The organism is Methylorubrum populi (genome assembly GCA_036946625.1).
In the GTDB taxonomy this organism is placed as follows: domain Bacteria; phylum Pseudomonadota; class Alphaproteobacteria; order Rhizobiales; family Beijerinckiaceae; genus Methylobacterium; species Methylobacterium populi_C.
Genome location: JAQIIU010000003.1, coordinates 1,126,783 through 1,182,531 on the forward strand (window position 1 = coordinate 1,126,783; position 55,749 = coordinate 1,182,531).

49 protein-coding genes and 2 pseudogenes (2 of these 51 cut by a window edge) are annotated in these 55,749 nt (G+C 71.4%); 33 read left to right on the forward strand and 18 right to left on the reverse strand.

What is annotated here, in order from left to right; all coding sequences use genetic code 11:
- Positions 1-916: the 3' portion of an A/G-specific adenine glycosylase gene (gene mutY / locus PGN25_16700; protein MEH3119176.1), read on the forward strand. It extends 299 nt beyond the left edge of the window; 916 of the gene's 1,215 nt are visible here — the last part of the coding sequence; its start codon lies off the left edge, out of view; the stop codon is at positions 914-916.
- Positions 917-979: 63 nt separating this feature from the next.
- Here mutY and PGN25_16705 read toward each other — a convergent pair whose 3' ends face one another.
- Positions 980-2,176 (reverse strand): site-specific DNA-methyltransferase, encoded by a 1,197-nt coding sequence (locus tag PGN25_16705; GenBank protein MEH3119177.1) that lies wholly within the window; start codon positions 2,174-2,176, stop codon positions 980-982.
- 429 nt (positions 2,177-2,605) lie between these two features.
- On the opposite strand from PGN25_16705, the gene PGN25_16710 reads away from it, so the two are divergent.
- The 6 genes from PGN25_16710 (at position 2,606) to PGN25_16735 (ending at position 9,791) form a co-directional block, all read left to right on the forward strand.
- Entirely contained in the window at positions 2,606-2,953 is a 348-nt protein-coding gene (locus PGN25_16710; GenBank protein MEH3119178.1) for a septal ring lytic transglycosylase RlpA family protein, read from the forward strand.
- A gap of 132 nt (positions 2,954-3,085) precedes the next feature.
- Complete coding sequence (locus PGN25_16715) at positions 3,086-3,403, forward strand: polyhydroxyalkanoic acid system family protein (protein ID MEH3119179.1); 318 nt, start codon at positions 3,086-3,088, stop codon at positions 3,401-3,403.
- Between the two features lie 126 nt (positions 3,404-3,529).
- On the forward strand, positions 3,530-3,703 hold the full coding sequence (locus tag PGN25_16720) for a hypothetical protein (GenBank protein ID MEH3119180.1): 174 nt from the start codon (positions 3,530-3,532) through the stop codon (positions 3,701-3,703).
- Between the two features lie 61 nt (positions 3,704-3,764).
- A complete protein-coding gene (locus tag PGN25_16725) occupies positions 3,765-5,591 on the forward strand; it encodes an ATP-binding cassette domain-containing protein (protein ID MEH3119181.1) in 1,827 nt (608 codons plus the stop codon).
- 344 nt (positions 5,592-5,935) lie between these two features.
- Positions 5,936-7,591, forward strand: a complete 1,656-nt coding sequence (locus tag PGN25_16730) for a porin (GenBank protein ID MEH3119182.1) — start codon at positions 5,936-5,938, stop codon at positions 7,589-7,591.
- 220 nt (positions 7,592-7,811) lie between these two features.
- A complete protein-coding gene (locus PGN25_16735; GenBank protein MEH3119183.1) occupies positions 7,812-9,791 on the forward strand; it encodes a flagellar motor protein MotB in 1,980 nt (659 codons plus the stop codon).
- Between the two features lie 263 nt (positions 9,792-10,054).
- On the opposite strand, the pseudogene PGN25_16740 reads toward PGN25_16735, so the two are convergent.
- Both PGN25_16740 and PGN25_16745 read right to left on the reverse strand, forming a co-directional pair.
- Positions 10,055-11,287, reverse strand: a pseudogene (locus PGN25_16740) (adenylate/guanylate cyclase domain-containing protein).
- A 182-nt stretch (positions 11,288-11,469) separates the two neighbouring features.
- Positions 11,470-13,779, reverse strand: a complete 2,310-nt coding sequence (locus PGN25_16745; protein ID MEH3119184.1) for a transglycosylase SLT domain-containing protein — start codon at positions 13,777-13,779, stop codon at positions 11,470-11,472.
- A gap of 190 nt (positions 13,780-13,969) precedes the next feature.
- Between PGN25_16745 and dapA the strand changes: the two genes are divergently transcribed.
- Entirely contained in the window at positions 13,970-14,860 is an 891-nt protein-coding gene (gene dapA / locus PGN25_16750) for a 4-hydroxy-tetrahydrodipicolinate synthase (GenBank protein MEH3119185.1), read from the forward strand.
- Between the two features lie 82 nt (positions 14,861-14,942).
- Complete coding sequence (gene smpB, locus PGN25_16755; GenBank protein MEH3119186.1) at positions 14,943-15,416, forward strand: SsrA-binding protein SmpB; 474 nt, start codon at positions 14,943-14,945, stop codon at positions 15,414-15,416.
- 186 nt (positions 15,417-15,602) lie between these two features.
- Here the strand turns inward: smpB and PGN25_16760 are convergent, their stop codons facing one another.
- The 5 genes from PGN25_16760 to rpoZ all read right to left on the reverse strand — a co-directional run bounded on the left by PGN25_16760 (position 15,603) and on the right by rpoZ (position 20,829).
- Complete coding sequence (locus tag PGN25_16760) at positions 15,603-16,259, reverse strand: NYN domain-containing protein (protein MEH3119187.1); 657 nt, start codon at positions 16,257-16,259, stop codon at positions 15,603-15,605.
- Positions 16,260-16,784: 525 nt separating this feature from the next.
- On the reverse strand, positions 16,785-17,375 hold the full coding sequence (gene pyrE, locus PGN25_16765) for an orotate phosphoribosyltransferase (GenBank protein MEH3119188.1): 591 nt from the start codon (positions 17,373-17,375) through the stop codon (positions 16,785-16,787).
- A 107-nt stretch (positions 17,376-17,482) separates the two neighbouring features.
- Entirely contained in the window at positions 17,483-17,833 is a 351-nt protein-coding gene (locus tag PGN25_16770; GenBank protein ID MEH3119189.1) for a hypothetical protein, read from the reverse strand.
- 111 nt (positions 17,834-17,944) lie between these two features.
- A complete protein-coding gene (locus PGN25_16775) occupies positions 17,945-20,176 on the reverse strand; it encodes a bifunctional (p)ppGpp synthetase/guanosine-3',5'-bis(diphosphate) 3'-pyrophosphohydrolase (protein ID MEH3119190.1) in 2,232 nt (743 codons plus the stop codon).
- A gap of 242 nt (positions 20,177-20,418) precedes the next feature.
- Positions 20,419-20,829 carry a DNA-directed RNA polymerase subunit omega gene (rpoZ, locus tag PGN25_16780; GenBank protein MEH3119191.1) on the reverse strand — a complete coding sequence of 137 codons (411 nt, stop codon included), beginning with the start codon at positions 20,827-20,829 and terminating at the stop codon, positions 20,419-20,421.
- Positions 20,830-21,191: 362 nt separating this feature from the next.
- Here rpoZ and PGN25_16785 point away from each other — a divergent pair, with 362 nt between their 5' ends.
- The 4 genes from PGN25_16785 (at position 21,192) to PGN25_16800 (ending at position 24,011) form a co-directional block, all read left to right on the forward strand.
- Positions 21,192-21,758, forward strand: a complete 567-nt coding sequence (locus tag PGN25_16785; GenBank protein ID MEH3119192.1) for a NifU family protein — start codon at positions 21,192-21,194, stop codon at positions 21,756-21,758.
- Between the two features lie 150 nt (positions 21,759-21,908).
- Positions 21,909-22,589, forward strand: coding sequence for a tRNA (adenosine(37)-N6)-threonylcarbamoyltransferase complex dimerization subunit type 1 TsaB (gene tsaB, locus PGN25_16790; GenBank protein MEH3119193.1), 681 nt, complete (start codon positions 21,909-21,911; stop codon positions 22,587-22,589).
- Positions 22,586-23,107: a GNAT family N-acetyltransferase gene (locus tag PGN25_16795; protein ID MEH3119194.1), complete on the forward strand. Its 522-nt coding sequence runs from the start codon at positions 22,586-22,588 to the stop codon at positions 23,105-23,107. Before tsaB ends, PGN25_16795 begins: the two co-directional genes overlap by 4 nt.
- A gap of 25 nt (positions 23,108-23,132) precedes the next feature.
- Entirely contained in the window at positions 23,133-24,011 is an 879-nt protein-coding gene (locus PGN25_16800; GenBank protein ID MEH3119195.1) for a lysophospholipid acyltransferase family protein, read from the forward strand.
- Positions 24,012-24,015: 4 nt separating this feature from the next.
- Here PGN25_16800 and PGN25_16805 read toward each other — a convergent pair whose 3' ends face one another.
- The gene (locus PGN25_16805; GenBank protein MEH3119196.1) at positions 24,016-24,456 is read right to left on the reverse strand and encodes an MEKHLA domain-containing protein; all 441 of its coding nucleotides are present in this window, start codon (positions 24,454-24,456) and stop codon (positions 24,016-24,018) included.
- 116 nt (positions 24,457-24,572) lie between these two features.
- On the opposite strand from PGN25_16805, the gene miaB reads away from it, so the two are divergent.
- From miaB to PGN25_16840, 7 genes are all read left to right on the forward strand, one after another.
- Positions 24,573-25,913, forward strand: coding sequence for a tRNA (N6-isopentenyl adenosine(37)-C2)-methylthiotransferase MiaB (gene miaB / locus PGN25_16810; GenBank protein ID MEH3119197.1), 1,341 nt, complete (start codon positions 24,573-24,575; stop codon positions 25,911-25,913).
- Positions 25,914-25,949: 36 nt separating this feature from the next.
- Positions 25,950-27,056, forward strand: a complete 1,107-nt coding sequence (locus PGN25_16815) for a PhoH family protein (GenBank protein MEH3119198.1) — start codon at positions 25,950-25,952, stop codon at positions 27,054-27,056.
- A gap of 16 nt (positions 27,057-27,072) precedes the next feature.
- A complete protein-coding gene (ybeY, locus tag PGN25_16820; protein MEH3119199.1) occupies positions 27,073-27,558 on the forward strand; it encodes an rRNA maturation RNase YbeY in 486 nt (161 codons plus the stop codon).
- Positions 27,559-27,594: 36 nt separating this feature from the next.
- Entirely contained in the window at positions 27,595-28,734 is a 1,140-nt protein-coding gene (locus tag PGN25_16825; protein MEH3119200.1) for a hemolysin family protein, read from the forward strand.
- Between the two features lie 11 nt (positions 28,735-28,745).
- A complete protein-coding gene (lnt, locus tag PGN25_16830; GenBank protein MEH3119201.1) occupies positions 28,746-30,452 on the forward strand; it encodes an apolipoprotein N-acyltransferase in 1,707 nt (568 codons plus the stop codon).
- The gene (locus PGN25_16835) at positions 30,449-31,669 is read left to right on the forward strand and encodes an MFS transporter (GenBank protein ID MEH3119202.1); all 1,221 of its coding nucleotides are present in this window, start codon (positions 30,449-30,451) and stop codon (positions 31,667-31,669) included. Before lnt ends, PGN25_16835 begins: the two co-directional genes overlap by 4 nt.
- Positions 31,670-31,898: 229 nt before the next feature.
- The gene (locus tag PGN25_16840) at positions 31,899-32,474 is read left to right on the forward strand and encodes a BA14K family protein (protein ID MEH3119203.1); all 576 of its coding nucleotides are present in this window, start codon (positions 31,899-31,901) and stop codon (positions 32,472-32,474) included.
- Between the two features lie 190 nt (positions 32,475-32,664).
- On the opposite strand, the gene PGN25_16845 is transcribed toward PGN25_16840, so the two are convergent.
- A complete protein-coding gene (locus PGN25_16845; protein ID MEH3119204.1) occupies positions 32,665-34,254 on the reverse strand; it encodes a catalase in 1,590 nt (529 codons plus the stop codon).
- Positions 34,255-34,401: 147 nt separating this feature from the next.
- Here PGN25_16845 and PGN25_16850 point away from each other — a divergent pair, with 147 nt between their 5' ends.
- The 3 genes from PGN25_16850 to PGN25_16860 are packed head-to-tail and all read left to right on the forward strand — an operon-like array spanning position 34,402 to position 36,839.
- Positions 34,402-35,367, forward strand: coding sequence for a LysR substrate-binding domain-containing protein (locus PGN25_16850; GenBank protein ID MEH3119205.1), 966 nt, complete (start codon positions 34,402-34,404; stop codon positions 35,365-35,367).
- Between the two features lie 48 nt (positions 35,368-35,415).
- Positions 35,416-36,498 carry an AbrB family transcriptional regulator gene (locus PGN25_16855; protein ID MEH3119206.1) on the forward strand — a complete coding sequence of 361 codons (1,083 nt, stop codon included), beginning with the start codon at positions 35,416-35,418 and terminating at the stop codon, positions 36,496-36,498.
- On the forward strand, positions 36,495-36,839 hold the full coding sequence (locus PGN25_16860) for a diacylglycerol kinase (protein ID MEH3119207.1): 345 nt from the start codon (positions 36,495-36,497) through the stop codon (positions 36,837-36,839). Before PGN25_16855 ends, PGN25_16860 begins: the two co-directional genes overlap by 4 nt.
- Positions 36,840-37,003: 164 nt before the next feature.
- Here the strand turns inward: PGN25_16860 and PGN25_16865 are convergent, their stop codons facing one another.
- Positions 37,004-37,204 carry a hypothetical protein gene (locus PGN25_16865; GenBank protein ID MEH3119208.1) on the reverse strand — a complete coding sequence of 67 codons (201 nt, stop codon included), beginning with the start codon at positions 37,202-37,204 and terminating at the stop codon, positions 37,004-37,006.
- Positions 37,205-37,494: 290 nt separating this feature from the next.
- Here PGN25_16865 and PGN25_16870 point away from each other — a divergent pair.
- Positions 37,495-37,845, forward strand: a pseudogene (locus PGN25_16870) (metallophosphoesterase family protein).
- A 39-nt stretch (positions 37,846-37,884) separates the two neighbouring features.
- On the opposite strand, the gene murI reads toward PGN25_16870, so the two are convergent.
- Entirely contained in the window at positions 37,885-38,760 is an 876-nt protein-coding gene (murI, locus tag PGN25_16875) for a glutamate racemase (protein MEH3119209.1), read from the reverse strand.
- Between the two features lie 221 nt (positions 38,761-38,981).
- On the opposite strand from murI, the gene PGN25_16880 reads away from it, so the two are divergent.
- Positions 38,982-40,340 carry an ergothioneine biosynthesis protein EgtB gene (locus tag PGN25_16880; GenBank protein ID MEH3119210.1) on the forward strand — a complete coding sequence of 453 codons (1,359 nt, stop codon included), beginning with the start codon at positions 38,982-38,984 and terminating at the stop codon, positions 40,338-40,340.
- A 46-nt stretch (positions 40,341-40,386) separates the two neighbouring features.
- A complete protein-coding gene (gene egtD / locus PGN25_16885) occupies positions 40,387-41,364 on the forward strand; it encodes an L-histidine N(alpha)-methyltransferase (GenBank protein MEH3119211.1) in 978 nt (325 codons plus the stop codon).
- Between the two features lie 277 nt (positions 41,365-41,641).
- Here egtD and PGN25_16890 read toward each other — a convergent pair whose 3' ends face one another.
- Positions 41,642-42,082, reverse strand: coding sequence for a DUF779 domain-containing protein (locus PGN25_16890; protein MEH3119212.1), 441 nt, complete (start codon positions 42,080-42,082; stop codon positions 41,642-41,644).
- Between the two features lie 251 nt (positions 42,083-42,333).
- Here PGN25_16890 and PGN25_16895 point away from each other — a divergent pair, with 251 nt between their 5' ends.
- From PGN25_16895 to PGN25_16905, 3 genes are all read left to right on the forward strand, one after another.
- On the forward strand, positions 42,334-45,036 hold the full coding sequence (locus PGN25_16895) for a molybdopterin-dependent oxidoreductase (protein MEH3119213.1): 2,703 nt from the start codon (positions 42,334-42,336) through the stop codon (positions 45,034-45,036).
- Between the two features lie 186 nt (positions 45,037-45,222).
- Entirely contained in the window at positions 45,223-46,680 is a 1,458-nt protein-coding gene (cysG, locus tag PGN25_16900; protein MEH3119214.1) for a siroheme synthase CysG, read from the forward strand.
- A 142-nt stretch (positions 46,681-46,822) separates the two neighbouring features.
- On the forward strand, positions 46,823-47,413 hold the full coding sequence (locus PGN25_16905) for an SCO family protein (protein ID MEH3119215.1): 591 nt from the start codon (positions 46,823-46,825) through the stop codon (positions 47,411-47,413).
- Here the strand turns inward: PGN25_16905 and PGN25_16910 are convergent.
- On the reverse strand, positions 47,358-49,199 hold the full coding sequence (locus PGN25_16910; protein ID MEH3119216.1) for a glycosyltransferase: 1,842 nt from the start codon (positions 49,197-49,199) through the stop codon (positions 47,358-47,360). The two genes, PGN25_16905 and PGN25_16910, sit on opposite strands and share 56 nt — an antisense overlap.
- A 185-nt stretch (positions 49,200-49,384) precedes the next feature.
- On the opposite strand from PGN25_16910, the gene PGN25_16915 reads away from it, so the two are divergent.
- Positions 49,385-50,317: a transporter substrate-binding domain-containing protein gene (locus tag PGN25_16915; GenBank protein MEH3119217.1), complete on the forward strand. Its 933-nt coding sequence runs from the start codon at positions 49,385-49,387 to the stop codon at positions 50,315-50,317.
- Between the two features lie 85 nt (positions 50,318-50,402).
- Positions 50,403-50,612 (forward strand): hypothetical protein, encoded by a 210-nt coding sequence (locus PGN25_16920; GenBank protein MEH3119218.1) that lies wholly within the window; start codon positions 50,403-50,405, stop codon positions 50,610-50,612.
- 66 nt (positions 50,613-50,678) lie between these two features.
- Here the strand turns inward: PGN25_16920 and cobT are convergent, their stop codons facing one another.
- The 4 genes from cobT to PGN25_16940 form a co-directional block, all read right to left on the reverse strand.
- Complete coding sequence (cobT, locus tag PGN25_16925; protein ID MEH3119219.1) at positions 50,679-52,583, reverse strand: cobaltochelatase subunit CobT; 1,905 nt, start codon at positions 52,581-52,583, stop codon at positions 50,679-50,681.
- Positions 52,584-52,587: 4 nt separating this feature from the next.
- On the reverse strand, positions 52,588-53,085 hold the full coding sequence (locus tag PGN25_16930; GenBank protein ID MEH3119220.1) for a DUF29 domain-containing protein: 498 nt from the start codon (positions 53,083-53,085) through the stop codon (positions 52,588-52,590).
- An 11-nt stretch (positions 53,086-53,096) separates the two neighbouring features.
- Positions 53,097-54,080 (reverse strand): cobaltochelatase subunit CobS, encoded by a 984-nt coding sequence (gene cobS, locus PGN25_16935; GenBank protein ID MEH3119221.1) that lies wholly within the window; start codon positions 54,078-54,080, stop codon positions 53,097-53,099.
- Positions 54,081-54,399: 319 nt separating this feature from the next.
- On the reverse strand, positions 54,400-55,092 hold the full coding sequence (locus PGN25_16940; protein MEH3119222.1) for a DnaJ domain-containing protein: 693 nt from the start codon (positions 55,090-55,092) through the stop codon (positions 54,400-54,402).
- Positions 55,093-55,238: 146 nt separating this feature from the next.
- On the opposite strand from PGN25_16940, the gene PGN25_16945 reads away from it, so the two are divergent.
- Positions 55,239-55,517 carry a BolA family transcriptional regulator gene (locus tag PGN25_16945; GenBank protein ID MEH3119223.1) on the forward strand — a complete coding sequence of 93 codons (279 nt, stop codon included), beginning with the start codon at positions 55,239-55,241 and terminating at the stop codon, positions 55,515-55,517.
- Positions 55,518-55,544: 27 nt separating this feature from the next.
- A protein-coding gene (arfB, locus tag PGN25_16950; protein MEH3119224.1) for an alternative ribosome rescue aminoacyl-tRNA hydrolase ArfB crosses the window boundary here: on the forward strand, positions 55,545-55,749 show its 5' portion. Its footprint extends 221 nt past the window's final position; 205 of the gene's 426 nt are visible here — the first part of the coding sequence; the start codon lies at positions 55,545-55,547; its stop codon lies beyond the right edge, outside the window.

Genomic DNA, 55,749 nt, shown 5'->3' on the forward strand with positions numbered 1-55,749 from the left:
CGCGGGCGCCTTCCCCGACACCGAGGAGGGCCTGCGCAAGCTCCCCGGGATCGGCGCCTACACCGCGGGCGCCATCGCCGCCATCGCCTTCGACCGGCCGGCGGCGGCGGTCGACGGCAATGTCGAGCGGGTGATGAGCCGCCTGCACGCCGTCGAGACGCCGCTGCCCGCCGCCCGCCCGCAGATCCGCCTGTTCACGCAGGCGCTGGTGCCGAACCGGCGGCCCGGCGACTTCGCGCAGGCGCTGATGGATCTCGGCGCGACGCTGTGCACGCCCAAGCGCCCGGCCTGCGCGCTGTGCCCCTGGATGCTCCCCTGCCGCGCCCGGACCGAGGGCTTGCAGGAGACCTATCCGCGCAAGGTGAGGAAGGAGAAGGGCATCCTGCGAAAGGGCGCCGCCTTCGTGGCGCTGCGTGCCGGCGACGAGGCGGTCCTCCTGCGCACGCGGCCGGCGGACGGTCTGCTCGGCGCCATGGCCGAGCCGCCGACCAGCGCGTGGCTGCCCGATTACGATCCGGCCAAGGGCCTGCTCGACGCGCCGCTCGACGCCCGCTGGAAGCGCCTGCCCGGCGTGGTGAAGCACGGCTTCACCCATTTTCCGCTCGAACTGACGGTTTTTTTCGCCCGCGTCGCGGCGGAAACAAAGCCGCCGGAGGGGATGCGCTTCACCCCGCGCCACGCGCTCGACGCCGAGCCGCTGCCCGGAGCGATGAAGAAGGTGCTCGCCCACGCGCTCGCGGGCCCGGTGCCGCTCGCCGCACCGGCGCCGAAGCCGCCTCCCGAGCCCGATCTCGCCACGATCCCCGAGCCCGAGCCGCCGCCGCGACGCAAGCCGATCCCGAAGCCCGCCTCGTCGCGGCCCTCGGATCTGGCGCGGATCGTGAAGAAGGCGCCGAAACCGGTGCGGACACGGTGAACGGATGCAGGGCGCTGCCCTGCACCCGCGAAAGGACTTGTCCTTTCGAAACCAAGACGATCGCTACGCTCCGGCTTGGCCCCGCATCCGAGTACGGAAGTCGTCGATGCAGACGAGGCGCCCCTGGCGCTCGGCGTGCCAGAAGGTCCAGCCGTTGCAGGCGGGCAGGCCCTGAACCAGGGCGCCGACCTTGTGGATCGAGCCCATCGCCGGCCCGACGCAGAGCTGGCCGTCCGGCCGCACCGTCGCCCGGAAGCGGCGGCGCTCGTCGGTCAGGGTCTCGCCCGCACGGACATGGCCCGCCTCGATCACGCTCAGGAACGGGATGCGCGGCTCGGCCCGCTTCGGCGTGGCGAGCGCCAACGAGGCCGAGGACAGGGTTTCGATGCTCTCGATCCGGGCCCGCGCCGCCGCGGCATAGGTCGGGTCGCGCTCGCAGCCGATGAACCGGCGCCCGAGCCGCTTGGCCACCGCGCCGGTCGTGCCCGTTCCGAAGAACGGATCGAGCACCACGTCGCCGGGATTGGTCGCCGCCAGCAGCGTGCGGGCGAGCAGGGCCTCCGGCTTCTGGGTCGGGTGGACCTTGCGGCCCGCCCCGTCCTTCAGCCGCTCCTCGCCCGTGCAGAGCGGGATGAACCAGTCCGAGCGCATCTGAAGGTCTTCGTTGCCGGCCTTCAGGGCGTCGTAGTGGAAGGTGTACTTGGCCTGCGGCGAGCGCGAGGCCCAGATCAGGGTCTCGTGCGCGTTGGTGAAGCGCTTGCCGCGGAAGTTCGGCATCGGGTTGGCCTTGCGCCAGACGATGTCGTTCAGAATCCAGTAACCGAGATCCTGCAACGCGCTGCCGACCCGGAAGATGTTGTGGTACGAGCCGATCACCCACAGGGTGGCGTTCGGCTTCATCACGCGGCGCGCGGCCTTCAGCCAGGCGCGGGTGAAGTCGTCGTAGGCTTCGAGGCTGGAGAACTTGTCCCAGTCGTCGTCGACGGCGTCGACCACGCTCTGGTCGGGACGGGTCAGCCCCGCCTCGCCGAGTTGGAGATTGTAGGGCGGGTCGGCGAAGACGCAGTCGACGCTGTCCGCCGGCAGGCGATCCATGGCGGCGATGCAGTCGCCGATCAGAATCTCGTCGAGGGGAAGGGTGCTGGGGAGACGCTGGACGGAGGGTGCGAGACCCATCCGCGGCGCCGACGCGATCCGCCCGGTACGCGAGACCTGATTCCGGGCGGTGGCGCCGACGACCGCGGTACGCGGGGAAGCCATGGCAAACACCGGTTACGCGACTGACACCGGGACCATGCCGCGATCACGGTAAAGGTCGGGTTTGCCCTCGCGACACGGTTGCGTCTCGATATGGGTCGGCAGTTTTTGCCGCGTTCCCGCATGCAATGGACGCAAGGCTGAACCGTCACTCCGGCAGCCTTCGGCGAAGCTTCGTCAAGCTCCCCGCGCGCCCCGCCACAGCGCCACGAATGCTTGTGCGGCAAGTTTTGATGATTTCGCGATCCGGCCGGCGCAAATTCAGAGAAGTAATCAATTCTTGCGCCGACAGGGAGGCCAGGAACCGCGACCGATAGTCTTAACAGCCGCCTAACGCGAGGCGAAAAATCCTCGTCTTATTTTGGCCGGGATCGGGCTCATTTTCCGCGGCGCTCAACGCATCGCAAAAACAACAAGGGAATGCGATCCTCGATGAAGGCTACCAACCGGGCCGTCGCCCTCTGCCTCGCCACCGTCATCGGCACCGCCGTCGCGCTGCCCGCCCAGGCCCAGAGCGGCCGGGCCTCCTGGTACGGAAGCGGCCGCAAGACGGCGAACGGCGAGCGGTTCAACCCCAACGGATACACCGCCGCCCACCGCAGCCTCCCCTTCGGCACCCGCGTGCGCGTGACCAACCGGGCCAACGGCCGCTCGGTCGTGGTGCGCATCAACGACCGCGGTCCGTTCGTCGGCGGCCGGGTGATCGATCTCGCCCGCGGCTCCGCCCGCGCCATCGGCATGTCCGGCACGAGCTACGTCTCGCTCAACGTGGTGCGCTGACGGCGAGGGAAACCGCCGCTCCCCCTGGCGTTGCCGGGGAACCGCCTCCTTCCCATAATCGTCTCAACCGCAGACGCGCGGGCCCGGAACGCAGTCCGTTCCGGGTTTTCCGCCTTGGGGAGAGGGGTCGAGATGGCGAAGCCGATGGTGGTCGAGATTCCGCACGAACTCGGCCGCGACGAGGCAAGGCGGCGCATCGACGAGGGGACCGCCCGGGTGCGGGACGCCCTGGGCAAGAGCGGCATCGCCATCAACACCCTGAACTGGACCGGCGACCGCCTCGACTACTCGGTCACCGCCCTGACCCAGACCGTGGACGGCCAGATCGATGTCGGCCCCGACGTGGTGCGGGTCGAGGTGCGGATGCCGCTGCTGCTGTCGATGTTCGCGCAGACGATCCAGAAGATCGTCGGCAAGGAGGGCAACAAGCTCCTCTTGCCCAAGAAGTGAGTTGCCCAAGAAGTGAGGGGAACCCGCCCGGCGACGCCTCCGTTGGCCAGGGACGGCGGCGCGCCGCCCGCCGGCCAGCGAGGCTTCGTCATCATGGCCAACCCCGGACCGATCCCGGAAACGCCCGTGCCGGGCCCTGAAACGCCGGAGCCCAACGCGCCGCAGGTGCCCGACCCCGGGCCCGAGATTCCGGGCGGGACACCGAGCGAGGCGCCCGGCGGCGTGCCGACCGAAATCCCGGTCGAGAGCCCCGGCCTGCCGGATTCGACGCCGACCGGCCCGGCCAACCCGACCGCCTGAGGGCTCGCGCGGGCGGCCCGCCTCGATTGTTCCGGGCTGCGGCGGCTGCCATAAGCCCGCCATGGCCGCTCCCCCGCTCCTCACCCTCCAGGACGTCGCGCTCACCTTCGGCGGAACGCCGCTGATCGAGCGGGCCGACCTGACCATCGCGCCGGGCGAGCGCGCCTGCCTCGTCGGCCGCAACGGCTCGGGCAAGTCGACCCTGATGCGCATCGCCGCCGGCCTGGCCGAGCCGGACCGCGCCGTGCGCTTCGTCCAACCCGGCACCACGATCCGCTACCTCGCGCAGGAACCGGATTTTTCGGGGTACGAGACGACGCTCGCCTTCGCGGAAGCCGGCCTCGCCCCGGGCGACGACGCGCACCGTGCCCGCTCCCTGCTGGAAAGCCTGGGGCTGACCGGCGAGGAGGATCCGCGGCGGCTGTCGGGCGGCGAGGCGCGCCGGGCCGCGCTCGCCCAGGCGCTGGCGCCGGAGCCCGACATCCTGCTGCTCGACGAGCCCACCAACCATCTCGACCTGCCCGCCATCGAGTGGCTGGAGACGGAGCTGAAGCGCACCCGCTCGGCCCTCGTCCTGATCAGCCACGACCGCCGCTTCCTCTCGGCCCTGTCGCGGGCGACCGTCTGGCTCGACCGCGGCGTCACGCGCCGGATCGAGCAGGGATTCTCGAGCTTCGAGGCGTGGCGCGACGCCTTCTTCGAGGAGGAGGAACGGGAGAAGCACAAGCTCGACCGCAAGATCGCCGACGAGGAGCACTGGCTGCGCTACGGCGTCACCGCCCGGCGCAAGCGCAACGTGCGGCGGCTCTCGGACCTGCAGAACCTGCGCAGACAGAGCCGCGAGCATCGCCGCCCGGTGGGGCAGGCGGTGCTGACCGCCTCCGAGGGCGAGGCCTCGGGCACGCTGATCGCCGAGGCCAGGCACGTCGCGAAGTCCTACGGCGAGCGCCGCATCGTCCACGACCTGTCCCTGCGCGTCCTGCGCGGCGACCGGCTCGGCATCGTCGGCCCGAACGGAGCGGGCAAGACCACGCTCATCAACCTGCTGACGGGGGCGCTGGCCCCCGATTCGGGCGAGATGCGCCTCGGCACCCATCTCAACATGGTCCATCTCGATCAGGCCCGGGCGGTGCTGGAGCCCTCCGCCACCGTCACCGAGGTGCTCACCGGCGGGCGCGGCGACAGCGTCACCGTCGGCGGGCGCAGCCGCCACGTCATCGGCTACCTCAAGGACTTCCTGTTCGCGCCCGAACAGGCCCGCACGCCGGTGAGCGTGCTCTCGGGCGGCGAGCGCAACCGGCTGCTGATCGCCCGGGCGCTGGCCCGGCCCTCGAACCTGCTCGTGCTCGACGAGCCCACCAACGACCTCGACCTCGAAACCCTCGACCTCCTCCAGGAGATGCTGGGCGACTACGCCGGCACCCTGATCCTGGTCAGTCACGACCGCGACTTCCTCGACCGGGTGGTCGGCACCGTGCTGGTGAGCGAGGGGGAGGGGCGCTGGGTCGAGTATGCCGGCGGCTACACCGACATGCTGTCCCAGCGCGGGCGCGGGGTGGAGGCGCGCAGCGATTCGAAGGACGGCAGGGCCGCCCGCGAGCGATCCGGGCCGCGGGAGAAAGCACCCCGAACCGATCCGGCGCCGGGTCGGACGAAGCTCGGCTTCAAGGAGCGGCACGAGCTGAAGACGCTGCCCGGCCGCATGGCCGAGCTGGAGGCCGGCATCGCCAAGCTGCGCGAGGTGCTGTCCGACCCCGGCCTCTACGGCCGCGATCCGGGCCGGTTCCAGAAGGCCACCGCCATGCTCGGGGCGGCCGAGACCGAACTCGCCGCCGCCGAGGAACGCTGGCTGACGCTGGAGATGCAGCGGGAGTCGCAAGGGGCCTGACCGCACCCGCCCGCCTGCGGCGGCGATGGAAACAAGCATTTCATAACCCACCGCCGACGGGGAAACTTTTGTTTGTCGGCAGGGATTAAGTTGCGAGCCTGCAACAGATGCCAGGGAAGCCGTTTTGTGACGCTTCCAAGACAGCCATGTCTGTTGCCCGTACGGCCAGGCTCGACCATGGTGCCGCTGCGGACGGGGCAATCCCGCCGCGGCTTGGCCGAAACCCTTGCGGGAAGGTCCAAGCGCTGAGGGATACAAGGACGGGTTTGGCGCGCACGGGACGGTGGGCGCTCTGCCAAGACAAGTCCGATCCCTAGGGTCTCGAAACTTCTGGAGGGTTCATCATGAAGCTCGTCAAGAGCCTTCTCCTTGGATCGGCAGCGGGGCTGACCATCGTGGGTGGGGCTCAGGCCGCCGACCTGCCGGTGAAGAAGGCCGTTCCGATCGAGTACGTCCGCGTCTGCACCGCCTACGGCGCCGGCTTCTTCTACATCCCCGGCACCGACACCTGCCTGCGCGTCTCCGGCCGCGCCCGTGCCGAGTACGGCTACATCGGCAGCGACAACCGCAGCGTCGTCGGCGGCGGCGATCTCTCCGGCTTCCTGGGCCTCGCCCGCTTCAACTTCGATGCCCGCACCCAGACCGGCTACGGCACCCTGCGCGCCTTCCTGCGCCTCGACGCCGCGAGCCGGACCGGCAACACCAAGCTCTCCTCCGGCACGAACCTGCGCGGCGGCTACGCCTTCTCCGGCACCGGCCAGGACGCCTTCGGCCGCATCCAGAACTTCATCAACGTCGACAAGGCGTTCGTGCAGTTCGCCGGCCTGACCGCCGGTCGCGCCTCCTCGTTCTTCGACTTCTACGCCCACGACTTCGAGATCATCGCCTCGTCGCTCGGCTCCGACATGCCGTCCACCAACCTGCTCGCCTATACCCAGAAGTTCGGCGAGGGCTGGTCGGCGACGCTGTCGATGGAAGACCCGAACTACCGCAAGAACCCGCTCTACTCCGACGCCGTGCCGTCGGCGGCCACCGGCGCCGGCGCCGGCGCCCTGTCGCAGGTCCTCATCACGGCCCCGACCCCGATCATCCTCGGCACCGCCGCCAACGGCAACGCCACCGCGGTCGCCTTCATCGACGCCGTGCAGCGCTCGCGCCTGCCCGATTTCGTCGGCTCGCTGCGCTACGACGCGGCCTGGGGCTCGGCCCAGCTCTCCGCCGCGGTGCACGAGATCAACACCGGCAACTTCATCGGCGGCTCGGGCATCTCCACCGGCGGCGCCCTGACGAACGGCACCGTCGCGACCCTTCTCGCGGCCCGCGGCATCGATGCCGGCGCACAGACCGACTACGGCTGGGCGGTCCAGGGCGGCCTGAAGTTCAACCTGCCCTTCATCGCCCCGGGCGACGGCCTGTACCTGCAGGGCGCCTACGGCGAGGGTGCCTCGTTCTACACCGGCATCAACCGCTTCACCGCCGGCTACCTCAGCAACGCCTCGGTCTACGCCGGCAACCCGTTCAACCAGTACCTCTCCGACGCCATCGTCAACCCGCTGACCGGCCAGCTCGAACTGTCCCGCAGCTTCACCGCGGTCGCGTCCTACCTCCACTACTGGTCGCCGGAATGGCGTTCGGCCTTCTACGCCAGCTACGGCGAGATGTGGTTCTCCCAGGGCGCCCGGCAGGCCATCAGCCAGGCTTCCGGCCTGATCGGAACGGGTTCGGCCGTCGCGCCGCCCTCGTACATCACCAACGCGATCGGCTATAACCTCAGCCCGTCCCTGCGGGACACCTACCAGGTCGTCACCGGCGCGAGCCTGATCTGGTCGCCGGTCAAGGATCTCGATATCGGCGTCGAGGGCCAATACATCAAAACGGGCATGAAGAGCGGCCGCGTCGCCGACAGCGACAAGGGCGTGTTCGTCAACAACGTGCCGACCCGCACCGTCACCAGCGACGACGTGTTCCAGGCGCGCTTCCGCGTCCAGCGCGACTTCTAAGGCAGGAAGACAGCGAGCGGAGAGCTCGCCGCCTCCGACGACGAACCTCCAGACTCCGGCTTCGCGGCCGGGGTTTTTTGTTGACTCACATCGGGTGACCGACCAGCCTGAGCCGTGGCCCGCGACCGCGGGCCACGGCAGAAGACCGCGCGGCCTTCAAAGCGCCCCGATGCGCCTGTTTGCTGGCGACGCTTGCCGGCCGCCGAGCGAGGTCGAGCCCATGTCCTCTCCCTCTCCGTCCGCGCCGGTGCGGCACCGGTCCGCCCGCGCGCGCCTGAGCCGCATCGGCTGGGTCGCCGGGCTTCCCGCGCTCGCCCTGATCGCCGCGGCGGCCCATCTCGGCACGGGGCGCGTGAGCGAGGGCCTGCGGCGGCAGGCGACGGCGATCGCCGCCGGGACCGGGGAGGGGCAGCCCGAACCCTGGCTGCGGGTCACGGTCGAGGGCCGTGACCTGACCGCGGCGGGCGAGGCGCCGGAGGCGGCCCAGCGCGAGGCGGTGCTCGACCGGCTCTCCCGGATCGCGGGCCTCCGCCGCCTGACCGACCGCACCGGCGTGATCGAGGAGGTCTCTCCCTTCGTCTGGTCGGTGGAGCGCCCCGCCGCCGAACGGATCGAGGCCAACGGCAGCCGTCCCGCCGAGGTCGGCGCCTTCGAACTGGCGCAGCGCCTGAAACCCGCCCTGCCGCGCGACGCGACCCTGAGCGACCGGGCCAGAGCCGCGCGGGGCGCCCCGCGCGACTTTCCCGACGCGGCGGCCTTCGCGGTCGAGCGGCTTCAGGATCTCACCACCGGCGCCGTCGCCACCCTCAACGACACCGTGATCTCGATCCGGGGCGAGGCGGCGAGTCTGGCCGCCTACGACGCCCTGCGCACGGCTCTGGCGAGCCCGCCCCAGGGCTACACCCTCGGCACGGTCGACATCCTGCCGCCGGTCGTCGGCGATGTCCGCCTCGGTGTCTCCCGCCGGCCGGACGGCAGCCTGGAACTCGACGGCTACGTCGCCTCGGAGAATGCCCGCGAAGAGATCCGCGCCGTCGCCGCGGAGGCCGCGGAGGGGGCTGCCGTCGACGACCGGATGCGCGATGCCCGCGGCCTGCCCCGAGGCGTCGACGGGACCGCGATCGCCCGTTTCGTCCTGCGGCTCGCGGGGCTGCTGCACGAGGGTCGCGTCGCCTTCGACCGCGGGTCCGTGTCGGTCGAGGGCAACGCCCTCGATGCCGGGGCGGTCGGCGAGGCCGAGGCACTGATGCGCGAGGCGCGCCCCGCCGGCGTCGCCGCGGGTCCGGTGGCCCTCACGGCCCAGCCGATCGTGCCTTACGTCGTGCGCATCCGCCGCGGCGGCGACAGCGTGACCGTGAGCGGCCATCTGCCGGACCAGGCGACCCGCGAGGCGCTGCTGGCCCGGCTCGACCCGCGCTTCTTCGGCGAAGCGATCCGCGACCGCACGCGGCTCGCCGACGGGGCGCCGGCCGATCTGGGCGCGGCCCTGGCGGCGGCCGTCGATCCGCTCTCGACCCTGGCGAGCGGAGAGGTGACGGTCACCGGGGCCAGCCTGCGCCTCACCGGCACCAGCCTGTATCCCGAGAGCGCGGCCCGGCTGAACCGTACGCTGCCGCGGGCGATGCCCGCCGGCTGGACCGCCACCGCCGCCGTCACCGCGGACGAGCCGGCCGCGACGGCCGCTTCGGGCGAGTGCGGACAACGGCTCTCCGCGCGCACCGCCGGCCACCCGCTTCGCTTCGCGCCGGGCAGCACGGCGCTGTCGCCCGAATTCTACCCGGTCCTCGACGCCGTGGCGGCCCTGGCCCGGGCCTGCCCGGGCGAGCGCATCGTGGTCGTGGGCCATCTCGACCCTCCGGGCGCCAAGCCGAACGCTCCCGCCGATTCGATCGCCGAGGAGGCATCGAAGGAGGCGGGGGCCAAACCCGCAGCCAAGGCGGAGACGAAGAAGGACGCGAAATCCGCCAAGGGCCGCAAGGGCAAGGAACAGGCCGCCAAGGAAATCGCCAAGGAAGCCGCCAAGCCCGAGAAGAGCGAGACCGAAAAGGCGGAGGCCGGCGCCGAGCTGGCGCGGGCCCGGGCGCTCGCCGTGGTCGACTACCTCCAGAAGGCCGGCGTGCCGCTGGACCGCGCCGCCGTGCCGACGGACGCCGCACCGCTCTCCGACCGGCAGGGCATCGGCCTCGGCCTGCGCTCGTGATCCCGCTCGTCGCCTCGCTCTGGCCGGAACTGGCGGCGGCCCTGGCGCTCGGCCTCGCGGTCGGCGCGCTCACCGGTCTGCCGCGCGGTCCGATCGCGCTGGCCGCCACCGGGCTGATGCTCGTCGGCCTCGCCGCGCTGGCCGGTCTCGCGGCCCTGCGCGCTCTGGCCGGCGAGGCGGGCCTGTGGATCGAGACCGGGGCGCTGCTCCTCGGCGCCTATCTGGCCGGCTGCGCCCTGGGCGGGCTCGGGCGCGTCGCCACCGGCCGCGCATCCTGACGACCCCGCCGCCTCCGAAGCGAGTCCCCAGATCCGCTGCCGCCGCCCGACGCCGCGCAGGGCGAACTCCCCCACCGCGACCAGCGGCGCCCGGCAGCGCCGGGCGAAGGCGTCCGAGAGGAGCAGCGGGCGCTCCAACGCGTCGCAGAGCCGCTCGATCCGGCTCGCCTCGTTGACCGCCCGGCCGATCACCGTGAAGTCGAGTCGCCGGTCGGTGCCGACATTGCCGGACACCACGCGCCCGTAATGCAGCACGATGTCCGCCTCCAGCGCCGGCAGGCCGTCGCGGCGGCGCGACGCGTTCAGGGCGGCGTTGCGCGCGAGCGCCTCGCGGGCCGCGTCGAGCGCACCGGCGCAGGACGGGCAGGCGAGGATGTCGGGCTCGGCCACGGGGAAGACCGCCAGGAACCCGTCGCCGAGGAACTTCGAGATCTCGCCGCCGTAGCGCTGCACCGGCTCTCCCAGGGCATCGAAATGCTCGTCGAGCCAACCCACAACCTCGAGCGGGTCGTCGCCGTCGGCCACCGCGGTGAAGCCGCGCAGGTCCGCGAGCAGGATTGCCGCATGCACCACCGTGCTCTGCCCGCGCCGCATCTCGCCCGCGAGCACCCGCGCGCCGGTGGCGGGTCCGAGATAGGTGCCGAGCATCTCGCGCATCGTGTGCGACAGGCTGAGCTTGGCGGTGACCAGCGCCATCACCGGCACCAGCCCGGCCAGCACCGCCCGCTCCGCCTCGGTGAAGCCGCCGGCCCGGTCGGTGGCGAACGAGATGCCGACGCCCGCCATCGCCGTTCCGGGGGCGAAGGCGACGGCGTGAAGCAGGTAATCGGTAGCGCCCGCCTGCCGCAGCTCGGCCAGCAGCGGCAGGTCCGGGCAGGTCTCCGGCCGGTCGAGCCGCCAGCGCACGGCGGTGAGGTCGTTCGCCCTCAGCCAGCCGACCGGGCTGCGGGTGAAGGTGCCCTCGCCCTCGGGGCCGTGCACGGTCGTGAACAGCGCCAGACCCTGGCCGCGCCGCCACGCGAGGCTGACCCCGCGGAACAGCGGGTCGATCACCGGCACCGAGAGGCTGGCGCGCCAGAGCGGAAGTCCGGCCGCGGCCAGGGCCTCGCAGAACTCCGCGATGATGGCCTCGCCATCGTCCGACTCGACCGCCCGCGCGACGAGGCGCGCTTCGACGGCGCGCAGGGTGGAGACGGCGATCGGGTCCGTGGGGGCCATGACGCGCATGAGTCTATGTCGACACGCCCCACGCTCCAAAAGCCGCCGGCCGGGCTCTGCTGTGGGCAAGCCTGGCGCCGCCGCCCTGCCCGGCGGAGCCGCCGCCACCACGCGGATCGATGATCCAAAACTTTGTTTTCGCATCGTCCCGAAAGCCGGAAACCGCCTTTCGGGACGATGCCCTACGGCGTGACCGGCTGCGCCTCGGCGCTGACCGCGGTTCGGACGCCGCGGGCGAGGTCGCGCTCGATCGTCAGCGCGCTCTTGCCGTCGAGACGGTTGCGGTAGACCTGCAGGTTCTCCATCACCCGCTGCACGTAGTTGCGCGTCTCGGTGAAGGGGATGCGCTCGACCCAGTCGATCGGATCGACATCGGGCCGGCGCGGGTCGCCGTAGGCATCGACCCATTTCTTCACGTTGCCGCCGCCGGCGTTGTAGGAGGCGAAGGCGAGGATGTAGGAGCCCTTCCAGTCCTCCATCAGTTCGCCGAGATGGGCCTGTCCCAGCCGGGCGTTGTAGGCGGGATCGCTCGTCAGGCGATCGGTGTCGTAGGCCGCCGAGACGCGCTTGGCCGTGCGCTGGGCGGTGGCCGGCATCATCTGCATCAGGCCCCGCGCCCCGACGCCGGACTGGGCCCGGGGATCGAACTGGCTCTCCTGCCGGGCGATGGCGAAGACCATGGCCCGCTCGACCTGCGGCACCGCCGTGAAGGTCTCGTAATCGGGGATGCCGAGGGTCGGGTAGGCGTGGGCGTCGAGCGGCAGGCCCCGCTGCGTGGCGAGCTTGCCGATGGCGACCAGGGCCCGCGCGTCGCGCGCCTGCGCGGCGGTCTCGCCGAGGGCGTCGACCTGCGCCTCGTCGGCGAGCGAGCGGGCGGCGTCGATGTAGAGCGGCAGCGCCAGCTCCTTCAGCGAGGCGGCGGCCAAGAGCTTCAGGCCGCGCACGAACAGCCGATCGTCGAAGGCGGCGCGGGCGGTCGGGCTCAGCGCCGCGGGCGCGCGCAGGGCGAGGCTGTGCCGGCCGAGCCGGACGCGGGCGAGCTGCCCGTAATAGGCGATCGGCTGGAGCGCGGCGCGCTCGTAGAAGGTCTTCGCCTCGGCGGTCTTGCCCTCGGCTTCCGCCGCGCGGCCCTGCCAGTAGGCGGCGCGCGCCAGCGAGATCGGCGTCTCGGCCACCGAGGCGGCCTGCGCGAAATGCCGTTCGGCCGCGGCCGGATCGGACAGGAAGCGCAGGGCGATCCAGCCGGCATGGAACTCGGCCTCGATCCGCTTCTCCGCCGTGCGGGCGGAATGGCCGGCGGCCACCGCGTAGGCGGTCTTGGAGTCGCCCGCATCCATCAGCTTGCGCGCGACGATGCGGCGCTCGACCCACCACGTGTCGCCGTCGGCGAGCACGTCCGGGTTGGTGGGCGCGGACAAGAGCACCTTGGCCGCCTCCGCCGCCTTGTCGGCGCGGCGGAAATACTGGGCGCGCGAGAGCAGGTAGGAGGAATCGTTGCGCAACGACGGCGGCACGGCGGCGAGCGCGGCCGCCGCGCCGGCCTTGCCCTGGACCGCCCGGCGGGCGCGCACGAGGCTGGCATAGGAGCCGCCGGCATAATCCGCCGCGCGCGCCGCGGTCCCCCAATCCTCCTTCAGGAGGGCGCGCTCCATCCGGTAGCGATGGTCGATCACCGTGAGGACGCCGGGGAAGGCGTCGGCGACCCTGGCCTCCAGGTTGCGCCCGAAACTCTCCTCGCGCCACAGGTCGTGCACGAGGTCGGCGGCGTCCGCGTCGAGCCCGTCCGCGCGCAGGGCGAGCGCCAGGGCGAACTTGCCCGGCGCGCTCGCCGGCTTGGCGCCGGCGAAATAGGCGCGCACCACCGCCGGGCTCTTCCTCTCGGAAAGCAGCCGCTCCTCGGCGCGGCGGCGCAGGAGCGGGCCCGCCGGCCAATCGGGATGGGAGCGCGAGAAGGCGACGACGCGCTCGAAGCCGATGCCGGCGCCGGCGCGGATCGCCACCCATTCGAGCAGCGCCCGCGCCGCCGGATCGGAGAACCCCTCGGCCAGCCGGTCGCCGTCGGAGACCTTGCCCTTGCGGTAGAGGTCGATCGCCTCGCGCAAGGGCCCGAGAGGGGTCTCGCCGGAGGCGATGGGCCGGGCGGGGTCGGGCACCTCGGGGGAGGGAGCGGCGGGGGAGACGGCCGCGTCCGGCAGCGGGAAGGCGACCGGTCCGTCCGATTCGGTGGTGGCGTAGGCCGAGGCGGCGGCCGGCAGCGGCTTGTCGGAGGCCGCCTCGCCCGCGCTCGGATCGAGGCGCAGCGCGTCCGCGGCGACGGGATCGGAGGCGGGCCCCTGCCCGTCGCCGACCCCACGGGCGGTGGCGTCGCTCGCCGGGACGGCGGGCGCCGAGGCCGGCTGGGGGTTGCGGATCTCGATGGCGCCGCCGCGCTGCGGCAGCACAGCGCCGGACAGCACGAGCCCGAGGAGCAGGGAGCGGGCGGGGAACGCCATGGTCATCAGACACCCCGACACGGAGGCCAAGCCTTAAGCTGGGCTCCGGTCCGTTAAGATGGCATTAACTGCGCAAGCGAAGCGTTTGCGCGCGGGCTGGGGAGGGCCTATGTCTCGCCCGACCCGCGCGCGGCTCGCGCCGCAGGGATGTGCCAGACGACAGGCAAGAAGAACGGCCGGGAACGCCAGGATGACCGATACCCACGCCCGCCTTCGCGGCTCGATGACCGCGCTCGCGACTCCCTTCCGCGACGGCGCGTTCGACGAGGCGGCCTTCCGGAAATTCGTGAACTGGCAGATCGGGCAGGGCACCCATGCCCTGGTGCCGACCGGCACCACCGGCGAGAGCCCGACGCTGAGCCATGCCGAGCACGACCGCGTGGTCGAAACCTGCATCGCCGAGGCCGCCGGGCGCGTGCCGGTGATCGCCGGCGCCGGTTCGAACTCGACGGCGGAGGCCGTGCAGCGGGCGCGTCATGCGGAAGCCGCGGGCGCGGACGCGGTGCTCATCGTCACGCCCTACTACAACAAGCCGACCCAGGAGGGGATGTACGCCCACTTCAAGGCGGTCAACGACGCGGTCGGCATCCCGATCATCATCTACAACATCCCCGGCCGCTCCGTGGTCGACATGAGCGTCGACACCATGAAGCGATTGTTCGAGTTGAAGAACATCGCCGGCGTGAAGGACGCCACGGCCAGGATCGACCGCGTCAGCCTCCAGCGGCAGGCCTTGGGAGAAGATTTCATCCAGCTTTCTGGCGAAGATGCGACGGCGCTCGGCTTCAATGCCCATGGCGGGCACGGCTGCATCTCGGTGGTGTCGAACGTCGCGCCCCGGCTCTGCGCCGATCTTCAGGAGGCGACCCTGTCGGGCGACTACGCCAAGGCGCTGGCGATCCAGGACCGGCTGATGCCGCTGCACGTGCAGATGTTCTACGAATCGAACCCGGTGCCGGCGAAGTACGCGCTCTCGCGCCTCGGGCTGATGTCGGAGGAAGTGCGCCTGCCGCTGGTCCCGGCCACGGAAGGCTGCCGCCGGGCGGTCGATGCCGCGCTCGCCCATGCCGGCCTGATCTGATTCCGGCCCGAAGCCTCGCCGGAGACGGCGACGGTCCCCATATCGGTGGGCCGCCGCCGCCCGACCGCGAACCCGAAGACCAATGGCACCGAAACCCGAACCCGGCCGGCGCGTCGTCGCCGACAACCGCTCCGCCCGCTTCCACTACGCCATCGAGGACACGCTCGAGGCCGGCATCGCGCTGACCGGCACCGAGGTGAAGTCGCTGCGCGGCGGCAAGGCGACGATCGGCGAATCCTATGCCGGCCCGTCCGGCAACGACCTGATGCTGTTCAACGCCTATATCCCGGAATATCTGGAGGCGAACCGCTTCAACCACGACACCAAGCGGCCCCGCCGCCTGCTGCTGCACCGCCGCCAGATCAACAAGCTGATCGGCGCGACCCAGCGCCAGGGCTACACGGTGATCCCGCTGAAGATCTATTTCAACGACAAGGGCCGGGCGAAGGTGGAACTCGGCCTCGGCAAGGGCAAGCAGCTCCACGACAAGCGCGAGAGCGTCAAGCAACGCGACTGGCAGCGCGACAAGGCCCGGCTGATGCGGGACAAGGGCTGAGATCGGTTCTTTCGGATTCGGTCGAATGGCCTGGGTCGCGCCCGCCGTCATCGCGAGCGAATGCGAAGCGATCCAGCGGCGCGACCCGTCCGGATGGTCCGGAGCGCTGGATTGCTTCGGCTGAAACCTCGCCATGACGGTGAGGGATCTTCTCCCGTCATCGCAATCCGGGCGGCGATGCCCTGTTCAGCCTTCCGCCTCTTCCTCGGACGGGCCGGGGCGGATGCCGTAGCGGCTCTCCAGGCCCGGATTGGCGCGGGAGCCGCGCTCGGCGAAATCCCGGCGGGGGCCGTCGCCGGCGGCGCGCGCGGGACGCTCGCCCGGGTCGCGGCCGATCCGGCTGGCGAGATGGGCGAGATCGACGAACTCGTCGGCCTGACGCCGCAGGTCGTCGGCGATCATCGCCGGCTGGGTCTGGATCGTCGAGACCACGGAGACGCGCACGCCGCGTCGCTGGATCGCCTCCACCAGCGAGCGGAAATCGCCGTCGCCGGAGAACAGCACCATGTGGTCGATGTGAGGAGCGAGTTCGAGCGCGTCGATGGCGAGCTCGATATCCATGTTGCCCTTGATCTTGCGGCGGCCGGCGGAGTCGGTGAACTCCTTCACCGGCTTGGTCACGACCCGGTAGCCGTTATAGTCGAGCCAGTCGATCAGCGGACGGATCGAGGAATATTCCTGATCCTCGATCATGGCGGTATAGTAAAATGCCCGAATGAGATTGTCGCGGCTCTGAAAATCCTTGAGCAACCGCTTGTAGTCGATATCGAACCCGAGCGCCTTGGTCGTCGCGTACAGGTTTGCACCGTCGATAAAAATCGCAGTGCGCTGCTTGTCACTCATCGATCGATCCGTGTGCTGGAGCTGAAAGACACTGTTTTTGAAAATTCAAGGACGAATGCAGTTCATGGAAACGCAGATCCGATGCGCCGACGATGTTCGGCACTCCCGAACTCTCAGTTGATGACAGCCGCCGATCAAACGGCCACGGACTCGTTTCAGATGCAGAGGCGGCCCGGCCATCGGGGGATCGTGCCGAGACCTTCAGGGCGTGAACCGGCCCGAGCCGGGGACCGTGGTGCCGGAGCCTACAAGCTCTGTCAAGAACCAGAGAGAGTTAAGCCTGCCACTCCATTGATCGGCCAATGTGATCTGCCACAACTACAAAAACATTGTTCGGGACGATCCCCGTCCCACAGGTTGCGATGCCTAAGCAGGGACAGCCCGAATAGCGTTCATATGGACTTGAGGTTATTGGTAGGGCAAAGACTACGTTGGATTTTTGCATTTGGATTCTTGCATCAAATCTTCACCGACCGTCACGATCGGCGCCGATCCGGGCCGCCGCGAGGGGGCCCCGAGGCTCGTTCAAGGCTTCGGCATCGCGCGGCTGCCCGGCTTGACCGGGGGAATGGCGGCGAGTTCCGGGGGGAGGGCGTCCGGTGAATAGGTCGGAATGTCGAGGGTGACGAGGGACAGGAGCGGCAGACCGATCTCGCCGCGCCCACCCGAGCGATCGATCAGGCAGGCCGCGCCGACCACCTCGCCGGCCTCGCCCTTGAGGGAGGCGAGACATTCCCGGGCCGAGAGTCCGGTCGTCACGATGTCCTCGACGATGACGGCGCGGGTTCCGCCGGGGATCGAGAAGCCGCGGCGCAGGGTGAAGGGGCCGCCGGGGTCGCGCTCGACGAAGATCGCCCGGGCGCCGAGATGGCGGGCGGTCTCGTAGCCGGGGATGATGCCGCCGATGGCCGGCGAGACCACGATGTCGATCCGGCCGAAGCGCCCGGTGATCACCTCGGCCAGCGCCCGGCACAGCCGCTCGGTGCGCACCGGATCGGAGAAGATCGTCATCTTCTGCAGGAAGGTGGGCGAGCGCAGCCCGGAACTGAGGATGAAGTGCCCCTGCATCAGGGCGCCCGCCGCGCGAAACTCTTCGAGGACATCTTCCGGCGTCATGACCATTTGCTCGCCAACCCGTGTTCCGCCGCTTGTCGCAGCGGCGGGTGCGCGGCGCAAGCGGAGCGCGCCCGTCCATGTCCGATGGAATCGCGACGGCGGACGGCTCAGTTGCGGACGTGCAGAACGTCCCGCGCCCGGTGACGGCGGGCACCGTAAGCGGGTGCCGGATCGTACGGATCGTAGGCGGGCGCGTCGTAGGCGTCGTCGGCGCCGGCGAAGGGGAAGAGCGAGCCGAGCAGCACGCCCTCGGTCCCGCCGCGCTGGATCATCGTGCGCATGCCCGGCTGCAGCTTGCTGTCATCCAGATCGTCGGGGAGGGCAGGAGTGAGGGGCAGGCCCTCGGGGCCGCCACGCTGGATCATCGTCCGCATGCCGGGTTGCAGGTTCTGGGCGCGGGCCTCGACGGCGAGCACGACGAAGGCGAGGATGGCGGTGGTGACCAGGGAACGCTTCATGCTGATCGCTCCGGGAAAGCAGACCACGGGCGCGGCATTCCGTAGACCGGCCCGATCATGGAATGCCGCGCCCGCGCATCGGTTCCGGCCAGCGTACACGACCGGTCGATGCTACCCGTTCACCCGCTCGACGCGGCTCACCGAGCGCTTGCCGCGCAGGTCCGCGACGATGGCGGTGAGGTGCTTCAGGTCCGGCACCGACAGGTCGATGGCGATGTCGGTGAAGTCCTGCGTGCGGCGCTTCATCGAGACGTTGTCGATGTTGCCGTCGTGCTCGGCGATGACCTGGGCGATCTGCGCCAGCGTGCCGGGCTCGTTGATCGATTCGAGCGCGATCTTGGCCGGGAAGCGCTCCTGCGAGCCCTCCACGTCCCAGCGCACGTCGAGCCAGCGCTCGGGCTCGTTGTCGAAGGCGGCGAGGGCCGCCGACTGGATCGGGTAGATCGTCACGCCGACGCCGGGGGTGAGGATGCCGACGATGCGGTCGCCCGGCAGGGCACCGCCGTTCGGTGCGAAGCTCACCGGCAGGTCGCCCGCGAGCCCCCGGATCGGGATGCCGCCCGGCGTGGAGGCGCCTTCGGCCTCGCCCGAGAAGGTCAGCCGCATGGTCTGGTCCTTGGAGCGGCTGAGACGGCCGGCCGCCCCGTTGGCCGCAGGCCCGCCGCTGGCGCCGGCGCGGCGCTCGTCCTTGAAGTCGGGATAGACCGCCTTCACCACGTCGCCGGAAAACATCTCTCCGCGCCCGACGGCCGCGAAGACGTCCTCGGCCGAGGCGCGGGCGAGCCGGGGCAGGGCGCCGCGCAGCTTCTCCTCGGAAAAACTCTTCCCCGCCCGCTCGAAGGCCCGATCGAGGATCTGGCGGCCGAGCCCGGCATATTGCCGCCGCACCGCGGTGCGGGTCGCCCGCCGGATCGCCGCCCGCGCCTTGCCGGTGACGACGAGCGATTCCCAGGCGGCCGGCGGCGAGGCTCCGTCCGAGCGGGCGATCTCGACCTCGTCGCCGTTGGCGAGTTCGTGCAGCAGGGGGGCCAGGCGCCCGTTGATCTTGGCGCCGACCGCGGTGTTGCCGACGTCGGTGTGCACCGCATAGGCGAAGTCGATCGGGGTCGCGCCCCGCGGCAGGGCGATCAGGCGGCCCTTCGGGGTGAAGCAGAACACCTGGTCCTGGAACAGCTCCAGCTTGGTGTGCTCCAGGAACTCTTCCGGCGAATCGCCCTCGGCCAGAAGCTCGATGGTGCGGCGCAGCCACTGATAGGCGCCGCTCTCGGTGGCGAGCCGCGGGTGGATCTCGCCCTCGCCGCCCTCGGACGAGGATTCCTTGTAATGGGCATGCGCCGCGATGCCGTACTCGGCGATCTCGTCCATCTCGGCGGTGCGGATCTGAAGTTCGACGCGCTGGCGCTTCGGCCCGATCACCGTGGTGTGGATCGAGCGGTAATCGTTCTGCTTCGGCGTCGAAACGTAGTCCTTGTAGCGGCCCGGCACCATCGGCCAGCTCGTGTGGACCACGCCGAGCGCGGCGTAGCACTCGGCCGCCGTGGCGACGATCACGCGGAAGCCGACGATGTCGGACAATTGCTCGAAGGCGACCGACTTGCGCTCCATCTTCGACCAGATCGAGAACGGCTTCTTCAGCCGTCCCTTCACCTGTGCGGTGATGCCGCGGGCGCCAAGCCGGGCGGTGAGGTCGTGCTCGATGCTCTCGATGACGCTGCCGGACTTCGCCGAGAGGTCTTCGAGGCGCTTGGCGATGGTGCCGTAGATCTCGGGCTTGAGCGTGCGGAAGGAGAGGTCTTCCAGCTCGTCGCGCAGTTCCTGCATGCCCATGCGGCCGGCGAGCGGGGCGTAGATGTCGAGGGTCTCCTCGGCGATCCGCGCGCGCTTGTCGTCGCGCATGAAGTGGAGGGTGCGCATGTTGTGCAGGCGGTCGGCGAGCTTGACCAGCAGCACCCGCACGTCCTCGGCCACCGCCAGCAGGAGCTTGCGGAAGTTCTCGCCCTGCACCGCCCGCTTCGAGACGAGGTCGAGGCGCTTCAGCTTGGTCAGGCCGTCCACCAGGGCGCCGATCTCGGGCCCGAAGATCTCGCGGATCTCGTCGAGGGTGGCGGCGGTGTCCTCGACCGTGTCGTGCAGCACCGCCGCGACGATGGTCGCGTCGTCGAGGCGCAGGTCGGTGAGGATCGCGGCGACTTCGAGGGGGTGGGCGAAGAACGGATCGCCCGAGGCACGCTTCTGCGTGCCGTGCGCCCGCATGGCGTAGACGTAGGCGCGGTTCAGAAGCGCCTCGTTCGCGGCCGGGTTGTAGCGCTTGACCCGCTCCACGAGTTCGTACTGGCGCATCATCCGCCGAAGGATCCTGCTCTCGATGTGTTCGGGGGCCCGGCCGGAACGGCCGCGGTCGATCGCGCGACACCTTCCCGCATCGGCAGCGGTTGCGCCAGACCCATGGCGCCGCGGCGAGAGCCGACGGTTTCCGCCCATCCTGCATGGGCTGCAAGACAGCAAAGAGGGACCGCAAGACGGGAACGCCCGCCGCTCGGAAACGAGGGCGGGCGTCGAACGCGAGAGAAACCGCGAAAGGAAGCTTACTCGCCCTCGTCGTCCGTCTCGGTCGGCGGAGCCAGGTTCTCCAGGCCGCGCAGAAGGTCTTCCTCGCTCATGCGGTCGAACTGCACGTCCTTGTCGTCGGAGGACGACGGGGGCGCCACGGCCGCGGCGGCGGGCGAGCTCGACAGCAGCGGCACGGTCTCGGCCTCCGGCTCGTCCACCTCGACGTATTTCTGCATCGAGTGGATCAGTTGCTCCTTGAGATCCTCGGCCGTGATGGTCTCGTCACCGATCTCGCGCAGGGCCACGACCGGGTTCTTGTCGCGGTCGCGCTCGACCGTCAGCGGGGCGCCGGCGGCGAGCAGGCGGGCGCGGTGGCTGGCGAGCAGGACCAGCTCGAAGCGGTTCTCGACCTTCTCGATGCAGTCTTCGACGGTGACGCGAGCCATGCGAGGCGGCTCCTTCCTCAGGCGCGGGAACGAACGATGTGCGTGATGAACGGGCTACCTACACCGGATGCCGCCGCGCAACAAGCACCGGCTCGTCCGCCGACAGGGCCATCGCTTCGAGCGATGGCCCTGGGCTCACGTCCGGCCAGCCGCTGGGCGTCCGGGGCGAAGGCATCGCCCGATCGCGATCCAGCCTGAAATTCAAGTCGGCGCGGACGAGACCTGCGCCTCGACCCGCCGTGCGCGGCCCGCCTGTTGAGAATCCGTCCCTCTCGGTCCACATGGGAAGCGGTGCCGGTCGAACCCGGCACCGATCCCGGCCGGCCTTGAACCGGCGCCAGCGGACCCGAGGATTTTTCGACATGTTCATCCAGACCGAAGCGACGCCGAACCCCGCCACGCTCAAGTTCCTGCCCGGCCGCGTGGTCCTCACCGACGGCACGTTCGAGGCCCGCGACGCCGCGGGCGCCGAGCGCTCGCCGCTCGCGACCGCCCTGTTCGCGGTGCCCGGCGTCTCGGGCGTCTATTTCGGGCACGACTTCATCTCGGTCACCAAGGCCGACGGGGTGAACGAGTGGCCGCAGGTGAAGCCCGCCGTGCTCGGCGCGATCATGGACCACTTCCAGTCCGGCCGCCCGGTCCTGGCCGAAGGCACGACGCTGGCCGAGGACGATACGGAAGAGTTCTACGACGAGGCCGACCACGATACGGTCGCCACCATCAAGGATCTCCTGGAGACCCGCGTGCGCCCGGCGGTGGCGGGCGACGGCGGCGACATCACCTTCCGCGGCTACCGCGACGGCATCGTCTATCTCGAGATGAAGGGCGCCTGCTCCGGCTGCCCGTCCTCGACCGCCACCCTGCGGCAGGGCGTGCAGAACCTGTTCCGGCACTTCCTGCCCTCCGTGCGGGAAGTGCAGGCGGTCTGATTCCGGCCGCAACCGCGCTGGCAGCGGTGCAACACCGCCGCGCTTCCTGGGGAGGCCGGCGGTCGATGCGCTGACGAATGCAAAAGTTTCGTCCTAGAAAGAGCCGGACGGCGGTCGCTCCCGGCCCGCCGCCGGATGGAATCAGACGGTTTGCGGATCCTTGCCATCGATACGGCGCTCGAAGCCTGCGCGGCTTGCGTGGCCACCGACGACAGCGACGACCTGCTCGCCGAGGAGTCGATGGCGCTCGCGCGCGGCCATGCCGAGGCGCTGCTGCCGCTGATCGAGCGGGTGATGGCCCGGGTCGAGGGCGGCTTCGAAGGCCTCGCCCGCGTCGCGGTCACCGTCGGGCCGGGCAGCTATACCGGCCTTCGCGTCGGCCTCTCCGCCGCCCGCGCCATCGGGCTCGCCGCCGGCATCCCCGTGGTCGGCGTGACGACGCTGTCCGCCCTGCTCGCGCCCCAGCTCGCCCTCAACGCCGAGGACACCGTCGCCGCGGCGATCGATGCGCGCCACGGTGCCGTCTACCTCCAGGCGATGAGCGTGGCGGAGGGTGCGGTGATCCCGCCGCGCCACGTCTGCCTGGAGGAGGCGGTGAGCCTGCTCGGCCGGCGCCGGGCCATCCTCACCGGCTCCGGCGCCCCCGCGCTCGCCGCCGCGGCGGGGGCGGCGGGCCTCTCCGTCGAACTCGCCGAGACGGGGCCGCCGCAGATCGCCTGGGTCGCCTCCCTCGGGCTCGTGGCCGATCCGGAGCAGGCCCTGCCGCGCCCGCTCTACCTGCGCGGGCCGGACGCCCGGCCCCAGGACCATGCGAGGCTCGCCCGGGCATGACGCGGACCGTCGCTCCGTTCTGGCCGCTCGACTGGTGGTCCGCATGGTGGGACGCCTGGGGCTCGGTGCCCTACGTCGCGCCGTTGCGCGACGCGGGCCAAGCGAACGCGCTCGAAAAGCTGCACGCCACCGCCTTCGCCCGCCCCTGGGCCGCGCACGAATTCGAGCGGTTGCTGTGCGAGCGCTCCACCGAGGCGCACGCCCTGCGCCGGGGCAGCGCGCTGCTGGGCTTCGTGCTGTCGCGCAAGGCGGCGGACGAGGCCGAGATCCTGACCATCGTGCTGGCGCCCGCCGCCCGCGGCGGCGGCCATAGCCACCGGCTCCTGCGCGAGCACCTCACCGCGCTGACCTTCGCCGGCATCCGCACGGTCCATCTCGAGGTCGACGAGGGCAACGAGCCCGCGCTCAAGCTCTACGCGCGCCACGGCTTCGTGAAGGTCGGCGAGCGCAGGGGCTACTACCCGCTGCCCGACGGGAGCCGGGCGACGGCGCTCACCATGAGCGCGACCCTCTCGTGAGGTGCCGCGACGAGGCTTCCGCCCGATGACGCGGGCCGGCATCGGGGTGCGCCTGCTCGTCCAGGCGCTGGCCTTCCTGATCGTGATCGGGCCGCACTGGCTCAGCCTGCGCTTCGGCCGCGGGCGGCTCGCCGCGCGCATCCCGGTGCTGTTCCACCGGCTGTTCCTGCGCCTGTTCTCGGTGCGGGTGACGCAGAGCGGCACGCCGCCGCCGCCGGACGAGCCGGCCCTGGTCCTGTCCAACCACGTCTCCTGGCTGGACATCGTCGCCCTCGGTTCGCTGCGCCCGCTCTCCTTCGTGGCGAAGTCCGAGATCGCGGGCTGGCCGCTGATCGGGCCTCTCGCCAGGCTCCAGCGCACGGTCTTCATCGAGCGGGCCAAGCGCGCGGCCACCGCCAGCGTCAACGCCACGGTCGGGCGGCGGCTGGCCGGGGGCGACCTGATCGTGCTGTTTGCCGAAGGCACCACCGGCGACGGGTTGCGGCTGCTGCCGTTCCGCTCCTCCCTGGTCGGCGCCGCGAGGGCGGCGCTCGCCGCCGAGGCCGGCGGCCTCGCCCGCATCCGTCTCCAGCCCCTGGCGCTGAGCTACCTGCGCCGCAACGGCCTGCCGGTGACCCGCGCCGAGCGGCCGGAGATCGCGTGGTACGGCGACATGGACCTCGCGCCGCATCTGGCCCTGTTCGCCAACCGCGGCCCCCTCGACGTGCACATCGCCTGGGGTTCGGCCATCGCCTTCGAGGCCGCCACCGACCGCAAGGTCGCGACCGCGCAGGCCGAGGCCGCGGTGCGGCGCGCGTTGCGCGAGACCCGTCGCGGCGGGCCGCCCGCCCGGCCCGTGCCGGCCGCACCGAGGCCCACGGGAGAGGAGGCCGACGTCTCGGCGCCCGGCATCGCCGCGGTCTGAGCGCTCAACCCGGCAGCGGAAAGGTCGCCGCCTGCCCGTGGACGCCCCCGGCCTCGTCGACGAGTTGCCAGACCACGCCGTCGGTGACGGGGAAGCGCCGTCCGTCCCTGGCGACGCGAATCCCGGCATAGCCCGAGACGAAGCCGTCGCGGGCGACCGCATCGAGCAGGCGCTGCCGCTCGGCCCGTTCCGGCGCCTCCGCGGAGAGGCGCGACGGCATGCCGACGAACGCATCCCACGTGTAGCCGAAGGCGCTCTGCGCCGCCCGGTTGGCGTAGACGAAGAGCGGATCGGGGCTCGTGTCGTGCGCGAGCACCGCGAAGGGCGCCCCCGCGTAGAGCCAGCCCGGCCCGAGGCCCGGCTCGGGGACGAGCGGACGCCCGACGAGGTGCAGGAAGCTGCCGGTCAGAAGCGCGAAGAAGCGGGGATCGTCGGCGAGGGCCACGCGTGAACCGTCCGGGTTTCGCAACGGAATCGTGTCGGCGGACGAACCGTGCTACAGGGCCGCTCGAACGAAAAGTCCTGTAAAACACGCCGTCCGCCGACGGCAGGGTTGCGATCTTGAAGAAAGCCTACGTCAAGTCCTACGGCTGCCAGATGAACGCCTACGACGCCGGCCGCATGGCCGACGTGCTGGCGGCCGAGGGCTACAGCGCGACGGATTCGGTCGAGGAGGCCGACATCGTCGTCCTCAACACCTGCCACATCCGCGAGAAGGCCGCCGAGAAGGTCTATTCGGAACTCGGGCGCCTGCGCGTGCTCAAGGGCGAGCGGGCCGAGAGCGGCCGGGACACCCGCATCGTCGTGGCGGGCTGCGTCGCCCAGGCCGAGGGCCGCGAGATTCTCTCTCGCGCGCCGGCCGTCGACGTGGTGGTCGGCCCGCAGAGCTATCACCGCCTGCCGGACCTGCTGCGTCAATCGCGCGAGACACGCGTCGTCGACACCGAGTTCCCGGTCGAGGACAAGTTCGATCACCTGCCCGCCCGGCGCAACCGCGGCGTCACCGGCTTCCTCACGGTTCAGGAGGGCTGCGACAAGTTCTGCGCCTTCTGCGTGGTGCCCTATACCCGCGGCGCCGAGGTTTCGCGCTCGGTGGCGGCGGTGGTCGAGGAGGCGCGCCGTCTGGTCGAGGGCGGGGTGCGCGAGATCACCCTGATCGGCCAGAACGTGAACGCCTATCACGGCGAGGGGCCGGACGGAGCGCCCGCGACGCTCGGGCATCTCATGGACGCACTCGGCGCGGTGCCGGGCCTGCTGCGCCTGCGCTACACCACGAGCCACCCGAACGACTTCGCCGACGATCTCGTGCGCGCCCACGAAAGGAACCCGCTGGTGATGCCCTACCTGCACCTGCCGGTGCAGTCGGGCTCGGACCGCATCCTGCAGGCGATGAACCGGCGTCATACCGGCGACGCCTACCGCCGGCTGATCGAGCGCATCCGGAGCGCGCGGCCCGACATCGCCCTGTCCTCGGACTTCATCGTCGGATTCCCCGGCGAGACCGACGCCGACTTCGCCGACACGATGCGCCTCGTCTCCGACATCGGCTTTGCGGCGGCCTTCTCGTTCAAGTACAGCCCCCGCGCCGGCACGCCGGCGGCGGAGCGGGAGGACGCGGTGCCGGAGGCGGTGAAGACCGGGCGGCTCGCCGCCCTCCAGGAGCTTCTCGACGCGCAGCGCCACGCCTTCAACGCGGCCGCGGTCGGCACGGTCGCCGAGATCCTGGTCGAGAAGACCGGCCGGCATCCGGGGCAGGTCGCGGGCAAGACGCCCCATCTCCAGGCGGTGCAGTTCGACGCGCCGGCCGCAGTCATCGGCACCCTGGTGCCGGTGCGCATCACCCGGGCGGGTTCGAACAGCCTGTTCGGCGAGGTGCCGGAGGGTGCGGCAGCGGCGGCGTGACCTATATGAGGCGGACCACCATGCCGGAATTCTCGCGTGCCGATTGACGTTGCGTCCGCCCGTGGCCCCGCCGGCCGCAGCAACCGCCCTTCGACCGGGCGCCCGGGACTGGCCGAGACCGTCGAGGTGTCGCTGACCTTCGACGACAACCGCCTCGCCAGCCTCGTCTTCGGCCAGTACGACCAGAACGTCGCCCATATCGAGCGGCGCCTGGGCATCACCGGCACGGCGCTCGGCAACCACCTCGTCGTCAAGGGCACGCCGGAAGCCGCCGAGAAGGCGCGGCGCGTGTTCGAACGGCTCTACGCCCGGGTGCGGAAGGGCGGCACGGCCCTCACTCTCGGCGACGTCGATGGCGTGATCCAGGAGGTCACCGTCCAAGGCAACCTGTTCCCCTCGGCGGAAATCGTCGCCGACGACGGCCGCGAGCCGTTCGAGCAGATCGCCACCCGCAAGCGCGGCGCCGTTCGTGCCCGCAACGCCGCGCAGAGCGAGTACATCAAGGCCTTACGCGCCAACGAACTCGTCTTCGCCGAAGGCCCCGCCGGCACCGGCAAGACCTGGCTCGCGGTCGGCCACGCGGTCTCGCTGCTGGAGCAGGGCCATGCCGAGCGCCTGATCCTGTCGCGGCCCGCGGTCGAGGCCGGCGAGCGGCTCGGCTTCCTGCCCGGCGACATGCGCGAGAAGGTCGACCCGTATCTCCGCCCGATCTACGACGCGCTCTACGACTTCATGGAGGCGCGCCACGTCGACCGCGGCCTGCAGACCGGCATCATCGAGATCGCGCCGCTCGCCTTCATGCGCGGACGCACGCTCACCAACGCCGTGGTGCTGCTGGATGAAGCGCAGAACACCACCTCGATGCAGATGAAGATGTTCCTGACGCGGTTGGGCGAGAACTCGCGCATGATCGTCACCGGCGATCCGAGCCAGATCGACCTGCCGCCGGGCCAGAAATCGGGCCTCGTCGAGGCGGTCAACGTGCTCGACGGCGTCGAGGGCATCGGCCGGGTGCGCTTCCGCGACGTGGACGTGGTGCGCCACGACCTCGTGCGCCGCATCGTCACCGCCTACGAGGCCGCCGCCCACGGCGAGGCGGAGGCCGACCGCAACCCGAACCCGCGGCGCCGGCCGCTGGCGTGACCGCTGCCCCGACGTCATGAGCGACAACGAGATCGACATCGCCGTCGAGGATGCGCGCTGGGAACAGGCCGTCCCCGATCTGGAAACCTTCGTGGAGCGGGCGGTCGAGGCCGGGTTGGCGATTCTGCCCGATTCGGGTTCCGGCCCGGTCGAGGTGAGCGTGCTGCTGGCCGACGACGCCACCGTGCAGACCCTGAACCGCACGTGGCGCGGCAAGGATAAGCCCACCAACGTGCTGTCGTTTCCGGCCGCGGACGGGCCGCTCCAACCGGGCATGGCGCGCCCCTTGGGCGACGTCGTTCTTGCGTATGACACGCTCGTGCGCGAGAGTGCCGAGCAGTCGAAGCCGTTCGAGCACCATCTCGCCCACCTCCTCGTCCATGGCACCCTTCACCTTCTCGGACAGGACCATGAGACCGGCGAGGCCGAAGCCGATGCCATGGAAGCGCTCGAGATCGCCGCGCTGCGCAGCCTCGGCGTCCCGACCCCCTACGACGACTGATTCCCGGCACTCCCGCCGCATCCAACCCAGAGACCCATGACCAACGACCGAAGTCGCGGCGCGGCCCTGGCCGCGCCAGCCGCGGACGCCGAACCGCCCCCACGCGAGGCGTGGTACGATCGTCTGCTGAACGTCTTCCACCTGCGTCCGCGCGACTCCCTGCGCACCGGCATCGAAGAGGCCCTGGCCGAGCCCGACACGGGCGAGGACGCCTTCTCCCCGCTCGAACGGGCCATGCTCAAGAACGTGCTCGGCCTGCACAAGGTGCGGGTCGACGACGTGATGCTGCCCCGGGCCGACATCGTGGCGGTGGCCATCGACACCAGCCTCGGCGACCTGCTCAAGCTGTTCCGCACCGCCGGCCATTCGCGCCTGCCGGTCTACGGCGAGACCCTCGACGATCCTCGCGGCATGGTCCACATCCGCGATTTCGTGGAATACCTCGCCACCAGGGCGGAGGCCGCCCCGCGCCGCCCGGCGGCACAGCCCGCGGCGGCTGCGCCCGATGGCGCCAAGGCCGCCCCGCGTCCGCGCCGCGCGGCCTCGGCCCGGGGGGCGCTGCGCGGACTCGACCTCGGCAAGGTCGATCTGACCGCGACGCTGGCCTCCACCCGCATCCAGCGGCCCGTCCTGTTCGTGCCGCCCTCCATGCCGGCCATCGACCTGCTGGTGCGGATGCAGGCGACGCGCACCCACATGGCCCTGGTCATCGACGAGTACGGCGGCACCGACGGGCTGATCTCGATCGAGGACCTGATCGAGATGGTGGTCGGCGACATCGAGGACGAGCACGACGTGGCCGAGGGCCGGCTCGTCAACCGCGTCGAGGGCGAAGCGGAGGCCTATATCGCCGATGCCCGGGCCGGCCTCGCCGAGGTCTCGGAGGCCACCGGCGTCGATCTCGTCGCCGCGGTGGGCGAGATGGCCGAGGAGATCGACACCATCGGCGGCCTGATCGTCACGCTGGCCGGCCGGGTGCCGTCGCGCGGCGAGTTGATCGCCGGCCCCGGCGACATCGAGTTCGAGGTGCTCGACGCCGACCCCCGCCGGGTGAAGCGGCTCAGGCTCCAGCGCATGCCGGCCAGGATCGGGACGGTCGTGCCGCTCGCCCTGCCGCCGCCGCGCGCCGTGCCGCCCGACGCCGACACGGCGCAGGCCGCCGAATCCGGCCGGTAAGAGACCACGGCATGACCGTCACGCTCGGCCGCGCGCCCGGCGCCGGCACGCGCCCGGCCGCGGCGCGGATCGGTGTGCTCGAGGCGATCGCGCATCGGATCATCCTGAGCCAGGGCTGGATGCGGCTGGCGATCACCGTCGCCGCGGGGGCGCTGGGCGCGCTCGCCATGCCGCCCTACGGCCTGTTCCCGGCGCTCGTCGTGTCGCTCTGCGTCGCCGTCTGGCTGATCGACGGGGCGGCGGTCGCCGGCTCCGGCCGGCGCACGCTGCTCGTCTGCGCCGGCATCGGCTGGGCCTGGGGCTTCGGCTACTTCACCGCCGGCCTGTGGTGGCTCGGCGCGGCCTTCCTCGTCGAGGCGGACCAGTTCGCCTGGGCGATGCCGCTCGGCGTCGTCGGCCTGCCGGCGGGGCTCGCCCTGTTCTTCGCCGCGGGCTTTGCCGCCGCCCGCCTCGTCTGGTCGCGGGGTGCCGCCCGGATCGCGGCGCTGGCGTTCGGCCTCGCCGCCGCCGAGTGGCTGCGCGGCCATATCCTCACGGGCTTTCCCTGGAACACGCTCGGCATGGCGCTCGGGGGCAACCTCTGGACCATGCAGGCGGCCTCACTGGTCGGCCTCTACGGCCTGACCCTGATCGCGGTGCTCGTCGCCGCCGCGCCCGCGACGCTCGCCACCGGCGCGACGCCGCGGGCCCGGGTCGCGCCGACGCTGGCGGCACTGGTCCTGCTCGCGGGGCTTGCCGCCTACGGCGCGGGGCGCGTTCCCGCCGGGCCCGACTCGACCGTGGCCGGGGTGCGCCTGCGGCTGATCCAGCCGAACGTCCCGCAGGACGACAAGTTCGGCGTCGAGAACCGCAAGCGGATCGTCGGCAAGTACCTCGAACTGAGCGACCGGGCGGTCTCGCCCGACCGCACGGGCATCGCCGACGTCACCCACCTGATCTGGCCCGAATCGGCCTTCCCGTTCCTGATCCAGCGCGACCCGGAAGCCCTCGGGCGCATCGGCGCGGCGCTGCCCGAAGGCAAGCAGCTCGTCACCGGCGCCGCGCGGGTGCACGAACGCCCCGACGGCGAGCGCCTGACCCGCGAGAACGCGGTCTTCTTCAATTCCATCCTGACCATCGGCCCGGGCGGACGCATCGGCGACCTCTACGACAAGGTCCACCTCGTGCCCTTCGGCGAATACCTGCCGGGGCCGCTCGACGCGATCCTGCGGGCGGTGGGCCTGCGCCAGTTCGTCTCCATCCCCGGCGGCTTCACCGCGGGGGATCGCGCCGGCCAGCGCATCCTCGACGTGCCGGGCCTGCCGCCGGTCGCGGCCACGCTCTGCTACGAGGCGATCTTCCCCGGCGCGATCCTGCCGGCCGAGGGCGCGCCGAGGGGACCGGGCAGACTTCCCGGACTGATCCTGAACCTCACCAACGATGCGTGGTTCGGCGACACGCCCGGCCCGCGCCAGCACTTCGCGCAGGCCCGCCTGCGGGCGGTGGAGGAGGGCCTGCCGCTGGTGCGCGACGCCAACTCCGGCATCTCGGCGGTGGTCGACGCCCACGGCCGGGTGATCGCCGGCCTGCCGCTCGGCATCGAGGGCGTGCTCGATGCGAGCCTGCCCGAGCGGCTGCCCGGCCGCACCCTCTACGCCATCTTCGGTGATGCGCCGTTCGGGGCCGGGCTGATCGGCTGCCTCCTCGTCGCACTCGCCGCCCGGCGGCGGCGGACATGACGAACACGGAGGCGCGCCGGTCGCCGCCTCGGCGAGCCGCGCTGATCGCCGCCGCGGTGCTGGCGGCGGCCTTCAACCTGCGCCCGGCACTCTCCAGCGTCGGTCCGCTGCTCACCGGCATCCTCGCCGAGACCGGGCTTTCGGCGGCGGGGGCCGCGCTCCTCACCACCCTGCCGGTGCTCTGCCTCGGGTTGGGCGCCGGGCTCGGCCCCTGGATCATGCGCCGCATCGGCGCCGATGCCGGCGTGCTCGTCGGCCTCGGCGCGGTGGCCGCGGGGCTCGCCCTGCGCTGGCCGGGCAGCCTCGTCCTGCTGTTCGCGGGCTGCGCGCTCGCGGGCCTCGGCATCGGGCTCGCCAACGTGCTCCTGCCGGTGATGGTCAAGCGCGACTTTCCGGCTTCCGCCGGGCGCATGACCGGCCTCTACACGATGACGCTCTGCCTCGGCGCCGCCGCCGGCACCGGCTTCGGCGTCCCCCTGCGGGACGCACTCGGCGGCTGGGCGCCGGCGCTGGCCCTGTGGTGCCTGCCGGCGCTCGCCGCGATGCCGCTCTGGCTGCCGCTCGCCCGGCAGCGCCCGACGCCTCGCGCGCCGGGAATAGGATCCGGACAGGGGCCTGCGCCCCTGCGGCGCGACCCGCTGGCGTGGCAGGTCACCGGCTTCATGGGCCTGCAATCCTCGCTCGCCTACATCCTGTTCGGCTGGCTGCCGGCGGTGCTGGAGGGCAGGGGCCTCAGCCCGCTGGAGGCGGGCTTCGTCGCCTCGGTCGTGACCCTGGGCCAAGCCCCGGGCGCGCTGGTCATCGCCACGCTCGCCGCCCGGGCGCGGGATCAGCGCGGCTGGATCGCCGCCGTCCTCGTCGTCATCGTGGCGAGCTTCCTGCTCGCCGCCTTCGGCCCCGCTCCCCTGCTGATCCCGGCGGCCGTCGCCCTCGGGCTGGCGCTCGGCGGCTGCTTCGGGCTCGGGCTGACCGTGATCGTCCTGCGCGCGCCCGAGGCGGCCACCGCCGGATCGCTCTCGGCGATGGCGCAGGGCATCGGCTACACGCTCGCCGCCCTCGGCCCCCTCGGCTTCGGGCTGGCCCACGAAGGCAGCGGCGGCTGGGCTTGGCCCGCCGCCCTGTTCACCGGCATCGCGACCCTCTCCCTCGCCTGCGGCCTCGGCGCCGGCCGCGCCCGGCATGTCGGCCTGGGGCCGGGACGCCCCGCAGCGGTTTGACGAGCCGATGCCGGAATCTCTCGATCCGGCGTCCACGATCATCCGCGGCCCGAGACGGATGTCTCCCGCCTCCTATTGAAGTTCCGCACCTGGATGCAGACGCCGCCGCGGCATTCGGCCAATCCTGGCCGTTGGATCGACGGCCGTCATCGGACGTTTCGAACATGACGGCCGGTCATGCCGGCCCAAGCCCGACCTTGGCTTTACGCTCGACACACAGGAAATCGCAATGAAGCGCATATTCATGGCCTCGGCCGTCCTCGCGGGCGCGCTGGCCTACCTGCCTGTGACCGCCGACGCGCGCCCCGGCGGCGGCGCCCGCGGCGCGGGCGGCTTCGGTCGCGGCGGGCTTGTCAGTGGCGGCTTCCGTGGCGGTGGAATCGGCGGTGGCGGTTTCGCCGGCCGGCCCGGGATCGGTCGCGGCGGGTTTGCGGGCCGCCCCGGCTTCGGCAACGGCGTCGCCGGTGTGCGGCCCGGCTTCGGTGGCCGGGGCTGGTACGGCGGCAACCGCTGGCGCAATGCCGGCTTCCACCGCCGCGGTTACGGCTACGGCGGGCTAGGTCTCGGGCTCGGCCTTGCCGCCGGCGGTCTCTACGGCGCCTACGGCTATCCGGGCTACGGCTACGGTTACGACGACGGGTACTACGCGCCGGCCGGGTATTACGGCGCCGAGACGGTGACCACCGATGTCGCGCCCGGTGGCGGCGATGCCGCGGTGGCCGAGTGCGCCCGCCGGTTCAAGACCTACGATCCGCAGAGCCAGACCTACGTCGGCAAGGGCGGCGTGCGCCGCTCCTGCCCGTAAGGGTCCGGATGGGGAAGCTGCGCTTCGGCGCTTCCTCCACGGCAAAGAGAAACCCCGCCCGACCTCACGGTCGGGCGGGGTTTCTTTCACGTCAGCGGATCGCCGGCCTCAGTGTCTCTCACGAGACTCCCGCCGCGCTGTCGTCGTCAGGGCGAGAACGGTCAGTGACCGGGAGTTTCGTGAGGCGCTCTTACTCCGCGGCGACCTTCTGCGGGGCGTTGCCGCCCTCGGTGTAGGTCTCGGGCGAGAGACGCTTGTGCGGGGCGGCGCGGCCCGGCAGCGGCGGCAGGGCCTTGGCCTTCTCCAGGTCGATCCCGGCACCCTCGGCGACGCGGCGGCCGTAATCCTCGTCCGCGTGCCAGAAGTGCCAGACCATCCGAAGCCGGATGGCTTCCGGGCACTGCTTCATGTCGGCCACGAGGTTGGCGATCAGGTCCTCGCGCTCCCAGTCCTCGAAGGTCCGGTAGCGGTGACCCGCCTGGGCGTAGTCGTCCTCGGTGCGCGAGGTCTGGTAGCGGCCGAGATTGCCCGTGACCGGCTGGTGATACTCCTTGCGCTTCGGCGCCTCGGCGAGACCCTCGCCGAGCGTCGAGGGCTCGTAGTTGATGTGCCGGTTCGTCCCCGTGCCGTCGACGCCGTAGGCCATCTGGCCGTCGCGCTGGTTGGAAAAGACCTTCACGCCGGGCTGCGGCGCGTTGATCGGCAGTTGCAGGTAGTTGGCGCCGACGCGGTAGCGCTGCGTGTCCGAGTAGGACAGGGTCCGGCCCTGGAGCATCTTGTCGTCCGAGAAGTCGATGCCGTCCACGAGCACGCCGGTGCCGAAGGCCGACTGCTCGACCTCCGCGAAGAAGTTGTCCGGCACGCGGTCGAGCACCATGCGGCCGACCGGCAGCAACGGGAACTGGTCCTCGGGCCAGCGCTTCGTGTCGTCCAGCGGATCGAACGAGAGGTGGTCGTTCGGGCCGTCGGGCATGATCTGCACGCAGAATTCCCATTCGGGGAAGTTGCCGGCCTGGATGGTGTCGTAGAGGTCGCGCGTCGCGTGGCCGACATCCTTGGCCTGGATCTCGGAAGCCTGACCGGAGGTCAGGTTGCGGACGCCCTGCTTCGGCTGCCAGTGGAACTTGCAGAGCACTGCCTCGCCCCGGTCGTTGACCAGCTTGTAGGTGTTGACGCCCGAGCCTTCCATCTCGCGGTAGTTCGCCGGGATGCCCCACGGCGACTTCAGCCACGTCACCATGTGGATCGCTTCGGGGTGCTGCGCCACGAAGTCGAAGAAGCGCCACGCCTCCTGGCGGTTCGTCACCGGGTCCGGCTTGAACGCGTGGATCATGTCGGGGAACTTGATCGCGTCGCGGATGAAGAAGACCTTGAGGTTGTTGCCCACGAGGTCCCAGTTGCCCTCGACGGTCTTGAACTTCACCGCGAAGCCGCGCGGGTCGCGCTCGGTCTCAGGGCTCTCCTTGGCGCCGGCGACGGTGGAGAAGCGCACGAACATCGGCGTCTTCACGCCGGTCTCGTTGAGCACGCGGGCGCGGGTGTACTTGGAGGCCGGCTCGTCGCCGATCGTGCCGTAGGCCTCGAACCAGCCGTGGGCACCGGCGCCGCGGGCATGCACCACCCGCTCCGGAATGCGCTCGCGGTCGAAATGGGTGATCTTCTCGATGAACTGGTAGTTCTCGAGGGTCGCCGGGCCCCGCTCGCCGACCGTGCGCGTGCTCTGGTTGTCGCGGACCGGGTGGCCCTGGCGGGTGGTCAGAATCGGACGGTTCTCGCTCATGCGTCACTCTCTCCTTGGGAGGCAAGGGCTTCAGGGTGGATCGCTCGGCGCGTCCGCACAGCCTGGAACCATTCTGTTTCGGGGGTATGACCCAGGTATGACCCGTTGGCAAATGCATCGTCACAAACGTTGTGATAGATGTTTCCTATGAAATTCTCGGGCCTTTCCCTGCGCGATCTCGAATATGCCGTGGCGGTCGCCGACGAGGGGCATTTCGGCCGAGCCGCCGAACGCTGCAACGTGAGCCAGCCGACGCTCTCGGTGCAGGTGCGCAAACTGGAGAACGCGCTGGGGCTGGCCTTGTTCGAACGCTCCAACCGCCGCGTGCTGCTGACCGTGGCGGGGCAGGGAATCGTGCGGCAGGCCCGCGTCGTGCTGGCGGAGGCGCAGCGCCTGCTGGCGCTCGCGGTCGAGGGGCGCGGCTCGCCGCTCACCGGCCGGCTCGTGCTCGCCGCGATCCAGACGCTCGGGCCCTACTACTTCCCCCTGGTCCTGCGCCTGCTGCGCCAGGAATTTCCGCTGCTGACCCTGGCGCTCTCCGAGGCGCGCACCGCCGAGATCCTCGACGGCCTGCGCGACGGGCGCATCGACGCGGCCCTGATCTCCCTGCCGGTGGCGGCCTCCGGGCTCACGGTCTCGCCGCTCTTCGTCGAGCCGTTCCGGCTCGCCTGCCCGGCCGATCATCCGCTCGCCCAGGGCGCACCGCCGCGGGCGGAAAAGATCGGGGGGCCGGATCTGCTGCTTCTGGACGAGGGCAACTGCCTGCGCGACCAGACCATCGCCGCCTGCGGCACCCTGCGGGCGGGCGGGCGCCATGCCACCAGCCTGGAGACCCTGCGCTCGATGGTGGCGGCGGGCGCCGGCTACACCCTGATCCCGGCTCTGGCCGTCCCCTCCGGCCCCGATCCGAGCGGGCTCACGGTGATGCGCCCGTTCGAGGGGGAGGGGCCCGGCCGCACCGTCGCCCTGGCGTGGCGCTCCAGCGACCCCCGCGCGGCGGGCCTCGCGCACCTGGCCGCCTTCTTCCGGGCCCACGCCCCGCCGAGCACCGCCGCCTGCCGGGAGGACGCCGTGCCCGTCGCCCGGCGTGACAGCCGCGCCGAAGCGGTGTAGCGGCGGGCGCGTCGCATCCGCGCCCTCCGCGCGAGAAAACAGCCCGCCTTGTCCCACCGCCACCCGATCGTGCGCTGGACGGCGCTCGCCGCCGCCTCGGCCGTCCTCGCCTACGGCCTGACCCGGGCGCATTTCCCCGCCGCCCTGCTGCTCGGGCCGATGCTGGCCGCGATCACCTTCGGCCTGCGCGGAGCCGGGCTCGCGCTGCCGCGCCCGCTGTTCCTGGCGGCGCAGGCCGTGATCGGCTGCCTCGTCGCCCGCGCGGCGACGGCCGAGATCGCCGCGACCTTGCGCGAGGACGGGCCGATCATCCTGGCGGTGGTCGGCGTGACCGTGGCGGCGGGCGCCCTGACCGGATTGGCGCTGACGCGGCTGCGAGTGCTGCCCGGCACGACGGCCGCCTGGGGCTCCTCGCCGGGAGGTGCCGCCGCGATGGTGGCGATGGCCGAGGCGTACGGCGCCGATCCCCGGCTCGTCGCCTTCATGCAATACGTGCGGGTCGCCGCCGTGGTGCTCTCGGCCTCGCTCGCCGCGCGGCTCCTCACCGAGGCCGGCGGCGGTGCCGGCGAGCCGGCGCAGGAGGCCTCCTGGACCTGGGCCGGCCTCCTCGCCACCGCCGCGGTCGCCCTCGCCGGCGCCGGGCTCGCGGCGCTGGTGCGCCTGCCCTCCGCGCCCCTGATCGGGCCGATGCTGCTCGGCGCCGGCCTGCACGCCACGGGCCTGCTCGACATCGCGCTGCCCGTCCCGGTGCTCGATGCCGCCTACGCGGTGATCGGCTGGTATGTCGGCCTGCGCTTCACCCGCCGGACCCTGGAGGCGACGCTCCATGCCCTGCCCGGCGTCCTCACGGCCACGGTCGCGATCATCGCCCTGTGCGCCGCCTGGGCCTGGGGCCTCACCGGCCTGCTGCCGATCGACTACCTCACCGCCTTCCTGGCCACGAGCCCCGGCGGGCTCGATTCGGTGGCGATCATCGCGGTCGGCTCGAAGGCCGACATCTCCTTCGTGCTCGCGGTGCAGACCCTGCGGCTGTTCGTGGTGCTGGTGACCGGGCCGATCCTGGCCAGGTGGATCGCCCGCGCCGCGCCGGAGGGACAGGCCGGGGAACGGAACGGGGGACGCGGAGCGTGATCGCGCTCTACCACGCCTTCCTCAACTCCTGGCGCGGCCTCGTCTTCGGTGCCCGCACCGAACGGGCGATCCGGCTCGAACTCGTGCTGCTGGCGCTCGGCCTGCCCGCCGCGCTCGTGCTCGGCGGGACGCTGTGGGTGCGGGTGGCGCTGCTCGCGAGCCTGATGCTGATGCTCGCGGCGGAGTTCCTCAACACGGCGATCGAGAAGCTGTGCGACCACCTGCATCCGGACCGGCACGCCCGGATCGGCATCGTCAAGGATCTGGCCTCGGCGGGCGCGTTCCTGGCGCAGGCCATCGCCGCCCTGGTCTGGACCGCGGCGCTCATCGATAGGTTCTGAAGCGTTGTCCGACCCCGGCTCGGCGACGGTCCTGCTCGCTCCGGACCGCCCGGCCGAGGCGATCGATCGGGCAGGCATGAAGCGCCGAGAGGCCGAGCTGCAGCACGCTGTTCACCATGCCGGGATAGGCGCCAGCGCCGGGAGCGCGACCGAGAGAAGGCGGCTCATCGATCCTCCGTCTCTTTCCAGAGGGCCCAGGCCCCCGAGAACACCATCGCCCCGATCAGCAGCCGCATGCCCGTATGGCCGATCCGTTCGACGAGCCAGGCATGGGTGGTCACGAGGCTCAGATCCAGAATCCAGCCCCAGGCGGTGATGACCACCGCGACAGCGAGGACGACGAGGAGCTTGGCCCAGACCGGCATGGACGAGGCGCTAGCACGTTTGTGCAGGTGCGCCGAGCGACCGAGGGGGCACTCCGCCGCAAGTCCTCAAAAAATGCCGCGACATCCGATATGTCCGCTCGACCCTGCAAACGGCAGGATGGTGCTGGTCCGATCTCGCGCCATCGCTGTCGTCCGACGCCGCCGGCCGAAACCAACCGCGGTGATGCGGCGGCTTGCGGCGGGTTCGAAGCGCGCCAACTCCGAAACGGGCCCGGGCCGTCGCATCCTCTCCGAGACGGCGCAGGTCTCCCCCTTTTCGTGAAGATCGCATGGCCACCTTCTTCATCGCCGACACGCATTTCGGCGACGCCTACTTGGTCGAGCGTCGCCGGCGGGTCTTCGCCTCGCTGGAAGCGCACGACGAGGCGCTGATCGCCCGCTGGAACGCCCGGGTCGGCGAGGGGGACGCGGTCTGGCATCTCGGCGACTTCGCCGCCCATGCCAGCCGGGCGCATTGCGCCGCCGTCTTCGCCCGCCTGAACAGCGTGAAGCGGCTGGTGCGCGGCAACCACGACACCAACCGCGTGCTGGACCTGCCCTGGGCCGAGCCGCCGGTGGAGAGCGCCCGCATCAGCGTGGAGGATGGGGCGGGGCGAACGTGGCGGCTGTTCCTGTCGCACCCGGCGTGCGCTGAACGCTTGGCCCTCAGCTCTTGGCCCTCAGCTCACCGCCAGCGGCATCGCCTCGACCAAGGTCTCCGCAAGCCCCCGCCGCTCCAGGGAGCGGCCGAGCGCCGCGTTGAGCCCGGCTCCGCCGGTGAAGAGGGCGCGGGCGGCCGGAGCCTCGGGCGCCCGCGCTGGCCTCTCGCCGAGAAGCTGGACGACGCGGCGGGCGATGGCGGGGGCCGGGTCGATCCACGCGACCGGCCACGGCGCGAGGCGCTCGAAGCGGGGTAGCAGCAGCGGATAGTGCGTGCAGGAGAGGCAGACCACGTCGGTGCGCCGGCCGTCCTCCGCCGTGACGAAGCAGGGCGCGATCTCGGAAAGGATTTCGGCGTCCGTCACCGGCTCGCCGGCCATCTCGGCCTCGGCGTAGCGCGCGAGGTTCGTCGAGCCCACCGGCGTCACCGCGCAATCGCCCGCGAAGTTCCGGACGAGGTCGTGGGTGTAGGCCCGGGCCACGGTGCCGGGGGTTGCCAGCAGCGAGACGAGGCGCGAGCGGGTCAGTGCGGCCGCCGGCTTGATCGGCGGCACCACGCCGACGAAGGGCGTGACGAAGCGCTGGCGCAGGGCCGGCAGCACCACGGTCGAAGCGGTGTTGCAGGCGATCACCACGAGGTCGGGGGCGTGGAGGGTCAGGAGCCGCTCCGTCACCGCGATCACCCGCGCCACCAATCGGGGCTCGCTCAAGCGCCCGTAGGGAAAGGCCGCGTCGTCGGCGGCGTAGAGGTAGGCGGCGTCCGGCCGGGCGCGGCGCACCTGCTCCAGCACGGTGAGGCCGCCGAGGCCGGAATCGAAGACGAGGATGACCGGCCGAGCGGTCGGGGCGGGCCAAGCCGCCGAAAGGGTCGCCCCTGCCATCAGATCGATCCGCATGACCGTCGCCTCGGGCTCGCGCATCCGTGGAAACCGTGGGGCGGGAAGTGTCGGGCGCCAGGGTTAAGGACACCTCACTGCGGCTGCAAAAAGGCCGCGCGAAGGACCGCCGACCGGGCGGGTGCGACAAGGGGTGCGACGAACAGCTTGGCGGCTCCGCATGTTGTCATGGGTGGGTCGGCATCTATTTCCGGCGCGCAACGGAGGAAGAGATTCCGACAATGGCAGCCGGCGCAGCAATTCTCACCCATCCCGAGAGCGGCGCGGCCTTTCCGCCGCCCCCGCTCGACGCCCGCCCGATCGACCGGGGCGCCTGGATCGCGGCCTTCCGCACCGTGCGCGACGAGACCGAGCGGCGCGCCGCCCCGCTCTCCCCGGAGGATCAGCAGATCCAGTCGATGGAGGATGCGAGCCCGACCAAATGGCACCGGGCGCACACGACGTGGTTCTTCGAACAGTTCCTGCTCGGCGCGCACCTGCCCGGCTACCGGGTCTACGACGAGCGCCTGCACTACCTGTTCAATTCCTACTACGTGCAGGCCGGCCCGCGCCAGCCGCGCTTCATGCGCGGGATGATCACGCGGCCGACCGCGCAGGAGACTGCCGAGTACCGCGCCCATGTCGACCGCGCCGTGACGGTGTGGCTGCGCGAGGCCTCCGATGCGGTGCTGGCCCAGGCGCTGCCGATTCTGGAGATCGGGCTCTACCACGAGCAGCAGCATCAGGAACTGATGCTGACCGACATCCTGCACGCCTTCGCGCAGAACCCGCTCGATCCCGTCTACGACGCCGGCTGGACGATGCCCGCGGCGAAGGCATCCTCGGGCAAGGCGGCCTTGAAAAAGGGCATCACCCGGATCGGCCACGACGGGGCGGGCTTCGCCTTCGACAACGAGAGCCCGCGCCACGACGTGCTGATGCCGGACGCCGCGATCGACCGCGGCCTCGTCACCAACGGCGACTGGCTCGCCTTCATCGCGGACGGCGGCTACGCACGGGCCGAACTCTGGCTCAACGACGGCTGGGTCTGCGTCCAGAGGGAGGCCTGGGAGGCGCCGGGCTACTGGCGGCGCGAGACCGAAGCGCTCTGCGCCGAAGGGGACGCCGATTCGGCGCAAGAGCGCGCGGCGGCAAGACAGGGCACAGCGGCAAGACAGGGCGCGGCGGCAGGACGGGTCGGCTGGTCGATGATGTCGCCCGCCGGCCGCAGGCCGGTCGATCCGGCGGCGCCCGTCACCCATGTCAGCTACTACGAGGCCGACGCCTACGCCCGCTGGGCGGGCCGCGACCTGCCGACGGAGGCCGAGTGGGAGGTCGCCGCCCGCGAGGGCCTGATCGACGACGCCTTCGGCCTCGTCTGGCAATGGACCCGCAGCGCCTACGGCCCCTATCCGGGCTACCGGCCGGCGGCGGGGGCGCTCGGCGAGTACAACGGCAAGTTCATGTCGAACCAGGTCGTGCTGCGCGGCTCCTCGGTCGCCACCGCGCAGGGGCATGCGCGGATCGGCTACCGCAACTTCTTCTACCCGCACCAGCGCTGGCAGTTCACCGGCCTGAGGCTCGCCGACGCGCGGGCCTGACCGGCTCTCCCGTCTTCGTTTTCTCCCGTGGTCCCGGAGCGAACCCGTGACGATCGATCCCCGCCTGACGGAATCCAGCCCCGCCGCTCCGATCACGGAGAACGGGCCGTTCCTGGCCGATGTCTGGGACGGGCTCGGTTCGAGCCCGAAGGCATTGCCCGCCAAGTACTTCTACGACGCGGCCGGATCGGCGCTGTTCGAAAGGATCACCGTCCTGCCGGAATACTATCCGACGCGGACCGAACTCGGCATTCTCGACGCGCGCGGTCCCGAGATCGCCGCCCTGCTGCCGGAGGGGGCGGCGCTGGTCGAGTTCGGCAGCGGCTCGACCGCCAAGCTGCGGCGGCTGCTGCGACACCTGCCGGACCTCTCGGCCTATCTCCCCGTCGATGTCTCGGGCGAGTTCCTGCGGGAGCAGGCCGGCACCCTGCGCGGCGACTTCCCCGGCCTCGTCGTCGAGCCGGTGGTGGCCGACTTCACCCGGCCCTTCGCCCTGCCGGACGGCTTCGGCGACCGGGCGCTGGCCGGCTTCTTTCCCGGCTCGACGATCGGCAATTTCGAGCCGCGCGAGGCGGCCCGCCTCCTCGACGTGTTCGGGCGCATCCTCGGCGCGGGCGCGACGCTGGTGCTCGGCGTCGACCTCGTGAAGGACCGCGCCGTGCTGGAGGCGGCCTACGACGACGCGGCCGGCGTCACGGCGGCGTTCAACCGCAACCTGATCACGCGCATCAACCGCGAGCTCGACGGCGCGATCGACCCGACCGCCTTCGCGCACCGGGCCCTGTTCAACGAGGCGGCCTCGCGCATCGAGATGCACCTCGTCAGCCGCCGGGCGCAGATGGTGCGCGTTGCGGGACGCAGCTTCGCCTTCGCGGACGGCGAATCGATCCACACCGAGAACAGCTACAAGTACACGCTCGACGGCTTCCGGGCGCTCGCCGCCCGCGCCGGCTGGGCCTCGGCCGAGGCCTGGACCGACCGGGACGGGCTGTTCTCCGTCCACGCGCTGCGGCGGGCAGGATAGGATCGCGGCCCTCCGCAGGGCGAAGCCGAGACGGTCGGGTATGGATTTCGGATGACGTGAGAGCGTCTTATCCGGTTCGCGCCGCGCACTGGATTGCTTCGGCTTCGCCTCGCAATGACGGGGAAGCAGATCGCGACCGTCATTGCGAGCCGTCAGGCGAAGCAATCCAGCACCGCGACGGCGCCGGACGAGGCATCCAGCGGTCCGATCCCATTCGCCAGTGGGAGCGGCCGAAGTCTCGCCACGACAGCACGCGCCCGAACGGCCGTCCACGGCGTCACAGCCGGCAGGCCCCCGACAGCGCCTCGTTCTCGGCGCTCGTGAACAGCCGCGAGCGGATGTGGAAGCGCTTCTCGCGGCCGTTCTCCAGGGAGAACATGCCGCCGCGGCCGGGCACCACGTCGAGCATGATGTGGGTGTGCTTCCAGACCTCGAACTGCGAGCGCGAGATGAAGAAATCCGCGCCGCCGACCCGGCCGAGATGCACGTCGCCGTCGCCGGTGATGAAGTCCCCGACAGGGTAGCACATCGGCGAGGAGCCGTCGCAGCAGCCGCCGGACTGATGGAACATCACCGGGCCGTAGGCGGCCTCGAGTTCCTCGATCAGTTCCAGCGCCGCCGGCGTCGCGGTCACCCGCAGCGGCGTGCCGGCCTTGTCCGCCTGCCCGGCGGTGACGGGCTCGACCCGCTCGGCGGGGTTGCTCGCGGGCTCGCTCATGGTTCGCCTCTCCCTGGTCGTCGTCCTCGGGTTTATCTGAGGCCGGGCCCGCGAATGTCCACGGCGCCGGCCGCCTGCGGGCTTGGACGACAGCGGATCGGGCAAGGGCCCGAAGCCTCGACAACGCGGCCGAATGCCCGACGCGACATGGCCTTTCGGCCAGGCCCGGATGGCTCCGGGGGGCGGCCCGACTTTTGCGACCGCTCGCGAAACGCCAGCGCGACGACAAAAAGATCCGTCGAGGATTCGTGATGTCTCAGCCCGCCTCCGATCTCGCCGCCCCCGCGGTGAAGACGACCTGCCCCTATTGCGGCGTCGGCTGCGGCGTGCTCGCCACGCCGGACGGGAAGGGCGGCGTCGCCATCGCGGGCGATCCCGAGCATCCGGCCAATTTCGGCCGCCTCTGCTCCAAGGGTTCGGCGCTGGGGGAAACGGTCGACCTGCAGGACCGGCTGCTCGCACCGACGATCGACGGTCAGGTGGCGACCTGGGAGGGCGCGCTCGGAGCCGTGGCCGGCGGCCTGAGGCGAATCGCCGAGCGGCACGGGCCGGACTCGATCGCCTTCTACCTCTCGGGACAGCTCCTGACGGAGGACTACTACGTCGCCAACAAGCTGGCGAAGGGCTTTCTGGGCACCCCGCACGTCGACACCAATTCCCGGCTGTGCATGTCCTCGGCCGTGGCGGCACACCGCCGCGCCTTCGGCTCGGACACGGTGCCCGGCTGCTACGAAGATCTCGACGAGGCCGACCTGATCGTGCTGGTCGGCTCGAACGCCGCGTGGTGCCACCCGATCCTGTTCCGCCGCATGATCGACGCGCGCAGGAACCGGGGTACGAAGATCGTCACCGTCGATCCCCGCCGCACCCAGACCGGCGAGGAAGCCGACCTGCATCTGGGTCTTGCGCCCGGCAGCGACACCGCCCTGTTCTCCGGCCTGCTCGTGCATCTGGCGGGCACGGACCGGCTCGATCCGCGCTTCATCGAGGCGCACACCGCCGGCTTCGAGGGCACCCTGGACCGCGCCCGCCGGATCGCCCCGGACGCCGCCGCCACCGCCCGCGCGACGGGTCTCGCGGAAGCCGACGTGCAGGCCTTCTTCGAGCTGTTCGCCCGCACGCAGCGCACCGTCACCGCCTTCAGCCAGGGGGTGAACCAGTCGGCCCAGGGGACCGACAAGGGCAACGCCATCATCAACTGCCACCTCGCCACCGGGCGGATCGGACGGCCCGGCACGGGCCCGCTTTCCCTCACCGGCCAGCCCAACGCCATGGGTGGGCGCGAGGTCGGGGGGCTTGCCAACATGCTGGCCGCCCACATGCACTTCGCGCCGGAGGAGGTCGATCGGGTCCGCCGCTTCTGGAAGGCGCCCAACATCGTCACCGGCGAGGGCATGAAGGCGGTCGCGCTGTTCGAGGCCGTCGAGCGCGGCAGGATCAAGGCGCTGTGGGTGATGGGCACCAACCCCGTGGTTTCGATGCCGCGGGCCGACCGCATCCGCGAGGCGATGGCCGGGCTCGATCTCTACGTCGTGTCGGAGGCCGTCGCGACCAGCGACAGCGCCCGCGCCACCGCGAAGAAGACCGTGCTGCTGCCGGCCCTCGCCTGGGGCGAGAAGGACGGCACGGTGACGAATTCCGAGCGGCGCATCTCGCGCCAGCGCGCCTTCCTCGGAGCACCCGGCGAGGCGCGGGCGGATTGGGCGATCGTGGGCGACGTCGCCCGCCGCCTCGGCCACGGCGAGGCCTTCGCCTACGGTTCGGCCGTCGACATCTTTCGCGAGCACGCCGCGCTCTCGGCCTTCGAGAACGACGGCACCCGCGACTTCGACCTCGGTGGGCTCGCCGAGATCGACCGGCGGGCCTACGACGCCCATCCGCCGATGCAGTGGCCGGTGCCGAAGCGCGGGCCGGACGCGAAGAAGGGCCGCGCCCGGATCTTCGCCGACGGGCGATTCTACACCTTCGACCGGCGCGCCCGCTTCGTCGCGGTGCAGCCGCCCGCGCTGGCGCAACCCGTGACCGAGGCGCGCCCGCTGGTGCTGAACACCGGCCGCATCCGCGACCACTGGCACACCATGACCCGCACGGGCAAGAGCCAGCGCCTCTCCGCGCACCGCGCCGTGCCCTTCGTCGAGGTTCATCCCGACGACGCGGCCCGCTACCGCCTGAGCGACGGGGGCTTTGCCCGCGTCACCACCGATCTCGGCAGCGCGATCCTCGAAGTGATGGTGACGGAAGGCGTTCTGCCCGGCTCGATCTTCGCGCCGATGCACTGGAGCGACATGACCGCCTCGAACGGGCGCGCCGCCGCGCTCGCCCGCGGCCTGCCGGACCCGGTCTCGGGCCAGCCCGAGCTGAAGGCGACCCCGGCCTCGGTCGAGGCGGTGGCCTATCGCTCCCGCGGCTACCTGCTGACGCGCGGCACGCACGCGGCGCCCGCGGGCTGGTGGTGGGCGCGGGCGACCGTCTCCGGCGGCTCGGGCCTGATCTTCGCCACGCAGGAGGGCTCGCGGGAGATGGCGCTCGCCGTGCGCGGACTGTTCCCGGGCCACGAACTCGCCGAGTACGTCGACCACGCCCGCGGCCTCTACCGCTGCGCCGTCACCCGCGAGAACCGGCTCGTCGCGGCGCTGGCCGTGGCACCGGGCGACCGGCGGCCGGAATGGGAGCTCGCCAAGAGCGTCTTCGCCAAGAGCGTCTTCGCGCAGCCGGAGATCGAGGCGGTCGACCGTCGCACCCTGCTCTCGGGCCGGGCGGCGACCGCCTCGGCCGGCCCGGTGATCTGCGCCTGCCACGGCGTCGGGCTCGACGTCATCAACGCCGCCATCGCCGCCGGGGCCGGCTCGGTCGAGGCGGTGGGCGCGGCCTGCAAGGCGGGCACGAATTGCGGCTCGTGCATCCCCGAGATCCGCAGGCTGCTGCCGCAGGCGCTTGCGCGCAGCGCCGCGTAGGCGCACTTTTGCGGTTCGCCGTCCCCCTCTCACCCTCGTCCTGAGGTGCTGCGAAGCAGCCTCGAAGGAGAGTTCCAGCAGACCGCGCGATCCCTGGAGGATCCTTCGAGGCCTCCGCTTCGCTCCGGCACCTCAGGATGAGGAAGGCGGTCCGGGATCACGCGTCGAGTTCGCACACGAAAAACCATGAACACGCCCCGCCAACCCCGCGAAACCCGCGCCGGCCTCGAGCCGCTGGCGGTGCTGCCCGTATTCGTGCCGTTGCAGGACAGGCGGGCGGTGCTGGCCGGCTCCAACGGCGGCGCGCCGTGGAAGGTGAAGCTGCTCGCCGCCGCCGGCGCCCGGGTCGACGTCTACGCGCCGGCACCGAGCGGGGAATTGCGCGGCGTGCCGGACGAGATCGCCGCGGGCTCCGTGACGCTGCACGAGCGGCGCTGGACACCGGAAGACCTGCGGGGCGCAACCTTCGCCATCGGCGCCATGGAGGACGAAGCGGACTGCATCGCCTTCGTCGCGGCGGCCCGCGCGGCGGGCGCCATCGTCAACGCCGTCGACCGGCCGCATCTGTGCGACGTGAAGTTCGGCGCCATCGTCAACCGCTCGCCGCTGGTCGTCGGCATCTCGACCGAGGGCGCCGCCCCGGTCTTCGGGCAGACGGTGCGGGCCCGCATCGAGGCGATGCTGCCGCGCGGCTTCAAGCACTGGGTCGCCGCCGCCCGCGACTGGCGCGAGGCGGTCTCGGCGCGTTTCCACGGGTTTTCGGAGAGGCGCGGCTTCTGGGAGCGCTTCACCGACCGCGCCTTCGCCGAGCCGGACCGCGCGCCGACGGAGACCGACCTCGCCGACCTGATGGGTCGGACCGAGGCGCTGCCGGTGGGCGGCGCGGTCACCCTGGTGGGCGCCGGCCCCGGCGATGCGGAGCTGCTGACGCTGAAAGCCCTTCGGGCGCTGCGGAACGCCGACGTGATCCTCTACGACGACCTCGTCGCCCCCGAGATCCTCGACTACGCCCGCCGCGAGGCCCGCACCATGCTGGTGGGCAAGACCGGCCACGGTCCCTCCTGCCGCCAGGACGACATCAACGCGCTGATGGTCTCGCTGGCGAAGAGCGGCAAGCAGGTGGTGCGCCTGAAATCCGGCGACCCGCTGGTGTTCGGCCGGGCCGGCGAGGAGATCGAGGCCTGCGAGGCGGCCGGCATCCCCTGCACCATCGTTCCCGGCGTCAGCGCGGCGCAGGGGGCGGCAGCCGCCCTCGGCGTGTCCCTGACCCATCGCGACGCGGCCCGGCGCCTGCAATTCGTCACCGGACACGACCGGCGCGGCGCGCTGCCCGAGGATCTGAACTGGGGCGCACTGGCCGATGGAAGCGTCACCACCGTGGTCTACATGCCCAAGCGGACGCTGCGCGCCCTGCTGGAGCGGGCGATCGCCGAGGGACTCGCGCCCGAGACGCCAGCCCTCGTCGTGTTCAACGCGACGCGCGCCAGGCAGGCGACGGTGGCCGGCGCCGCCGCCGACCTCGCCGGGCGGGTCGAGGCCTCGGGGCTCGAAGGGCCGGCGCTCCTGATGGTCGGCGAGGCCCTGCGACGGCACAATGCCCGCGCGGTGGAACGCGGCACGGAGATCCGGGCCGAAGCCTCCTGAAGCCGTGCTCCGCCACGGGCCCGGCAGCCCCGAGCCTCCGTTCGGGACTCGGCGAAGGGGCCGGCATACCGTAAGGCGTGTTCGCGTCCCGCGCCGCCGCACCCGTCAGGCCGCCCCCGCCGATCCGCCTTTCGAGGACTCCATGCGTTTGTCCCGCAGCGTCATCCTTCCGCTGGCCGCGTTCGTGGCGGGCCTCGTGACGATCTCCGCCGCCCTGGTGATGACGCTGGTGCCCCAGCCTCCGCAGGGCGGTGCCGGCGGCATCGGCGGCCCCTTCACCCTTGTGAGCCAGGACGGCAAGACGGTGAGCGAGCGCGACTTCGCCGGGAAGCCCTACCTGATGTTCTTCGGCTTCACCCATTGCCCCGATATCTGCCCGACGACGTTGCAGCAGGTCGGCGACGTGCTGGCGGCGCTGGGTCCGAAGGCCGACGCGGTGAGGGCCGCCTTCGTCACCGTGGACCCCGAGCGCGATACGCCGGAGATGCTGAAGGCCTACCTGTCGAGCTTCGACCCGCGCATCACCGGCCTCACCGGCAGCCCGGAGCAGGTGGCGGCGGCGGTCAAGACCTTCCGCGCCTACGCCAGGAAAGTGCCCTCGCAAGGCGGCGACTACACCATGGAGCACACCGCGCTGGTCTACCTGATGAACGCCCGCAACGGCTTCGTCGGCGCGGTCAACCTGAACCGACCGGCAGCGGAGACGGCGGCGGAACTGTCGAAGCGGATCTGACCCGGGTTCCGCCCCGACGGAAACGCCCGAGCGCCCCGGTCCGGGAGGTGCGGGCGAGGCCGTGCTCGGTCTTGTTCCAGCGGTGCGGATCGCGCAGCAATTCGAGCACGGCGAGCCACGCCGCGAGGCTGACCAGCACATGGTAGAGCGGCAGCAGGGCGACGAAGGGCAGGAGATCGCGCCAGCCCCGCCGCAGGCAACCGACGAGGCCGGGCAGCCAGATCGCCGCGAAGCCGCCGATGAACACCGTCCAGGCCCCGGCCCGGGTCAGATGCGCCAGGGCGTCCTCACCGACCGCTTCGGCCAGGATCAGCTCGCTCAAGCCCCCCGCCACCATGAACGGGTAGAACAGCGCCGACGCCACGGTGCCGGGCACGAGGGCCAGCGCGCACAGGCTCTCGGTCGCACCGAGCCGGCGACAGACCGCGAGCGGACGCCGGCCGTGCGTGAAGCTCGTCTGCAGAAACCCCTTCATCCAGCGGGCGCGCTGGCGCAGCCACGCCGACATCCGCGGCGGCGCCTCCTCGTAGGTGGCGCTCGGCAGGTCGCCGACGCGGTAGCCCGCCAGCGCCAGACGCAGCCCGAGATCGGCATCCTCGGTGACGTTCCAGGCGTCCCAGCCGTGCAGCGCCCGCAGAACCCGGGTGCGGAAATGCGTCGAGGTGCCGCCGAGCGGCATCGGCATCCGCCAAGCGGCCAGAGCCGGACCGAGCACGTCGAACAGGGCGGCGTACTCGATGGCGAACAGGCGGGGCAGGAGACCGTCCCGCTCGTTGTCGATGACGAGGCGCCCCTGAAGGCAGGCGGTCGTGGCCGGTGCGTGCGCGAACAGGGTGGCGGCGAGCCTGAGCTGATCGCGCTCGATCACGTCCTCCGCATCGAAGACGACGAGGTGATCGCCGCGGGCCAGCGGCAGCGCCGCGTTCAGCGCCCGTGGCTTGGTGCGCGGCAGACCGTCCGGCACGGTCACCACCTCGAATCGGGCCGGCAACGGTACCCTGCGGAGGGCGGCGGCCGTTTCCGCGTCGTCGGCCTCCAGCAGGAACTTGATGTCGAGCTTGGCCGCCGGGTAGTCGAGCCGCCCCAGCGTCCGCACGAGACGCGGCACCACCGCCGCCTCGCGGTAGAGGGCGACGAGCACCGTATAGGTCGGCAGCGCCGAATCGGCGAGAAGCGCAGGCCGCTCCGCGGGCGTTTCGGCACTTCGCACGCCGACGGCGGCGAGACGAAACGTCAGGAGCGCGAGCAGCAGCGCCTGGAGGAGGACCAGCATCGCGAGGCCGATGACCGTCGGCAGGCGGACGAGCAGGACGATGAGGGCGAGCACGGTGCCGGCCAGGGCGAGATCGATGGCCTGCGGACCCGGGCGGCAGGACCAGTCGGGGCGCCGGCAACGCAAGCTCTCGGAGGCCCCCGAAGCGATGACGCCCCCGCAGCGGGCGAACACCGCCTGCCTGAGGCGGGTCGGCGTGGTGATGGCCGGAAGCGAGGGCAGGCCGTCCGCGGCCCGGAGCAGCCGGGCGACCGCCAAACCGCGGGGTGCGGCGACCACCGCCGCCGAGGAGCCCGGCGCGAGCGGCGCGGCGCCGACAAGCAGGCAGTGCGGGTAGCGCAGGCTCTCGCCGAACGCGAAGAGACCGTCGAAGAAATCCGTCCCGAGTCGCCGGGCCAATGCCCGGTAGTACAGCTCTTCCGAAACGAGGCCCTCGTTCAGGAGGGCCGTTGCCGCATCGGTGCCGCAGCGCCGGGCGCTGGCGGCGGCCCGGTCCAGCAGGGGAGGCGGCACGCCCTGGGCGGCAAGGAAGCCGATCTCCGGCGGCCAGGGCCCGGCCTCCGACGCGACGGCCGCGATCGACGATCCCGCTGCGGCCTGCTCGCACGCTTCGGCGACAGGGGCATCGGCCGTGCGATGGGAGGCGAGGTCGAACAGGGGACGGCTCCCCGCAGCCCGGCGCCGTGCTAGGGAAAGGCATGGGCCACGACCTCTCCATCGACGTGTATCGCTCCGTCGCCTCAACCCTTGCGTCAAGGCGCAAACATGGGTTGCGCGCGGTGATCGGAGGCATGCTGCTGAGCCTGCTCGTCGGCGTTGCACAGGCGCAACAATCTCCCGCCGCCGCTCCGACGGAGCCGCCCTCCGTCACCATCCCGAACTTCTGGAATCCCCGCGCCCGCGGCGAGCGCATCGAGGCCCCGCAGACCGGGCGGGCGGTGCGGTTCATGACCGACGACGAGTTCCCGCCGCTGCATTTCGCCGGGCCGGACGGCACGCCGACGGGCTTTGCGGTGGAACTGGCGCGCGCCGCCTGCGAACGTCTCACCATCGCCTGCACGGTGCAGACGCGCCGCTTCGACACCCTGCTCGACGCGCTTGCCGACAGGCAGGGCGACGTGGTCGCCGCCGCCGTGCCGCTGACACCGGGCCTGCGGGCACGCTTTCTGGCGACGCGGCCCTATTTCCGCTGGCCGGCCCGCTTCGTCGCCCGCAAGGATCGCACCCTGCCCGCCCCGTCGGCCACCGTCCTGGCGGAGCAGACCGTGGCCGTCGTCGAGGGCAGCGCCCACGAGGCCTACCTGAAGGCCTTCTTCCCCAAGGCGACGCGCAAGACCTTCACCGACCTCTCCTCCGCCGAGGGGGCGCTCAAGCGCGGCGAGGTCGCGTACCTGTTCGCCGACGGGCTCAACCTCGCGCTGTGGCTGAACGGGCAGGAGGCGGAAGACTGCTGTGCCTTCTCCGGCGGCGACTATCTGGAGAATCGCTATTTCGGCGAGGGCATCGGCTTCGTCACGCGCACCGAGGACGCGGCGCTCGCCCGCGCCCTCGACGACGCGCTCCAGCGGGTGTGGGACGACGGGAAATACGCCGAACTCTACCTGCGGTTCTTTCCCGTCAGCCCGTTCTGACGCCGCAAGCATCGCCGCACCTGTCGCGAGCCGGTGGCGGCACCGGGTTGAGACGCGAACCGAAGCCTGGACAAGGAGCGCCTGAATGCCGAAGCCGCACAGCACCCCGTCGCGCAAAGGGCGTCGGCCGGTTCGGAATTCCTACCGCTCCCCTCAGGAGAACGAGTCGACAGCGGAAAGAAGGCGGCAGCTCGCGATCAGCCGCTTCACCTACAGCGGCGGATACGACGGCTATGAAGGCCGCATGATTTTGAGCCGCCTGGAGACGGACGCGTTCGATCGGAAGAAGACGTGAACCCGGGTTCGCAGCCCTGGCGCTTTCACCCGGAGGCGGTCTTCGCCACCCCGAGAAGCCACCGCCTCAGCGTCCCCCCGCCGCCCGCCGCAGGCCGCCGTGAGACACGCCGGCATCCTCCTCGAACAGTTCGGCGAGCTTTTCCGTCATCGCCCCGCCGAGTTCCTCCGCGTCGATGATGGTCACGGCGCGGCGATAGTAGCGCGTCACGTCGTGGCCGATGCCGATGGCCAGAAGCTCCACCGGCGAGCGCGTCTCGATCTCCTCGATCATGTAGCGCAGATGGCGCTCGAGGTAGTTTCCGGGATTGACCGAGAGGGTCGAGTCGTCGACCGGCGCGCCGTCGGAGATCACCATCAGGATACGGCGCTGCTCGGGCCGCGCCAGCAGGCGCTTGTGGGCCCAGTCCAGCGCCTCGCCGTCGATGTTCTCCTTCAGCAGCCCCTCGCGCATCATCAGCCCGAGATTCTTTCGCGCACGCCGCCACGGTGCGTCGGCGCTCTTGTAGATGATGTGGCGCAGGTCGTTCAGCCGCCCGGGGGAGGGGGGCTTGCCGCCGGCGAGCCACGCCTCGCGGGACTGGCCGCCCTTCCAGGCCCGGGTGGTGAAGCCCAGGATCTCGACCTTCACGCCGCAGCGCTCCAGCGTGCGCGCGAGGATGTCGGCGCAGGTCGCCGCCACGGTGATCGGGCGCCCGCGCATCGAGCCGGAATTGTCGAGCAGGAGCGTGACCACCGTGTCGCGGAAGTTCGTATCCTTCTCCTGCTTGAAGGAGAGCGGCTGGAACGGGTCGGTGACGACGCGGACCAGCCGGGCCGGGTCGAGCTGGCCCTCCTCCAGGTCGAAATCCCAGGCGCGGCTCTGCTGTGCCAGCAGGCGGCGCTGGAGGCGGTTGGCGAGGCGGCCGACCACGCCCTGGAGATGGGCGAGCTGCTTGTCGAGGTAGCTGCGCAGGCGCGTCAGTTCCTCGGTATCGCACAGATCCTCCGCCTCGACGGTCTCGTCGAAGCGCGGGTTGTAGACCCTGTAGTCGGGGCCGGTGCGCTCGTTGCCGCGCTGGCTCGGCGGGCGCCAGGATTCGGACGCCTCCTCCGATTCCGCGTCCTCGGCCTCCTCCGGCAGCTCGCCGGAGGGCGCGTCGGCGGATTCGGTGGCGCCCTCGTCGAGTTCGTCGGCGGCCTCGTCGGTCACCTCGATCTCGGCGCGGTCGCCCTGACTCTTCTCCTCCGCCTCGCCCTCGCTCGGCTGCTGCTCGTCGTCCTGGGCCTGATTCTCGTCCTCGTCGCTCTCGTCGTCCTGATCGAGCGGCGTCTCGTCGGCCATGTCGAGGGAGGAGAGCAGGTCACGCACCGAGCGGGCGAAGCCGCGCTGGTTCTCGATCGAGCCGAGCAGGCCGTCGAGGTTCTTGCCCGCCCGCGCCTCGATATGCTCGCGCCAGAGGTCGACGATCCGCGCGGCGGCCGGCGGCGGCTTCTGGCCGGTGAGGCGCTCGCGCACCATCAGCGCGACGGCGTCCTCCATCGGCGCGTCGGCACGGTCGGTGATGTTTTCGTATTTTCCGCCGCGGTGATAGCGGTCCTCCAGCATCGCGGTGATGTTGGCGGCGACCCCCTCCAGCCGGCGCGCGCCGATCGCCTCGACGCGGGCCTGCTCGACCGCGTCGTAGACCGCGCGGGCGGCGGCGTTGTCGGGGGCGAGGCGGCGGTGGACGCCCGTGTCGTGGCAGCCGAGGCGCAGGGCCATGGAATCGGAGTGCCCGCGCAGGATCGCCGCATCCTCGGCGGTGATGCGACGGGTCGGCTCGGGCAGGCGCGCCTTGTCGCCGATCAGCGCCGGACGGTCGCTGGCGTAGGTGACCTCGATCTCGGGCCGCTTGGCGATGGCGCGCAGGCAGCCGGCGACCGAGCGCTTCAGCGGCTCGGCACCGGGCTCCTTGCGATCGCCGGTCCTGGGGCGGTTGGTCAGGGCCATGGCGTTACCGGTCGATATCGAGATCGAAGGGACGATTCAGGATGTCGTCCCAGGAATAAGGGCAGGCGGCCGGCAGCGTCGACAGGGAGCGCTTCATCTCGCGGGCCGCACGGAGCCGGCCGAGGCGGAAGCCATCCTCCACGGCCTCCGCCACGCGCGACTTGAGACCGGGATTCTTGCGCAGCAGAATGTCGATGCGCGCCCGATGCTCGGCAATGCTGAGGACCCAGCTTCGGCTCCGCCGCTCGGGCTGATGCTCCCACTTCAGCATGTGGAGGAACACGATCTCGATGGCGCTCTGGAGACGGAAATACAGCTCCGAGCCCACGTCGCTCAGCTCCTCGGCGATATGGTCGAGGTCGAGCGCGTCGGTGCGTCCTGCGCGCAGCAGGGCGACCTGCTCCTGGACCCAGGTGTAGAGATCGCCCTCGTAATGCGAGAAGGCTTGGCGCGTGCCGGCCGGCACCGCCGGCGAGTCAGGCTTGAGAGCCGGCTCCGCCATGTGCTCTCCCGTCAGCTCAGCGCGACGTTCAGTGCGCTCTCGGGCAGTTCCTTGCCGAAGGCGCGCTGGTAGAACTCGGCGACCAGGGGCCGCTCCAGCTCGTCGCACTTGTTGAGGAAGGTCACCCGGAAGGCGAAGCCGATGTCGCGGAAGATGTCGGCGTTCTCGGCCCAGGTGATGACCGTGCGCGGGCTCATCACCGTCGAGAGGTCGCCGTTCATGAAGGCGTTGCGGGTGAGGTCGGCCACGCGCACCATCCGGTTCACCGTGTCGCGCCCGCCCTCGCTGCGATAGTGCGGCGACTTCGAGAGCACGATGTCGACCTCGCGGTCGTGCGGCAGGTAGTTCAGCGTGGTCACGATCGACCAGCGGTCCATCTGGCCCTGGTTGATCTGCTGGGTGCCGTGATAGAGGCCGGACGTGTCGCCGAGGCCGACCGTGTTGGCGGTGGCGAACAGGCGGAAGCCCGGATGCGGGCGGATGACGCGCTTCTGGTCGAGCAGCGTCAGGCGACCGGAGACCTCCAGCACCCGCTGGATCACGAACATCACGTCGGGCCGGCCGGCATCGTACTCGTCGAACACCAGCGCGACGTTGTTCTGCAGCGCCCAGGGCAGGATGCCGTCCTGGAAGGCGGTGATCTGCTTGCCGTCCTGGAGGACGATGGCGTCCTTGCCGACGAGGTCGATGCGCGAGACGTGGCTGTCGAGGTTGATCCGGATGCAGGGCCAGTTCAGCCGCGCGGCGACCTGCTCGATATGCGTCGACTTGCCGGTGCCGTGATAGCCCGTGACCATCACGCGGCGGTTCCGGGCGAAGCCCGCCAAGATCGAGAGCGTGGTCTCGCGGTCGAAGATGTAGTCCGGGTCGAGATCCGGCACGTGCTCGTCGGTTTCGGAGAAGGCCGGCACCTTGAGGTCGAGGTCGATGCCGAACACCTCGCGGACGGAAACCTGGCGGTCGGGCAGGGAAGCGGGCGTATCGTCGGACAGCATACGGAACCTCATCGGGGCGGCCGGACCCGGGCTGGGGCCCGCGCGACCGCGCTCTACGTCGTCAACTCACCTGCCGGGCGGCCCGCAGGGAGCGGGCGGTTGTCTTCCTTAATCGCCGCCCCTCGGCATCGCCAAGGGGGCTGCGCCAGAAACAGGCTCGGGATCGGAAAGACCGGCTTCGGCCGGGAAACGGTATCCGACCGATATAGGACGCGCACGGACATTGGCTGCCCCCACCGGCCTGCGAACGGCCGCCGCCGACGCATGGCCCGTCTGCATCCTTCGTGCCGGGGATCCGGCGCGGCCGGCGACCCGGTTCTCAGCACATCCCGGCGGCGCGCAGCACGTCGTGGGCGCGGATGATGTCGCGCAGGCGGTCCTCGAAGGAGCGGTCGCCCCCGTTGGCGTCCGGGTGGAAGCGCTTCACCAGCGTCTTGTAATGCGCCTTGATCGCCGCCGTGTCGGCGTTCTCCTCGAGGCCCATCACGTCGAGCGCCTTGCGCACCGCCGCCGAATGGCGCGGGCGCTGCGGTTCCGGCGCCGCCTGGCGCCGGCTCTCGCCGCCGAGCCCGTTGGCCCGCAGGATGCCGAGCGGGTCGGCATAGGCCCAATCGCGCTCGGCCTCCGCCTTGCTGCCCTTGGCGTTGCCCTCGCTGCCGGCGGCGGCCGGGTTCACGCCCATCGACCAAGTCGGCCGGTGGCCGATCATCGCGTCCTTCTGGTAGGCCTCGACCGCGGCGTCGTTCATGCCGTCGAAGTAGTTGTAGGCGGCGTTGTAGGCGCGCACGTGGTCGATGCAGAAGCGCCAGTACTGGCCTTCCTGCCTGCGGCCCTTCGGGGCGCGGTAGAGGCCGGGATGGGTGCAGCCCGACGCCTCGCAGCCGGCCTCGGCCGCCGCCGCGCCGGCATTCGCGCGCGCGCCCGTCTTCGCCCCTGCCTTCGCTCCCGACTTGGGATCGTCACAGGTCGGCTTGATGCGGATGCGGTCGAACAGCGGCGAGTTGAGATCCATGACGGGCCGATTATGAGGGGCGGGCGCGCCGACGGAAAGGCCGTCGGGCCTGATGCCGCATGCACCGATCCGGGGTTGACGCTTGCGGAGGCGAAAGGTGCCGGCGAAGCCGTCGTCGGACGCCGCTGTCGCTTGACGAGGAAACGATGACCGGGACCCTGAAGGACTGGATCGCCGGGCGCCTGAGCGCCGAACTGGCGCCGACCGCGCTGGAGGTGACGGACGAATCGCACCTGCACGCCGGCCATGCCGGGGCCCGGCCGGAGGGGGAGACCCATTTCCGGCTCGATGTCGTCTCGGCGGCGTTCGAGGGCAAGAGCCGGGTCGAGCGTCACAGGCTCGTCAACGGGCTCCTCGACGGCGCGTTCAAGCGGGGGCTGCACGCCCTGGCGGTGCGCGCCCGCACGCCGGGCGAGGCCGGCTGACGCATTTCGAGGACGGGAGCAACGGCCGTGGCGCTCCGCTGCACGCCGCAGATCGAGATCGACGAGGCCGAGATCGAGGAGAGCTTCGTGCGCGCCTCCGGCCCCGGCGGGCAGAACGTCAACAAGCTCTCGACCGCGGTGCAGTTGCGCTTCGACGTGCGCCGCTCGCGCAGCCTGCCCGACGCGGTCGCGGTGCGGCTGATGCGGCTCGCCGGGCGGCGCCTGACGGGGG

Excerpts from the sequence above, each read along its gene's own strand:
- PGN25_16745 (MEH3119184.1), bottom strand. The coding sequence starts at position 13,779 with ATGGCGTTCCCCGCCCGCTCCCTGCTCCTCGGGCTCGTGCTGTCCGGC.
- PGN25_16735 (MEH3119183.1), top strand. The coding sequence starts at position 7,812 with ATGTCCTCTCCCTCTCCGTCCGCGCCGGTGCGGCACCGGTCCGCCCGC.
- PGN25_16865 (MEH3119208.1), bottom strand. The coding sequence starts at position 37,204 with ATGCCGGTCTGGGCCAAGCTCCTCGTCGTCCTCGCTGTCGCGGTGGTC.
- PGN25_16920 (MEH3119218.1), top strand. The coding sequence starts at position 50,403 with ATGCCGAAGCCGCACAGCACCCCGTCGCGCAAAGGGCGTCGGCCGGTT.
- PGN25_16845 (MEH3119204.1), bottom strand. The coding sequence starts at position 34,254 with ATGAGCGAGAACCGTCCGATTCTGACCACCCGCCAGGGCCACCCGGTC.
- PGN25_16705 (MEH3119177.1), bottom strand. The coding sequence starts at position 2,176 with ATGGCTTCCCCGCGTACCGCGGTCGTCGGCGCCACCGCCCGGAATCAG.
- PGN25_16725 (MEH3119181.1), top strand. The coding sequence starts at position 3,765 with ATGGCCGCTCCCCCGCTCCTCACCCTCCAGGACGTCGCGCTCACCTTC.
- PGN25_16800 (MEH3119195.1), top strand. The coding sequence starts at position 23,133 with ATGACGCGGGCCGGCATCGGGGTGCGCCTGCTCGTCCAGGCGCTGGCC.
- PGN25_16785 (MEH3119192.1), top strand. The coding sequence starts at position 21,192 with ATGTTCATCCAGACCGAAGCGACGCCGAACCCCGCCACGCTCAAGTTC.
- PGN25_16905 (MEH3119215.1), top strand. The coding sequence starts at position 46,823 with ATGCGTTTGTCCCGCAGCGTCATCCTTCCGCTGGCCGCGTTCGTGGCG.
- lnt (MEH3119201.1), top strand. The coding sequence starts at position 28,746 with ATGACCGTCACGCTCGGCCGCGCGCCCGGCGCCGGCACGCGCCCGGCC.
- PGN25_16775 (MEH3119190.1), bottom strand. The coding sequence starts at position 20,176 with ATGATGCGCCAGTACGAACTCGTGGAGCGGGTCAAGCGCTACAACCCG.
- PGN25_16835 (MEH3119202.1), top strand. The coding sequence starts at position 30,449 with ATGACGAACACGGAGGCGCGCCGGTCGCCGCCTCGGCGAGCCGCGCTG.
- PGN25_16895 (MEH3119213.1), top strand. The coding sequence starts at position 42,334 with ATGTCTCAGCCCGCCTCCGATCTCGCCGCCCCCGCGGTGAAGACGACC.
- PGN25_16730 (MEH3119182.1), top strand. The coding sequence starts at position 5,936 with ATGAAGCTCGTCAAGAGCCTTCTCCTTGGATCGGCAGCGGGGCTGACC.
- PGN25_16880 (MEH3119210.1), top strand. The coding sequence starts at position 38,982 with ATGGCAGCCGGCGCAGCAATTCTCACCCATCCCGAGAGCGGCGCGGCC.
- PGN25_16795 (MEH3119194.1), top strand. The coding sequence starts at position 22,586 with ATGACGCGGACCGTCGCTCCGTTCTGGCCGCTCGACTGGTGGTCCGCA.
- PGN25_16715 (MEH3119179.1), top strand. The coding sequence starts at position 3,086 with ATGGCGAAGCCGATGGTGGTCGAGATTCCGCACGAACTCGGCCGCGAC.
- PGN25_16945 (MEH3119223.1), top strand. The coding sequence starts at position 55,239 with ATGACCGGGACCCTGAAGGACTGGATCGCCGGGCGCCTGAGCGCCGAA.
- PGN25_16840 (MEH3119203.1), top strand. The coding sequence starts at position 31,899 with ATGAAGCGCATATTCATGGCCTCGGCCGTCCTCGCGGGCGCGCTGGCC.
- PGN25_16930 (MEH3119220.1), bottom strand. The coding sequence starts at position 53,085 with ATGGCGGAGCCGGCTCTCAAGCCTGACTCGCCGGCGGTGCCGGCCGGC.
- PGN25_16940 (MEH3119222.1), bottom strand. The coding sequence starts at position 55,092 with ATGGATCTCAACTCGCCGCTGTTCGACCGCATCCGCATCAAGCCGACC.
- cysG (MEH3119214.1), top strand. The coding sequence starts at position 45,223 with ATGAACACGCCCCGCCAACCCCGCGAAACCCGCGCCGGCCTCGAGCCG.
- PGN25_16760 (MEH3119187.1), bottom strand. The coding sequence starts at position 16,259 with ATGAGTGACAAGCAGCGCACTGCGATTTTTATCGACGGTGCAAACCTG.
- PGN25_16915 (MEH3119217.1), top strand. The coding sequence starts at position 49,385 with ATGGGCCACGACCTCTCCATCGACGTGTATCGCTCCGTCGCCTCAACC.
- PGN25_16890 (MEH3119212.1), bottom strand. The coding sequence starts at position 42,082 with ATGAGCGAGCCCGCGAGCAACCCCGCCGAGCGGGTCGAGCCCGTCACC.
- PGN25_16825 (MEH3119200.1), top strand. The coding sequence starts at position 27,595 with ATGACCAACGACCGAAGTCGCGGCGCGGCCCTGGCCGCGCCAGCCGCG.
- cobS (MEH3119221.1), bottom strand. The coding sequence starts at position 54,080 with ATGCTGTCCGACGATACGCCCGCTTCCCTGCCCGACCGCCAGGTTTCC.
- PGN25_16710 (MEH3119178.1), top strand. The coding sequence starts at position 2,606 with ATGAAGGCTACCAACCGGGCCGTCGCCCTCTGCCTCGCCACCGTCATC.
- dapA (MEH3119185.1), top strand. The coding sequence starts at position 13,970 with ATGACCGATACCCACGCCCGCCTTCGCGGCTCGATGACCGCGCTCGCG.
- PGN25_16770 (MEH3119189.1), bottom strand. The coding sequence starts at position 17,833 with ATGAAGCGTTCCCTGGTCACCACCGCCATCCTCGCCTTCGTCGTGCTC.
- PGN25_16850 (MEH3119205.1), top strand. The coding sequence starts at position 34,402 with ATGAAATTCTCGGGCCTTTCCCTGCGCGATCTCGAATATGCCGTGGCG.
- murI (MEH3119209.1), bottom strand. The coding sequence starts at position 38,760 with ATGCGGATCGATCTGATGGCAGGGGCGACCCTTTCGGCGGCTTGGCCC.
- cobT (MEH3119219.1), bottom strand. The coding sequence starts at position 52,583 with ATGGCCCTGACCAACCGCCCCAGGACCGGCGATCGCAAGGAGCCCGGT.
- ybeY (MEH3119199.1), top strand. The coding sequence starts at position 27,073 with ATGAGCGACAACGAGATCGACATCGCCGTCGAGGATGCGCGCTGGGAA.
- rpoZ (MEH3119191.1), bottom strand. The coding sequence starts at position 20,829 with ATGGCTCGCGTCACCGTCGAAGACTGCATCGAGAAGGTCGAGAACCGC.
- pyrE (MEH3119188.1), bottom strand. The coding sequence starts at position 17,375 with ATGACGCCGGAAGATGTCCTCGAAGAGTTTCGCGCGGCGGGCGCCCTG.
- smpB (MEH3119186.1), top strand. The coding sequence starts at position 14,943 with ATGGCACCGAAACCCGAACCCGGCCGGCGCGTCGTCGCCGACAACCGC.